The sequence below is a fragment of the Natronospira proteinivora genome (assembly GCF_024170465.1).
GTDB classification, from domain to species: Bacteria; Pseudomonadota; Gammaproteobacteria; order Natronospirales; family Natronospiraceae; genus Natronospira; species Natronospira proteinivora.
The window spans coordinates 911,976-969,646 of sequence record NZ_JALJYF010000001.1; the positions used below are offsets into that span (position 1 = coordinate 911,976).

At 58.3% G+C, this 57,671-nt stretch carries 45 protein-coding genes and 3 tRNA genes (2 of these 48 cut by a window edge); 14 read left to right on the forward strand and 34 right to left on the reverse strand.

The features are described from left to right. Positions 1–1,100: the 3' portion of a pyridoxal phosphate-dependent aminotransferase gene (locus J2T60_RS04315; RefSeq protein ID WP_253445895.1), read on the forward strand. The gene continues 79 nt to the left of window position 1, outside the view; 1,100 of the gene's 1,179 nt are visible here — the last part of the coding sequence; its start codon lies off the left edge, out of view; its stop codon occupies positions 1,098–1,100. Here the strand turns inward: J2T60_RS04315 and J2T60_RS04320 are convergent. Next, the gene (locus tag J2T60_RS04320) at positions 1,097–1,996 is read right to left on the reverse strand and encodes an EamA family transporter (RefSeq protein WP_253445898.1); all 900 of its coding nucleotides are present in this window, start codon (positions 1,994–1,996) and stop codon (positions 1,097–1,099) included. The genes J2T60_RS04315 and J2T60_RS04320 overlap by 4 nt on opposite strands. Before the next feature lie 100 nt (positions 1,997–2,096). Here J2T60_RS04320 and J2T60_RS04325 point away from each other — a divergent pair, with 100 nt between their 5' ends. Next, positions 2,097–2,654: a hypothetical protein gene (locus tag J2T60_RS04325; RefSeq protein WP_253445900.1), complete on the forward strand. Its 558-nt coding sequence runs from the start codon at positions 2,097–2,099 to the stop codon at positions 2,652–2,654. 99 nt (positions 2,655–2,753) lie between these two features. Here J2T60_RS04325 and J2T60_RS04330 read toward each other — a convergent pair whose 3' ends face one another. The 3 genes from J2T60_RS04330 to J2T60_RS04340 form a co-directional block, all read right to left on the reverse strand. Beyond that, entirely contained in the window at positions 2,754–3,437 is a 684-nt protein-coding gene (locus tag J2T60_RS04330; protein ID WP_253445902.1) for a phosphate signaling complex PhoU family protein, read from the reverse strand. A gap of 36 nt (positions 3,438–3,473) precedes the next feature. Beyond that, entirely contained in the window at positions 3,474–4,628 is a 1,155-nt protein-coding gene (locus J2T60_RS04335) for a Na/Pi symporter (protein WP_253445905.1), read from the reverse strand. 270 nt (positions 4,629–4,898) lie between these two features. Further along, a complete protein-coding gene (locus J2T60_RS04340; RefSeq protein ID WP_366518276.1) occupies positions 4,899–6,266 on the reverse strand; it encodes a leucyl aminopeptidase family protein in 1,368 nt (455 codons plus the stop codon). Between the two features lie 189 nt (positions 6,267–6,455). Here J2T60_RS04340 and J2T60_RS04345 point away from each other — a divergent pair, with 189 nt between their 5' ends. Genes J2T60_RS04345 through J2T60_RS04355 form a run of 3 tightly spaced genes read left to right on the forward strand, consistent with a single transcriptional unit; the run spans position 6,456 to position 12,221 of the window. Beyond that, positions 6,456–7,670 (forward strand): efflux RND transporter periplasmic adaptor subunit, encoded by a 1,215-nt coding sequence (locus J2T60_RS04345; protein ID WP_253445911.1) that lies wholly within the window; start codon positions 6,456–6,458, stop codon positions 7,668–7,670. Continuing rightward, positions 7,670–10,795, forward strand: a complete 3,126-nt coding sequence (locus tag J2T60_RS04350) for an efflux RND transporter permease subunit (RefSeq protein ID WP_253445914.1) — start codon at positions 7,670–7,672, stop codon at positions 10,793–10,795. The genes J2T60_RS04345 and J2T60_RS04350 overlap by 1 nt, the downstream gene beginning before the upstream one ends. A 1-nt stretch (position 10,796) precedes the next feature. Continuing rightward, positions 10,797–12,221: an efflux transporter outer membrane subunit gene (locus J2T60_RS04355; RefSeq protein ID WP_253445917.1), complete on the forward strand. Its 1,425-nt coding sequence runs from the start codon at positions 10,797–10,799 to the stop codon at positions 12,219–12,221. 72 nt (positions 12,222–12,293) lie between these two features. On the opposite strand, the gene J2T60_RS04360 is transcribed toward J2T60_RS04355, so the two are convergent. The 4 genes from J2T60_RS04360 to J2T60_RS04375 all read right to left on the reverse strand — a co-directional run bounded on the left by J2T60_RS04360 (position 12,294) and on the right by J2T60_RS04375 (position 19,180). Further along, positions 12,294–15,272: a S41 family peptidase gene (locus J2T60_RS04360; protein ID WP_510184472.1), complete on the reverse strand. Its 2,979-nt coding sequence runs from the start codon at positions 15,270–15,272 to the stop codon at positions 12,294–12,296. A 93-nt stretch (positions 15,273–15,365) separates the two neighbouring features. Then, on the reverse strand, positions 15,366–16,946 hold the full coding sequence (locus J2T60_RS04365) for a PH domain-containing protein (RefSeq protein WP_253445923.1): 1,581 nt from the start codon (positions 16,944–16,946) through the stop codon (positions 15,366–15,368). After that, positions 16,936–17,511 carry a PH domain-containing protein gene (locus J2T60_RS13390; RefSeq protein WP_253445926.1) on the reverse strand — a complete coding sequence of 192 codons (576 nt, stop codon included), beginning with the start codon at positions 17,509–17,511 and terminating at the stop codon, positions 16,936–16,938. Before J2T60_RS13390 ends, J2T60_RS04365 begins: the two co-directional genes overlap by 11 nt. Before the next feature lie 37 nt (positions 17,512–17,548). Beyond that, positions 17,549–19,180, reverse strand: a complete 1,632-nt coding sequence (locus J2T60_RS04375) for a BCCT family transporter (protein WP_253445929.1) — start codon at positions 19,178–19,180, stop codon at positions 17,549–17,551. 327 nt (positions 19,181–19,507) lie between these two features. On the opposite strand from J2T60_RS04375, the gene thpD reads away from it, so the two are divergent. Beyond that, positions 19,508–20,470, forward strand: coding sequence for an ectoine hydroxylase (gene thpD / locus J2T60_RS04380; protein WP_253445931.1), 963 nt, complete (start codon positions 19,508–19,510; stop codon positions 20,468–20,470). Between the two features lie 69 nt (positions 20,471–20,539). On the opposite strand, the gene J2T60_RS04385 is transcribed toward thpD, so the two are convergent. Then, complete coding sequence (locus J2T60_RS04385; RefSeq protein WP_253445934.1) at positions 20,540–21,616, reverse strand: PA0069 family radical SAM protein; 1,077 nt, start codon at positions 21,614–21,616, stop codon at positions 20,540–20,542. A gap of 177 nt (positions 21,617–21,793) precedes the next feature. On the opposite strand from J2T60_RS04385, the gene J2T60_RS04390 reads away from it, so the two are divergent. Then, complete coding sequence (locus J2T60_RS04390) at positions 21,794–22,585, forward strand: polysaccharide deacetylase family protein (protein ID WP_253445937.1); 792 nt, start codon at positions 21,794–21,796, stop codon at positions 22,583–22,585. A gap of 94 nt (positions 22,586–22,679) precedes the next feature. Next, positions 22,680–22,756: transfer RNA gene (locus J2T60_RS04395), tRNA-Pro, on the forward strand. A 154-nt stretch (positions 22,757–22,910) separates the two neighbouring features. On the opposite strand, the gene J2T60_RS04400 is transcribed toward J2T60_RS04395, so the two are convergent. The 9 genes from J2T60_RS04400 to J2T60_RS04440 form a co-directional block, all read right to left on the reverse strand. After that, positions 22,911–23,270: a MerR family transcriptional regulator gene (locus J2T60_RS04400; protein WP_253445940.1), complete on the reverse strand. Its 360-nt coding sequence runs from the start codon at positions 23,268–23,270 to the stop codon at positions 22,911–22,913. Beyond that, the gene (gene ihfA, locus J2T60_RS04405; protein WP_253445943.1) at positions 23,251–23,550 is read right to left on the reverse strand and encodes an integration host factor subunit alpha; all 300 of its coding nucleotides are present in this window, start codon (positions 23,548–23,550) and stop codon (positions 23,251–23,253) included. The genes J2T60_RS04400 and ihfA overlap by 20 nt, the downstream gene beginning before the upstream one ends. 5 nt (positions 23,551–23,555) lie before the next feature. Next, positions 23,556–25,922, reverse strand: coding sequence for a phenylalanine--tRNA ligase subunit beta (pheT, locus tag J2T60_RS04410; protein WP_253445946.1), 2,367 nt, complete (start codon positions 25,920–25,922; stop codon positions 23,556–23,558). A 53-nt stretch (positions 25,923–25,975) separates the two neighbouring features. Continuing rightward, the gene (gene pheS / locus J2T60_RS04415; protein WP_253445948.1) at positions 25,976–26,992 is read right to left on the reverse strand and encodes a phenylalanine--tRNA ligase subunit alpha; all 1,017 of its coding nucleotides are present in this window, start codon (positions 26,990–26,992) and stop codon (positions 25,976–25,978) included. Positions 26,993–27,117: 125 nt separating this feature from the next. Further along, entirely contained in the window at positions 27,118–27,474 is a 357-nt protein-coding gene (gene rplT, locus J2T60_RS04420) for a 50S ribosomal protein L20 (protein WP_253445951.1), read from the reverse strand. Positions 27,475–27,486: 12 nt separating this feature from the next. Beyond that, positions 27,487–27,687 carry a 50S ribosomal protein L35 gene (gene rpmI / locus J2T60_RS04425; RefSeq protein ID WP_253445954.1) on the reverse strand — a complete coding sequence of 67 codons (201 nt, stop codon included), beginning with the start codon at positions 27,685–27,687 and terminating at the stop codon, positions 27,487–27,489. Positions 27,688–27,830: 143 nt separating this feature from the next. Continuing rightward, entirely contained in the window at positions 27,831–28,349 is a 519-nt protein-coding gene (infC, locus tag J2T60_RS04430; protein ID WP_253447631.1) for a translation initiation factor IF-3, read from the reverse strand. Positions 28,350–28,352: 3 nt separating this feature from the next. After that, positions 28,353–30,275 (reverse strand): threonine--tRNA ligase, encoded by a 1,923-nt coding sequence (gene thrS / locus J2T60_RS04435; RefSeq protein ID WP_253445958.1) that lies wholly within the window; start codon positions 30,273–30,275, stop codon positions 28,353–28,355. 194 nt (positions 30,276–30,469) lie between these two features. Then, positions 30,470–30,546, reverse strand: a tRNA-Val gene (locus tag J2T60_RS04440). Positions 30,547–30,806: 260 nt separating this feature from the next. Here J2T60_RS04440 and J2T60_RS04445 point away from each other — a divergent pair. Continuing rightward, on the forward strand, positions 30,807–31,958 hold the full coding sequence (locus J2T60_RS04445) for a hypothetical protein (RefSeq protein ID WP_253445961.1): 1,152 nt from the start codon (positions 30,807–30,809) through the stop codon (positions 31,956–31,958). A gap of 65 nt (positions 31,959–32,023) precedes the next feature. On the opposite strand, the gene J2T60_RS04450 is transcribed toward J2T60_RS04445, so the two are convergent. Further along, positions 32,024–33,541, reverse strand: a complete 1,518-nt coding sequence (locus J2T60_RS04450) for an AAA family ATPase (RefSeq protein ID WP_253445964.1) — start codon at positions 33,539–33,541, stop codon at positions 32,024–32,026. A gap of 33 nt (positions 33,542–33,574) precedes the next feature. Next, a complete protein-coding gene (uvrB, locus tag J2T60_RS04455; protein WP_253445967.1) occupies positions 33,575–35,593 on the reverse strand; it encodes an excinuclease ABC subunit UvrB in 2,019 nt (672 codons plus the stop codon). 128 nt (positions 35,594–35,721) lie between these two features. On the opposite strand from uvrB, the gene J2T60_RS04460 reads away from it, so the two are divergent. From J2T60_RS04460 to chrA, 3 genes are all read left to right on the forward strand, one after another. Continuing rightward, positions 35,722–36,909: a pyridoxal phosphate-dependent aminotransferase gene (locus tag J2T60_RS04460; RefSeq protein ID WP_253445970.1), complete on the forward strand. Its 1,188-nt coding sequence runs from the start codon at positions 35,722–35,724 to the stop codon at positions 36,907–36,909. A gap of 87 nt (positions 36,910–36,996) precedes the next feature. Next, positions 36,997–37,072: transfer RNA gene (locus J2T60_RS04465), tRNA-Asn, on the forward strand. Between the two features lie 85 nt (positions 37,073–37,157). Beyond that, positions 37,158–38,330 (forward strand): chromate efflux transporter, encoded by a 1,173-nt coding sequence (gene chrA, locus J2T60_RS04470; RefSeq protein WP_253445972.1) that lies wholly within the window; start codon positions 37,158–37,160, stop codon positions 38,328–38,330. Positions 38,331–38,339: 9 nt separating this feature from the next. On the opposite strand, the gene J2T60_RS04475 is transcribed toward chrA, so the two are convergent. The 14 genes from J2T60_RS04475 to mtnA all read right to left on the reverse strand — a co-directional run bounded on the left by J2T60_RS04475 (position 38,340) and on the right by mtnA (position 56,511). Further along, complete coding sequence (locus J2T60_RS04475; protein ID WP_253445974.1) at positions 38,340–41,654, reverse strand: cytochrome c peroxidase; 3,315 nt, start codon at positions 41,652–41,654, stop codon at positions 38,340–38,342. A 154-nt stretch (positions 41,655–41,808) separates the two neighbouring features. Further along, positions 41,809–42,705, reverse strand: coding sequence for a UTP--glucose-1-phosphate uridylyltransferase GalU (gene galU / locus J2T60_RS04480; protein WP_253445977.1), 897 nt, complete (start codon positions 42,703–42,705; stop codon positions 41,809–41,811). Positions 42,706–42,823: 118 nt separating this feature from the next. Further along, the gene (locus tag J2T60_RS04485; protein ID WP_301288310.1) at positions 42,824–43,096 is read right to left on the reverse strand and encodes a ComEA family DNA-binding protein; all 273 of its coding nucleotides are present in this window, start codon (positions 43,094–43,096) and stop codon (positions 42,824–42,826) included. Between the two features lie 83 nt (positions 43,097–43,179). Then, positions 43,180–44,412, reverse strand: coding sequence for a lipopolysaccharide assembly protein LapB (gene lapB, locus J2T60_RS04490; RefSeq protein WP_253445980.1), 1,233 nt, complete (start codon positions 44,410–44,412; stop codon positions 43,180–43,182). Continuing rightward, entirely contained in the window at positions 44,402–44,695 is a 294-nt protein-coding gene (locus J2T60_RS04495; RefSeq protein ID WP_253445983.1) for a LapA family protein, read from the reverse strand. The genes lapB and J2T60_RS04495 overlap by 11 nt, the downstream gene beginning before the upstream one ends. A gap of 110 nt (positions 44,696–44,805) precedes the next feature. After that, positions 44,806–45,120 (reverse strand): integration host factor subunit beta, encoded by a 315-nt coding sequence (locus J2T60_RS04500; RefSeq protein ID WP_301288311.1) that lies wholly within the window; start codon positions 45,118–45,120, stop codon positions 44,806–44,808. 157 nt (positions 45,121–45,277) lie between these two features. Continuing rightward, positions 45,278–46,957 (reverse strand): 30S ribosomal protein S1, encoded by a 1,680-nt coding sequence (gene rpsA, locus J2T60_RS04505; protein ID WP_253445986.1) that lies wholly within the window; start codon positions 46,955–46,957, stop codon positions 45,278–45,280. A 139-nt stretch (positions 46,958–47,096) separates the two neighbouring features. Further along, a complete protein-coding gene (gene cmk / locus J2T60_RS04510; RefSeq protein ID WP_253447637.1) occupies positions 47,097–47,783 on the reverse strand; it encodes a (d)CMP kinase in 687 nt (228 codons plus the stop codon). 5 nt (positions 47,784–47,788) lie between these two features. Further along, positions 47,789–49,090: a 3-phosphoshikimate 1-carboxyvinyltransferase gene (gene aroA / locus J2T60_RS04515; protein ID WP_374728482.1), complete on the reverse strand. Its 1,302-nt coding sequence runs from the start codon at positions 49,088–49,090 to the stop codon at positions 47,789–47,791. Positions 49,091–49,104: 14 nt separating this feature from the next. Further along, entirely contained in the window at positions 49,105–50,232 is a 1,128-nt protein-coding gene (gene hisC / locus J2T60_RS04520; protein WP_253445993.1) for a histidinol-phosphate transaminase, read from the reverse strand. Positions 50,233–50,292: 60 nt separating this feature from the next. Continuing rightward, a complete protein-coding gene (locus J2T60_RS04525; RefSeq protein WP_253445997.1) occupies positions 50,293–51,474 on the reverse strand; it encodes a phosphoglycerate dehydrogenase in 1,182 nt (393 codons plus the stop codon). A gap of 9 nt (positions 51,475–51,483) precedes the next feature. Further along, complete coding sequence (gene serC / locus J2T60_RS04530; RefSeq protein ID WP_253446000.1) at positions 51,484–52,566, reverse strand: 3-phosphoserine/phosphohydroxythreonine transaminase; 1,083 nt, start codon at positions 52,564–52,566, stop codon at positions 51,484–51,486. Positions 52,567–52,697: 131 nt separating this feature from the next. After that, positions 52,698–55,271: a DNA gyrase subunit A gene (gene gyrA / locus J2T60_RS04535; RefSeq protein ID WP_253446003.1), complete on the reverse strand. Its 2,574-nt coding sequence runs from the start codon at positions 55,269–55,271 to the stop codon at positions 52,698–52,700. Between the two features lie 187 nt (positions 55,272–55,458). Next, complete coding sequence (mtnA, locus tag J2T60_RS04540) at positions 55,459–56,511, reverse strand: S-methyl-5-thioribose-1-phosphate isomerase (RefSeq protein WP_253446006.1); 1,053 nt, start codon at positions 56,509–56,511, stop codon at positions 55,459–55,461. Between the two features lie 97 nt (positions 56,512–56,608). On the opposite strand from mtnA, the gene J2T60_RS04545 reads away from it, so the two are divergent. After that, a complete protein-coding gene (locus J2T60_RS04545) occupies positions 56,609–57,262 on the forward strand; it encodes a DUF3047 domain-containing protein (RefSeq protein ID WP_253446009.1) in 654 nt (217 codons plus the stop codon). 70 nt (positions 57,263–57,332) lie between these two features. After that, on the forward strand, positions 57,333–57,671 hold the start of the coding sequence (locus tag J2T60_RS04550) for a mechanosensitive ion channel family protein (protein ID WP_253446012.1). The gene runs 492 nt beyond the window's last position; the window shows 339 of its 831 coding nt (coding positions 1–339); it begins with the start codon at positions 57,333–57,335; the stop codon falls past the right edge of the window.

Genomic DNA, 57,671 nt, shown 5'->3' on the forward strand with positions numbered 1-57,671 from the left:
AGGTCAATGGCGTCAATATGGGACAAGGCATTTGTGATACCCCGCCGCCTGGCGAGGTGATCCAGGGGGTGACGTTGGCTCTGGAGAAAGGGGCCAACCGCTATACCCGTTACGATGGCGTCAAGCGGCTGCGTCACGCCCTGTCAGAGCGGCTCGCTCGGGACAATACGCTGAATGTGGATCCGGAAACGGAAGTGGTGGTTACTGTGGGCAGCACCGGGGCCTTTGCTGCCACTGTTACTGCTCTTTGCAACCCCGGAGACCGCATCCTGCTTTTCGAGCCCTATTACGGCTACCACCTGAACACAGCACGGGTGGCGGGCCTGGAAGTGGATATGGTGCCCCTGAACCCGGCGGATTTCACATTGGATGAGCAGGCGCTGGAAGCCAAGGCCAAAGGTGCCCGTGCAATTGTGGTGAATACTCCGGGCAATCCCTCTGGTCGGGTGTTCACCCGGGATGAGTTAACGGCCATTGCCCAAATCTGCCAACGGCATGACCTGCTCTGCATTACCGACGAAATCTATGAGTACTTTCTGTATGACGATCATGCCCATATCAGCATGGCCACCCTGCCCGGCATGAAGGACCGCACCGTGACCATCTCCGGTTACTCCAAGACATTCAGCATTACCGGTTGGCGGATTGGCTTTGTGGCTGCGCCGCGGGAATTGGCCGAGCCCATCGGGCTGGTCAACGATATGTATTACGTGTGTGCCCCTTCCCCGCTCCAGTATGCAGTCGCCGACACTATCCAGGCCTTGGACCCCGACTTCTACCAGTCCCTGGCACGGGAATATCAGGCCAAGCGGGATCGCTTCTGCCAGTTGCTGGACCAGGTTGGTCTCACACCCCGGGTACCTGAAGGGGCCTATTATGTGCTGGCCGATATCAGCAGGCTTGGCTGCGAAACTTCCCACCAAGCGGCCATGACTCTCCTGGAGGAAGCGGGGGTGGCCACCGTGCCCGGGAGTGCATTTTTCAGTGGTCCCGATGGGGAGCACTGGACACGCTTCTGTTTCGGGCGTACCGATAAAACCCTGGAGGCGGCCGAGCGGCAGTTGCTTGAATGGGCGGAAAGAAGCAATAACGCTCGCTAGCTTCTGCCGCCAGGTTCAATTTCCCGGCCACGCCATTGGACCACGGCGAAACGGGAGAATCGGGCATTCAGCCACAATGACAGCGCAATGACCGCACTGCCCAGTGCCAGGCGCCCCAGGTCCGCTTCACGATTCCAGATCAGGATATTGACCACCAGACCGGCGGGGATCAGCACATTATTCATTACCGCCAAGGTACCTCCATCCACCAGACAAGCCCCCCGGTTCCAGAAAAACAGGCCGACCCCCGACGCGGCCAGGCCCAGCCAGAGAATCACGCCCCACTGCAGGGGGGTCTCAGGCAAGGCGGCGGCATCTCCGAAGACCCAGAAAGCTGGGCCGGAGACCAGGATGCCACCCAGGAAAAAGAGCCCGAAAAACCGCCAGGTGGGTCGCTGGGGTTGGTAATGCTGGATCAAATGCTTATAGGCCACCTGACCGGCCGCAAAACTGAAATTGGCCAGCTGGATCAGCAGAAAACCGCTCAGGTATTGCTCTGTGATCCCATCAAAGCGGATCAAAACCGCCCCGACTACTGCCAGGAGAGCCGACAGCAAGGCGATGGGGGCAAATCGCCGCCCCAGGGCATCATCCAGCAACGCCACATAAATCGGCGTCGCAACGGTGAAAAGCAGAATCTCCGGAACGGTCAAATAGGCAAAGGCGCGATACAGACATAGATAGGTCACCCCGAACTGGAGGGCCCCGGTGAGAATTACTCCCAGCCCAAGACCAAGCGGTAGCCCACGAATCCGGGTCAGCGGAAGAAATAGCAAAGCGGCCAGAACAACCCGGCTGAGCACGGCAAAATCGCTGTCGACTGCGCCCGCCAGGTAGACATCGATCAGGCTGAAGGAAAACGCCCAGAGTATTGTCACAAACAACAAATAAGCCATTCGGGAAAACCTACCCTCTTGATTGCTTTGAGCTCTGAGGTACCATCAGGCTGTGCCGCGAAAAGACGGTAACACTCAGGGAGTAAAAAAGGAGAAACGCATGAATTTTGCAAACCTTAAGAGAATTGCTGCCGGGTTGCTTGTTGTGGGAGTGCTTGCCGCCTGTGGCGGGCCCAGTCCCATTGAACATGTCGAGGGTAACCGGGCTTATACCCAGGTTAACCTCTGGTTCGATGGTAACCGAAGCATCGCCACCAACTACCAGGTCTCGACCCGGGTTCCCATTAACACGGAGGTGGAGATCCGTGACACCAGTGCGGATGTCATCGTAATTCACGTTCCGTCCATGAACCAGGACATTCATCTGGAGAATGTGCCGGGTTACACGGAATTGGATATAAGCGGCCTTTATGACCGTTATTTTGGGGATAGTCCGGCCGATCTCAGCGGCTTTGATGCCAGCACCCGGGAAGCCATCGAAAATGGTGAAGTTCGGGAAGGCATGAGCCGTGACGCGGTTCTCAAGGCCCGTGGCTATCCGCCGGCTCATGAGACGCCGACTCTAGATGAGGATCGTTGGACATACTGGCGTAATCGCTTCGCTCGCCAGATTGTCCACTTCTCCGGTGACGAAGTCTCGGAGCTGGAAGGCTTATGATCTAACAACCCGATCACGCCGGGTTTAAGAAAGGCCGGGTACGAGGTTATTTCCCGTCCCGGCCTTTCCTTTAGTCAAACCGAACTTTCCGGCCAAAGTTCAATGGTTGTTCTTTTTTTCGTCCCGGAAGAAATCCAGGTCATCCACCTGCCCCTGCAATGCGGTGGCAACATTGGAGAGATGGGCTACCACGCGCTTGTAGTGACGAGCCAGTAAGGAATAGGCCACTGCTTCGTGGACCTGTATCTGTCCCTCATCCTTGAAGAGGTCCATGATGATCTGATCACAGCGTCCCCGAATGGACTTGGCTTGCTTGATCGCCCTTTGCGCCGGCTCCTCATTGGAGTCCCGGCATGCCTCGGATACCAGCTCGAAAATGTCCCGAGTCTCGTTGGCAACCTCATCCAGCGGTTCCTGGAAACGAGCGTCGTGAAAACCTTCGGTGTAGAACTGCCCTACTTCAAAGACATTCTTGCAGTAGTCCCCAATCCGCTCAGCATCTTTTGCCACGCTCATCAGGGCCAGGCACACCGCCACATCATAGCCCGGGTTGACCGTCAAATAGCGAAGCACCTTCCGCCGGATGGAACGCTCCAGCTCATTGATGGCCCGGTCCCGCTCATAAATGCTTTCACTTACCGCCTGGGCCGGAACCTTACTGTGCAATACCTCATTGGCCCGGAGGAACATCCATTCCCCGTGGTCCAGCATCTCACCCAATTCCGAAAAGGCATTGTCGATGGTGGTCTCGGACTGCAGGGCACTCAGAATCTCACGAAACATCGCACTCTCCGTATTTGGCCTTGCCGGCCAAATGACTTAACGGTGGACAAAAAACAGCTCGGTGACGGCAATGCCCACCAGCGGTACAAGCAAGAATACCAAGAACAGGAAGAAGAAGGCATACCGTGGGGATTTGGATGCCAGCTTCCCGTACCAATTGGCGATTCTCATGGGTACGATCCGCAAGGGATACCACAAGGCGGTCCCGAACAGATTGAACAGCACGTGAACCAGTGCCACGGTCACCGCGGCATTTACCGGATTTGCCGTGGCGGCCAAAACACTAGTAACGGTAGTCCCCAGATTGCTTCCCATCATGAAGGGCAGCAGCCGTTTCATGGGGACAACGCCCGCACCGGCCAGGGGCACCATGAGGCTGGTGGTAATGGTACTGGACTGAACCATCACCGTGGAGAAGGCACCGATGCCGTAGGCCCGAATATCGGTACGAAAGAAATAGGTCCGGAAAAGCCCATCCATGTGCCGCAGCAAGGCCCCGCGAAGGTTCTTAACCATGAAAACCAGGGCAACAAACATCAGCAACAGCCCCAGGCCGGCCACAAGCAGGCCCTGGGTCAGGGTGCTGGGCATCAAGAAGCCACCCAGCCATTCGGCCAGATCAACCATTGGCCGGGTGATCACTTTCACGGGACTGTTGGGGTTGGCCACGGGCTCCATGCCGATCCAGTCAGCCATGGTATTGGCAATCCGAGTTATAAAACCCCGGCCGCTGTCATGGAATAGTCCGCTGATCCATTCCAACGGGAAAAGCACGGCCACCGTCAAAAGGTTGAACAAATCGTGAATCAGGGCGGCCGTGAAAGAGCGGCGGAAATTGCGCCGGATGCGCAAATTGGCCAGCGCTACCACTACCGCTGTCACCGAGGTGCCGATATTCGCCCCCATGATGGCGAATACCGCCGTACCCAGGGTCATCTCTCCGGTGGCCACCAGGGTGACGATTAAGGCCGTGGTAAAGGAAGAGCTTTGGACAATGGCGGTAACCAGCACCGCCCCCATCAGTGCGATGAAGGGGTTCTCGCCATAGGCGAAGGCACGGACGAGCCAGTCGCTCTCGCCGCCGAAGGTGCCCAGGCCGGCCCCCATGATGTTCAGCGCCGAAAGGAAGAAGTAGAGACAGAAAGCCGCGTAGAGTCCGCGAAGCCAGGCAGGCACTTCTTGGCGGTCCATGCTCCGACTCAGAGCAGGCGGTTGGGATTGGGCCATAGATCAACACCAGAGCGGCTTTTGACCGCGTTTTTCCTTAGGGGAACTGAACTGGAATCGATTCGGCCCGATCCCCCGCGGGGCAAGCCCCACGACCGTAGCCGAGTACGGCGGGAACCGTACCCAAGCCCGCGGGGAATCGCAAGCCTTTTATGACAGCAGAGTAACAATGGTCACGACCCTGTCATCCCACTGTCATCTCCCTGTCATATTTGCACCGATTGTCCCGATCTGTCAGCCGGGATGATTGTACTGTTGCTTGAGCCAAGTCCAAACGGCCCGCAAGCCCTGGGCCTCCCCACCGGCCGGCCGTCCGGGGCGATCCCCGAGGTTCCAGGCGTAGATGTCCAGGTGATACCAGTCCACCTTTTCGTCCACGAAATCATCCAGGAACAGGGCAGCAGTAAGGCTACCACCCTGGGGGGTGGTGCCGGTATTGGATAGATCAGCCAGCGCCGGCTGGATCTGGCGCTTGTAGGGTTTGTACAGAGGCATGTGCCAGAGCGGGTCTTCCTGTTCAAAGGCAATATCTTGCAGCGACCGGGCCTGGGCTTGATCCCGGGCATACACCGGCGGCAGGTCTTCCCCCAGGGCGATGCGTGCGGCCCCGGTCAGGGTGGCAAAATCAATCACCCGCTCGGCCCCTTCCTCGCAGGCCAATGTCAGGGCATCGGAGAGAATGACCCGCCCTTCCGCATCAGTATTGCCGATCTCCACGGTGGTCCCCTTGCGGGTAGAGATGATATCGGACGGACGGTAGGCATTGCCTGCGATGGCGTTCTCAACCGCCGGAATATAGACCCGAAGGTTCACCGGAAGGCCCAGCGCCATGATAATCCGGGCCAGACCAATCACATGGGCGGCCCCGCCCATGTCTTTCTTCATCAGCACCATGCCGGCACCGGGTTTGATGTTGAGACCGCCGGAGTCAAAAATCACGCCCTTTCCGACCAACGCCAATGGAGGGTGCTCAGGATTCCCCCACTCAAGCCGCGCCAGCCTGGGCCCACGGGAAGCGGCTTGGCCCACCACATGAACCGCCGGGAATTCCCGCTCCAGCTCCTCGCCTTCATACTCCCGGAAATCGGCCGAAAATTCCTCGGCGAGCTCCCCCAGTGTATTGGCAAGCTCGGCCGGGCCCAGGTCGATGGCCGGCGTATTGACCAGATCCCGGACCTGAGTGGCGGCCTGAAGCAGGACCTCCACTTCCTGCTTCAGCCCCCCATCAAGTACTAGCCGCGCTCTGGGATACTGCTGCTGCTTGTACCGATCAAAGCGGTGGCAAGCCAAGCCCCAGCCTAGCGAGGCCCGCATCCGGCGATCGCGGTTCCAGTTGGCGTCCAGATAGTAATCGCCTTCCGGCAGCGAGTTCGGTAGGTCTGCCAGGGCCCATATTCCGGAAACCTCATCCACCCCAAGTAGTACAGCTGCCGGGCGTCCTTTGGTGCTTGGCACCAGCACATGGCTACCGGATTCACCCTCGAAGCCGGACAATCGCACCCATTGGGCATCGGCTTCACTGGCCTGATCCAGCCAGGTGTTCAATCCGGATTTGTCCAAGGGAATAATTGGGCACTTCTGGTTACTGGACTGGACGAACATAGTATCGGACTCCGTGATTGGATGACTCGCGATAGGATACCGCAAGGCGGGCCGGTCTTGGATATCAGACGGCTGCCGCAGTCTGCCAACTCGCTGTCTGGGGGGGATTAGAGCGACATTGTCTGGTAAACTCGAAAAATATATGCCCGATTTCCCAAGCCGTGTATGCCAATCAGGACTTCTTCCAACATGCCCCGCCAATTCAGGATATTATTGAATCCACACTACCTCCTGCTGCTGATAGCAGCCATCAGCCTTGTATTCCTATCGGCCTGCGCCTCTGAATCTGACGAAGAGAGCGTAGAAAATGAAGAACGTGTGTTTGAACTGCCTGTTCGCGAAATAGAATACCGCACCCCTGTCATCAATCGAACTTATCCTGGTCGAACAGAGGGAATGCGATGGGTTGAAGTGCGGGCTCAAGTCTCGGGCGTGCTTCAGCAACGAACCTATAGCGAGGGCGACCTGGTAGAGCGGGATGATGTTCTCTTTCACATTGATCCCAATCGTTACTCGGTCGAGGTCCAGCAGGCATCTGCTGAACTTGAGCGGGCGCGGGCTGCCGAGCGCCAAGCAGAGCGGGAGTGGCAGCTGGTCTCAGGGCTTTATGAGGAAGATGCCATCACGGAACGGGAACGAAATGAGACCCTATCTCAGCTGGAAACTGCCCAGGCCAATGTTGCCCTGACTGAGGCCGCCCTTGAAGCGCGGCAAATTGATCTGAACTACAGCCAGGTGCGAACCCCTATTGAAGGCATTGCGGGAATGGAAGAACGTTCTGAAGGTAATCTCATTCAGGCCGGTGATCTCCTGACCACAGTAGTCCAGATGGATCCTATTCAGGTCCCCTTTTCCATACCCGAAGACCATATCCGTGCATTTGGCAGCCAGATCCGTAATGCTACCGTTGATGTATTCATGACCCTCCCTGACGGACACCAATATGGTATGCCGGGCCGGGTAGATTTTGTCGGTAGTCGAGTAGACGAACAGACGGGTACGGTGAACATGCGTGCCGTCTTCCCCAATCCGGATGGCGAAATCATTCCCGGCCAGTTCGTCCGCCTCACCTTGTCCCAGTTACTCTTGGAACGGGTTATTCGTGTGCCACAACGGGCAGTTGTCCGGGGGCGCCACGGGCCCATGATCTATGTTCTTGATGACGAAGATCGAGCCCTTCAAAGAAGTGTCCGGCTGGGAGCAGAACTGGAAGATCAGGTGGTTATTGTGGATGGTCTAGTGGAAGGAGACCGGGTTGTGGTCGATGGACTGGGGTCTTTGTCCGAGGGGCAGAAGGTGGATCCCGAACCCGAGGAAACTGAAGAAAGCACTGAACCTGAACAAGAAGGCGACGATCGCGAGCAAAAGTCCACTGACGAAAATAACTCGGAAGGTGAAGACTGATGTTGAGGTTTTTCGTAGACCGGCCAGTCTTTGCCTCAGTTATCTCCATCATCATTGTCATTGCCGGGTTAGCAGCTCTGCGTGAACTACCTGTCCAACAGTATCCCGATATCCTGCCACCCCAGGTCACTGTCTCCGCCAGCTACCCGGGGGCGAATGCAGAAACCATTGCCGATACAGTGGCGGCACCTATCGAAGCGGCAGTCGACGGTGTGGACGGCATGGTCTACATGCAGTCTCAGTCTACCGATGACGGCTCAATGGATCTGGTGATTACTTTCGAAGTGGGTACGGACCCAGACTTGGCGGCAATCAATGTCAGCAATGAGGTGGATAGCGCCATGGGCCGGCTTCCAGATGCAGTCCGGGATCAAGGTCTGGGCATCGAAAAGCGCTCTCCCTCCATGCTGCAAATGATCACATTCAGCTCCCCGGATGGCAGCCTGGACCCGGAATTCATCAGTGATTATGTCTGGCGCAACGTTTACACAGAGATTCGCCGCTCCCCTGGTGTTGGCGACCAAACCTTTTTTGGCGCCCGAATCTATTCCATGCGTATCTGGCTGGAACCGGATGCCATGGCTGAATATGACATCCTGCCCTCGGATATCGCGGCCGCAGTGGAAGAACAGAATGCTCAATATGCTGCTGGGGCCTTTGGCAGTGAACCTGCCGATCCATCCATTGACTTCACCTATTCGGTGATTACGCCGGATCGTTTGTCGGAACCAGCAGAGTTCGAACGAATCATCTTGCGGAGTCAACCCGATGGTTCCGCCTTACGACTCGGCGATGTTGGCCGCGTTGAATTGGGTGCACAGAACTATCATTTCCGGGCCGAGCAGAATGGGCAGGAGACCGTGCCCGTGGGGATTTACCTCCAGCCAGGCGCCAATGCGGTGGAAACCGCCACCGGTATTGCCCAGCGTTTGGATGATATTTCACACCAATTCCCCGAGGGACTCGAATACGATATCCCCTTCGATACAACGGTCTTCATCGAAGCATCACTGAACCGGGTGTTCACCACATTATTGATCGCTGTCATTCTGGTGGTCTTGGTGGTTTACCTCTTCCTTCAGAAATTGCGGGCCACATTTATTCCCATCATAGCTGTTCCTATTTCCCTGATTGGCACTTTGGTGGGCATGTATCTTCTGGGATTCTCCCTCAACATGCTCACGTTATTCGGACTGGTGCTCGCAATTGGGATCGTGGTGGACAATGCGATTATCGTGCTGGAAAACACTGCCCGAATCATGCGGGAGAAAGCCTGTTCGCCGAGGGATGCAGTTCTGGATACCCTGGATGAAGTGGCCGGACCTATTCTCGCCATGACCCTGGTTACCATCGCTGTTTTCCTTCCAGTGGCCTTCATTGGCGGATTCAGTGGCCAGATGTATCAGCAGTTTGCCATCACCATTTCTGTTTCCATGGCCATTTCGGGGGTAGTAGCCTTAACTCTCAGTCCAGCCCTTTGTGCACGCCTGCTCGACGCTCAGCCGAAAGAACCGGCTCGACCTTTTCAGTGGTTTAATACCAGTTTTGAGCGGTTGACCCATGCCTATGTAGGTGGTGTGAACTACTTTCTGAATCACTGGCTTCAGGGCTTGGCCATCTTTCTACTCATGATTGTCGCCATCATCGTCCTCTTCCGAATCGCACCGGGCGGACTGGTTCCCGAGGAAGATCAAGGCTATCTCTACGCATCAGCAGAATTGCCTCCGGCTTCTTCCCTAAGCCGTACCCAGGAAAGCATGGCCAAGCTGTCATCCATTATCCAAGCTTATCCCGAAGTCGAGAATGCAGTGGCTTTCTCAGGCCGTAGTCTGGATGCCGGTGGATCGCAAAGCTACTCAGGTACAGCCTATGTCACGCTAAGTCATTGGGACGAGAGATCTGGCCGAGGTCAAAGTAGCGATGCTGTTATGCGGCGCCTCCAAGAGGATGGGCTTGATGTCACCGAGGCATCCATTTCCGCTTTCAACCCGCCGCCCATCAGTGGAATTTCGACAACCGGCGGCTTTACTGCCTATTTGCAAAGTCGGCAAGGTGATGATGTAAGTACTTTACTTGCGGTAACGGAAGACGTAATTGAAGCCGCCAATGAGAGGCCAGAACTCAGTAATGTCCGCACTACCCTATCCACGGAAGTCCCCCGTTATGAAGCGGATGTTGACAGAGAGTTAGCTTGGGCCTTAGACGTTCCTCTCAGTGATATCTTCGATGTGATGCGCAGCACCTTCGGTCAGGTCTACATCAATGATTTCAATATGGGCGGCCGGGCCATGCGGGTTCATATGCAGGCCGAAGCGGAATATCGTCAACGTCCAGAAGATCTGGATCGAATTTATGTGCGTTCCCGTAGCGGCAACTTGGTTCCGATTTCAACGCTGGTTAGCATTGAGGCATCACAAGGGGCAGATTTGGTAGAGCGTTTTAATGTCTTTCCCGCTGCTCGCATCATGGGCGACCCTGCCGAGGGCTATAGTTCAGCCCAGGCCATTGCAGCCCTGGAAGCGGTTGCCGATGATGAGTTATCCGACGCCTATCTCTTGAGTTGGACCGGTGCGGCCTATCAGGAACGAGAAATGTCCGGCGCTGCCACCCTGGCTTTCGTCCTGGGCGTGGTGATGGTCTTGCTCATTCTGGCTGCCCAGTATGAGCGCTGGACCCTGCCCTTCGCCGTGATGACAGTTGTCCCTTTTGCCGTGTTTGGTGCCCTTGTAGCCATCTGGCTCACTGGATTGGAAAATAACATCTACTTCCAAATTGGTCTATTGGTCCTAGTGTCGTTGGCTGCCAAGAATGCCATTCTGATTGTGGAATTCGCACTGCAACAGCAGAAGACGGGCATGGGCTACCGGGAAGCAGCTCTGGAAGCAGCTCGATTGAGGTTCCGTCCAATTATCATGACCGCAATATCGCTGATACTCGGCAGCCTACCTCTGGCATTGGCCACAGGAGCGGGGGCTAACAGCCAGCATTCCATCGGCGTGGGCATCATCGGCGGCATGCTGAGCGCGACTTTCCTGGCCGTACTTTTCGTTCCCATGTTTTATTACCTAATCATGAGTGGCGTGGACAAACTGAGCGGCAAGACCACAACCTCGGAGGCAGTCTGAAATGGGCCGGGCTCACCGTCACATATTTGTCCTTGCCTTGCTGGTCTTGCTTGGTGCTTGCAGTCTGAGCCCGGAATATCAGCGTCCCGATCTGCTGCTACCGGAGGAATGGCCAACCGACGAATCCGAACTGGACCGGGAGCAAGGGCCCGACGTATTAACTGACTGGTGGACTCGATTCGACGATCCCCAGCTAAATGAACTTGTAGAACACGCCTTGGAAGAAAATCCAGACCTGGAAATGGCCGCCGCACGGGTAGCGGAAGCTCGTGCCGTCCTGGGAATGGGCCGGGCTGAACGTTTGCCTCGTCTGGACCTGGAAGCTGAGTTGGAGCGGGAAAACCCGGGTGAATCGGGCGATTGGGAAACCGATTTGGAAATTGCCGCCGCCCTGAGTTACGAAGTGGACTTGTGGGGGCGCCTTGCACAGGCCAGCGAATCAGCCCGGGCACAGTTGCTCTCGACAGCCTATACCCGTGATGCCATCCGCTTGACCATTATCAGTGATGTGATCAGCCATTACTTTCAGTTGCGGGCCGCTCAGGACCAGATTCGTATCACCAGAGACACCATCCAGACTCGTGAAGAAGCGTTGGAGCTGGAACAGATTCGCCGCCGCGCCGGTGCGGCTACTCAGCTGGCATTGCGGCAAGCCGAAGCAGAACTGGAAACCAGCCGTGCTGAATTGCCGGGTCGATTGGCCGAGGCACGGCAGTTAAGCCGTGCATTGGCGATTCTGGTGGGTCGGGATGATGAAGTCATGTCCGGCCTAGAAGCCATGGACGATAACCAGGGGCTGCCGGACTTGAATGGCGACCTAGCACAGCTCCCAGCCTATATCCCGGCCCGCCTGCTGGAATATCGTCCTGATATTCAAGCGGCCGAATATGCTCTGATTGCCACAAACGCCGACATTGGTGTGGCTCGGGCCAATTGGTTTCCTCGCATTAATCTAGTGGCCGCACTCGGCACCGCTGCCAGCTCCGGCAGCAGCTTGTTCACAAGTGCAGCCCAATTGGAATCTCTGACGGGAGAAATTACCGCTCCCATACTGGACTTTGGACGGCGTGCCGCCGATGTGGAAACGGCCGAGGCGCGTAAGGAGTTGGCCGAAATTCAATATCGTTCCACCATTCTGGAGGCTTTTCAGGAGGTGGCGGATGCCTGGACACTGATGACCACCGCGGAAGAGCAACGTCGGGTCAGGGAGCGGGAAGTGGATGCCCGTCTGGAAGTGACGGACCTGGCGGTAACCCGATATGTTGGTGGCTATACGGAGTACCTGGAAGTCCTGGATGCTCGGCGGGCATTATTTGACGCTCAGATTGCCCTTACCGAGGCCGAACGGGACCGTCTCGTGGCTGAAGCCAACCTCTATCGCGCATTGGGGGGGAGTTGGGCCGAAGAAATCCCCACACCGGACTGAATTATTGGCGAAGCAGTCCTTCGGGGCCGCCGGCGAAAAGCTGTCACATTCCGCCGGCGGGTACTCGGTTCATCAACGCCCGGGCTGGGTAGGCAATGGCGGTTGCTCCCGCGGAATATCATCCTCGTACGTTTCCAGTTGCTCAAGGATGGTATCAATCGCCTCTTCCAGCTGGCTGTCCCGGCCCTGGTTGGTGGCGATGGGATCGAGTTCCACGTGGATATCCGGCGCCACACCTTCATTTTCGATAGACCAGTTGTTATCGGTATCGATGAAGCGGAAATGGGGCACGGTCATGAAACCGCCATCCATAAGCGACGGATTGCGGGAAATTCCGATCAGCCCGCCCCAGGTGCGGGTCCCTAGCAGTTTGCCGATATCCAGCTCGCGAAACGCATAGGGCATGAAATCCCCGCCCGAACCGGCATCCTGGTCGATCATCATCAATTTTGGTCCATGCAGGGCCCCAAAGGGGGTGCTGGACATCTTCCCTTCCCGGTAGGCCCAGTTGGCAAGGTGACGGCGGCTCAGTACTTCGGTGATGTAGTTGGCTGCCTGCCCGCCCCCATTGGCCCGCTCATCGATAATCAGGGCCTCCTTGTCCAGCTGAGCATAGAACATGCGATTGAAGAAAGCATAGCCATCATCGGCGGTATTCGGCAGGTAGATATATCCCACCCGACCATCGGTGGCCTCCTCAACCGCTTTACGATTGGATTCCACCCAGGCCCAGAGTCGCAGACGATTCTCGGATGAAACCGGCTCAACGGTGATCTCACGGGCATTGCGTCCGTTAGCATTGGGCCCCACCCGAAGCGTGACCTGTTCATCCACGGTGTTCTTCAATCGCTGGAAGATATTCTCGTCGGCATTCAGCTCCCGACCGTTAATGGCGATGATGTACTCCCCCTCCTCCGCTTTGTGACCCGGTACCGCCAGGGGGCCCCGCAGGAAGGGATTCCAATTCTCGCCGGTATAAATGCGATCAATCCGGTAGCGACCATTGGAAACGGACAGATTGGCGCCCAACAGTCCGGTCTCGGGACTGGATACCCGGTGGATATCACCGCCGCCCAAGCGATTATGTCCGGCGTGAAGCTCGGCAATCATCTCGATCATCAGATCATTGAGATCCTCACGTCGGCCAACATGCTCCAGAAGCGGCCGGTATTGCTCATAAACCGCATCCCAGTCCACACCATGCAGATTCTCGGCATAGAAGAAATCCCGCTGCATGCGCCAGGCCTCGTCGAAGATTTGGGTCCATTCCTTCATGGGATCGACTTCCAGGCGCAAATCACTCAGATTGACCGTCTCTGGCTCAATCTCCCGATTGATCTCGGCTACTGCCAGGCTGCCATTGACCATCTGGAGCAAGAGATGGCTGCCGGCCGCACTGATATCGAAACCGGTAAGGCCACTGATCATGGAGGTTTCCTGGCGTTCTTCGAAATCAAAGCGCTTGAGGCGGTTTTCGGTCAAGGCTGTGGCGCCAGGCGGTTCCCGGGTAACGCCGGGTTGAATCCGGTGCATATAGAAAAGACTGCCATCCTTGGCCACCTGGAGGTCGCCATAGTTGCCTTCGGCAACACCCAGGGCAACGGTCCGCTCCAGCAGGCCCTGGAAATCAATCCGGGTTTCCACCTCCTCTTCCTCTTCCTCGCCTTTATTGACCGTCTCGTCTCCAGTGCCGGGCAGCAATGGTGAGGCATGATCGTCCTGCAACACGATGGCATAGAGGCCAGCCCGGTAAGGCCTTTCCTGACTGCTCATATCCAGACCGAACTGCAGGGGGCCGGAATTGGTGGAGGCAGCAAAATACAGGTGTTTGCCATCTCGGCTGAATACGGGCGAGGCCACGTCTGCCATGCCATCACTCAGTGGATAGGCTTCATTGCGCTCGAAGCTATAGACCTTCAAATCGCGATAATAATTGGCTTGTCGCTTAGTGTAGGCCAGCCAAGTCCCGTCCGGAGAAAGCGCCAGATCAATGCCGCCCTCCCGGGTTCCGGTATCCACCTGAGTGGTCTGGCCACGATCAAGGTCGATGTAATGCAGTCCCTGGCGGTTATCGGTGTAGATGATTCGGCTGTTCTCTGCATCCCAGGCCCGCAGGGTATAGAACTCTGGACCAAGCTCGAAGCGTTCCTGCTCGCCCCGCCCCGTCTGATCGCTAATCACCAGGGTCTGCCCTTCCAGGGATTCCTCAAGCCAAGCCACCTGGGCCCCATCCGGGGACCAGGTGGCGGTGTATTCCCGAATACCACCGGTATTGCTGAGATTACGAGTCGATCCCTCATCCACCGGCACGGTAAACACCTCACCGCGGGCGGTCACAATCAGCCGCTTGGCCTGGGGTGAAATACGGGCATGCTGGATATTATTGCTGGCATCCTTCCATTCGACCCGGCGTTGGGGCAGATCCGGCTTGATGTGGACGGAGAGCATGCTAACTTCCCCGTTTTCCAGGTCCAGTTCATGCAGCCGACCACCGGCTTCATAGACAATATGGCTGCCATGGCCACTGGCCCAGCGGATATCCCAGTCGTCTTGCTCGGTGAGCTGCTCAATGGTTTCCGAATCGCTGTCAAAACGGAAGAGATTGAAGCGCTTGTCAGCACGATCGGACACGAAATACACATCCCCGTCCAACCAAAAGGGCTCGATGTCGTTGACGCGCTCCCCTTCGATGTTGGTGACGGAATCAGACGCGGAATTCAGAATACGAATGGAGGGGGTTGTGCCGCCGCGATAGCCGCGCCAGCCAGCTGATCCCCCGTAGAGACCGTTATAGGCAGGACCAAAGTCGATATAGGCAAGCCGGTCCCCACTCTCGTCCCATTGGCCCCGGAAAAATCGGGCTTCCATTTTCTTTTCCGGTGCTCCGCCGGCCACTGAAATATGAAATAGCTGGCCAGAGCGGCCATGATCGGTTTCCCGGTTTGAGACAAAGGCGACCGATTCACCATCCGCACTCCAGCCGACCGGCGTGTCATTGCCAGGATGCCAGGTCAATTTACTGCATCTGCCCGGAAGATGCCAGATAGTCACGCCGGTGGGGCGCCCGCTTTAGGCGACCCTTTAACTGGCCCAACGTTTAGTAATCTCGCCGGGATATTTCGCACAAATTGGGAACGGACTCTACTAGAGCAGCAGCTCTGGGGCGGATTCCAGCTCGTATAGAAGATGGTTGGACAAAGCCACCGCGTGATCATGGGGGATGAAGGGAATTACACGGGGTTGATCAGCCAGCCAGCACTCCAGATTGGCCAGTCCCGTCCGGCGTTGGAAGGGGCTTTGCGAGACCCGCACCTGCTGTATTCGGCGAATTTCAAAGACTTCCCGGCACCAGCCGAACAGGCCGCTGCGAATATGCAGGCAATCCCGTTCCAGGGCCCAGCCCCAACGCTGCCATCGGCGTTTCAGCAGATACCGGAGCCCTATCGGTACTAGCACCGAGGCCAAAGAGACGACGACGGCGACCCAGATGGCTTGTGTGGCGCCCAATGCAACCAACCCACCCATGATAAGCAGGAAAAGCAATGACAAGCGGGACCACCAGAAATGTCGGAAACGCTCATCCACGGACAACAGTACCGTATCGGGAAGACGTAACACCTCACTGAAGGCCGGAACCAGCCCTTCCACCACCTCTGGAACTTGGCTGGGACGCAAGGCGGGGACCAGAAATTTGCCATCCCCTTGGTTTTGTTCGAATTCACCCGCCGCACTGGCCTGATGACCATGCATATGACAGAGACCCGCCCACCGGGCGAACAAGCTTTGCGCCACGGTAACCGCCTGTAGCTTGGCATGCCGCAGGGTCCGCTCTCGGGTCTCGAACAGGCCGTACCGGCTGCGCAGGCTGCCCTGTGCCGCCAGGAGTCGATAGCCATAGAAGCGCAACCAGCCGATTACCCCGGAAATCACTAGCAGCACCAGGGCAATGCAAAGAATGCCTACTATCACGGCCAAGGGCAGCATACCGGGGCTGTCTGGATCCACCCATTCCGTCCCCAGGCTCATCAGCCAATGTGCGGCGGCTTCGATGTAGGGGGCAATCTGTCGATGCAAATAGCCATACAAGGCCCCCGCAGCGGCAAACACAAACCAGAATTGGCCGCTGACAATGCCATGGAGAAACAGAAGGTGGGGACCCGGGGCATGCAATGCCTGCTCGGTGAAGGGGACACTTTCCTCTTCCTCGCCCCCCGTTTCGCTGCCGGCTGACGTCGCTTGGGCGGACCTCGTCCCCACCCGGGCACCGGCAATTTCAGCCCGCACGGATTCTGCTACTTCCCTGGGAACCGCGTGAATGCTGATCTCCTCACTCTCGCCGCCCGGAGTTTCCAGCACCAGGGTAAGTAGCCGGAACGGGCGGAGGTAGAAGGCCTGGCGCAGGTCCACATTGCGCACCCGTTCCCAGGCAACACGCAACTCCTGACGATGAAAGACCCCCCGGCGAACACGAATGGCATCAGGGGCCAATTGAAAACGGAATCGCCGGTGCCAGGCAATGGCATAGAGCAGCAGACACAGGGCAACCGCCAGCAACGCTAGGAGAAAATCCTGTCGGGTGAAATTCCCGAAAATAGCGGCCCCTGCCGTTATCCCAAACAAGGCAGGCAGGAACTGGGTGATGAACTTGCGCAACATTTCCAGGCCCACCGGCAGAAGTGCCAGCTTGGGCAAGGCAAGCCACTCTCCGGTCAACTTATCGTTCATCCTGCTCGGGCTCCGCATTGCCGGAAACCGAGGTCTCGATCACCTCTCCCACATCGCCATCTTCCAGGCGGGTCAGGATATAGCGTCTCAGGCTTTCCGCCGTATCGGGTGTCAGCCCTTGCACCATAACATCCGCACTGGCCCCGCCGGCACTGAAGCACTTGAGATGCATCAAACCGAACCAACGCTCCACCGGGCCATTTCCGGTGCTCACATGCTGGATTCGACTAAAAGGCATCACCGTAACCTTTCGCCAGACCACACCGTCCCGGTTGATCAGGTCGTGTTCACGGACAGTCCAACCAAAGAGCCGGTATTCCATCCAAGCATGCAGACAAAGCGCCGCGCCCAGCCCAACAAGCCCCAGCAGTAACAGTACCACCCCCACCCAGAAGGAAAAGACCAGCCAGCCACCCACCCCCGCGGCCAGACCCACCACCACAGCAAACAGGAGATTGACGGTCAGTGAATAGGGCAGATAGGCCGGGGCCAGCCTGTTGAGTGTCACCTCGGACCAGTCAGGCAACCCGGCTATATCCACAACGGTATTACTGAAATCCTTCACCTTGTGCCACTCCCTTGTCCATTAGGCCAATGCCCCATCAGTTCTGTTTGTAGCGTTGATCTGGTGAAACCGGGGTGGGCTCATTACCGGCATCATCCAGATCTGCCCAGGGCTCACGGGGCGCCTCAATCCGTGCACCCATCCTTGCCGCAAAGCGTTCCTGATGAAGCGAGCGGGTCAGACCCACCGACATCCCCAATATAACTACCGAGAATGGCAAGGCCGCCATAATCACTGCCGATTGCAGGGTTTCCAGGCCGCCGGCCACCAGCAGTACGGCCGTCAGCACTGCCAGAATGCCCCCCCAGAGAATACGATGGAAGGTCGGCGGCTCCGGATCCCCGCCGGAAAGTATGGTATTGATCACCAGGGTTCCGGCATTGGCGGAGGTCACCAGATAGGTGCCGATCAGCACAATCAGGCCAAAAGAGACAATCACGCCCACAATGCCCAGCCCCATACCTTCAATCGTGACGAACAGGGCCCGGGCCACATCCTCATTCACCGCCTCGCTCACGCCGCCATCACCAAATAGCTCCTGATAGAGGGCGGTGCCGCCGAACAGGCCAATCCAGATCATGGTAATGATGGTGGGTACCAGTAGCACTCCCATGACGAACTCACGGAAGGTTCGACCCCGGGAGACCCGGGCGATGAACATGCCCACGAAGGGCGACCAGGCTAGCCACCATCCCCAGAAGAAGACCGTCCATTCCGACTGCCACCCATCATCGTGGGTGGCATTGGTGTAGAAGGTCATGGTAAAGAGATTCCCAATATAGGCTCCTGCCGATTCCAGGGTCATGGCCACCAGATACTGTGTGGGGCCCATGAGCAGCAAAAAGACCACCACGGCAATACTCAACCAGAAGTTGAGTTCCGAAAGCAGTCGCACTCCCTTCTTCACCCCCGAGACCACCGAAAGCGTGGCCACCGCCATGATGCCGAAGGTGACGGTCAGCTGAAGCCATAGTGTCACATCCAGACCGAAGACCTGAGCAATACCCGCGTTCATCTGCTGCACCCCGAGCCCCAGGGTGGTGGCAATACCGAAGACCGTAGCGAAGGCTGCCAAGATGTCTACCGTATCCCCCACCGGGCCATCCGTATACTTGCCCAGCAGCGGCTGTACGCCGGAGCGAATAGTCAGGGGCATATCCTTACGGTAGGCGAAATAGGCCAATACCAGGGCAACAAAGGAGAAGATGGCCCAGCCATTCATGCCCCAGTGAAAAAAGGTCAGCCGCATGGCCACCTGTGCGGCCTCCGGGCTCATGCCTTCCGCAACGAAGGGGTTGCCCTGGAACTGCATAATGGGCTGAGCCACGGCCCAGAAAAGAATCCCGACGCCGGTGCCCGCTGCAAACAACATGGCGATCCAGGAGAAAAAGGCAAACTCCGGCTGCTCGTTGTCCCGACCCAGACGGACATTCTTGTAGCGCCCCACTCCCAGCCAGATCATATAAAACAGCAAAAAGGCGACTACCAGAACGTAATACCATTCCAGAAAGGGGGTGAGAAAATCTCGCATTGTCCCCAGTACGGAGGAAAGCCGGTCAGTGTGGAAAGCACCGGCAATCACCGCCAGCACCATGATTAAAATGGAGACCGTGGTCACCCGGGGGTTCATCCCCTTAAACACCCCTGATCGTGACTGGTTGTAATACATTGCTGCTCCCTGACCGGCAATGAGAAAAAATGGTCGCTCAGCATAACAAAGGGCCGACACGCACGCATTGTCTCGACACCAAGGCGGCGGAAAGCCGGTGACTGCCCCCTTGATATACCACCTACCCATCCCCATGGTCATGGCAGAAGGCCGAGGCCACCCCCATGGTCTCTACCGTAACCACACTACGGTGCAGGGCAACTTCACCTAGCCTAATCATCCTAGGCAATGCCAAAGGTACAGCGCCCTGCCGGGCCGATGGGGCTTTATTGGGCCTCGACCATTCGAGTGACCTAATGAATCGCAAGGTACGGAGGTGATTGCATCATGGCACAGACGGCAGAAGCTATCCGAGACCCTTACCCCACCCGACTTCAACAGCCGCATGAGCCGATACCACGCATGGACCCGGTTGTTCATGCGCGCAGCGATCGTCGCTGGGATGGCCCCCTGGATGAGGTGGCCCTGTCCCGGTACGAGCGAGATGGATTCCTCTGGTTCGAAGGTTTCTTCTCTCAGGAGCGCATGGCGCCGTTCTTTTCAGAACTGCGCGAGATGGCGCGGGACAACGCATTGACCGAGTCCGAACAGGTTATTCAGGACCCCAGTAGCGGGCGAATCCGTTCGGTATTTGGCATGCATGAGATCTCCGAGAATTTCGATCGACTGACCCGCGACCCACGCATTCTGGGTATGGTTCGTCAACTCCTGGGGAGTGAAGTCTATATTCACCAGTCCCGAATTAACGACAAGTTCGGCTTTCAGGGAAGCGGTTTTGACTGGCACTCCGATTTTGAAACCTGGCATGCCGAGGACGGAATGCCTCGCATGCGCGCCGTGAGTGCCTCCATCATGCTGACCGATAATAATGAATTCAATGGGCCGCTGATGCTGATTCCGGGCTCTCATCACTGGTTCGTGCCCTGTGTGGGCGAGACCCCCGAGATGAACTGGAAGGAGTCACTCAAGGCTCAGAAGTTGGGGGTGCCAGATAAGGATCAACTGGCGCAATTGGCCAGCAAAGGTAGCATTCAGGCTCCCAAGGGACCAGCGGGTTCCCTGCTGCTCTTTGAATGCAATGTCTTGCACGCGTCCAATGAGAATATGTCACCCTGGCCACGCTCAAATCTCTTCTTCGTTTACAACAGCGTGGACAACAAGCTGGACGAACCCTATGCGGCCCCCGTTCGCAGGCCGGAATTCCTCGGGGCACGCAAGAACACCAAACCCCTTGCCATGCATGACGAGTTCCCCGAGCTGGCCGGCCAAGGGGTCTCCCCCCTGAGCTAATGGATGAGTCGGAAACCGCTGGGTTGCCACTGGCACCCAGCGCTTATTGCAATCAATCAACGCGGTCGTTCAAATCAGATTCAGTTGGTCGCCATGCCGCCGGGGGCAGACAAAAGCCGCGGTATTCAGTCGATGAAAACGCCGATGCAGGAGTCCATGACGACGACGGGCCAGGGTCAGACGCTGGCTGATGAGTTGGGCGTAGGGTCCCTCCCCCGTCATTCGCCGGCCAAAGCGACTGTCGTTGTCTTTGCCCCCGCGGCAGGCCTGAAGGGTATTCATGACGCGCTGGGCACGATCGGGGTAATGGGTCCCGAGCCAGTCCCGGAACAGTGCGCTAAGCTCATGGGGTAAACGGAGTAGCACCGACGCAACGGAACGGGCGCCTGCTGCCGCGGCGCGGGCCACGATCGTTTCAATCTCGGCATCGTTGATATGGGGGATGACCGGTGCCAACAGTACCCCGGTAGGGATGCCGGCCTCATGCAAAGCCGTCACCGTGGCCAGTCGTCGTTCCCCACTTGGGGTGCGTGGCTCAAGCCGGCGCTTTAGGTCTGTATCCAGGGTGGTAACACTGACCATCACATTGACCAGATTATCCCGGGCCAACTCCCTGAGAATATCCCGGTCCCGCAGGATTAAGCTGCTTTTGGTCAGTATGGATACCGGGTGTCGAAATTCGGCCAATCGCTCCAATAGCTCCCGGGTGATCCGGTATTGCTTTTCAATGGGCTGGTAGCAATCGGTATTCGCCCCCAGCACCAGCGGTGCACAGCGATAGCCCGGGGCCCGCAATTCCGCCTCCAGGCAATCGGCCGCGCCTATTTTGGCGAACAGACGGGTTTCGAAATCCAGACCGGGGGAAAGATCCAAATAGGCATGGCTGGGCCGGGCAAAACAATATATGCAGCCGTGTTCGCAGCCGCGGTACGGATTGATGCTGCGATCGAAAGGCACATCCGGTGAGCGATTGTAGCTGATCACCCTGCGGGCCGGGTCCGGTAATACGCAGGTTTGTGGCGCGGGCTCATCCCCACGCCACCAGCCATCGTCCACGGGTTCATGCCGCTGAATTCGATAGCGAGGTACCGGATTGATCCCGGTCCCCCTGCCCTTGGTCGAGTGGCGGGATTGGGAAGCAGCCATGAACACCTCCAGAAGAAAGGCTGTATATTTATACAGTATTGCTTCTGGGGGCTCTACACAAGCCCAAAATGCCGTCGTAACTCTATGAACTGGGGGTCGATCAATCTAAAAGTCGGTCTTTCCTGCGCTTCATAGAGCAGCTAGGCTGATCAATAAGATCAGCGAGGGAATTCAGGGATGCCGCAACTATCACCACTTTTTCCAACCCGGATCACCGGGCTATTCTTGCTCACCCTCTCCCTGAGCAGCTTCCCTGCCTCGCTGGATTGGCAGTCAGCGCTATCCGACTTCGAAAAACGTTATCCGCAATTGGGGGAACTGGATACTCCGGAGCTACCAAGTGCCCGTGGCGAATCTCATTATCATGGCAATCGGAACAGAGAGCAGCGGCGGGTAGCCCTGACATTTGATGCCTGCAGTCGTTGGACCGGCAACCGTAAAGATGCCCGGGTCCTATCGATCCTCAAGGAAAACGAAATACAAGCAACCCTGTTCCTTGGTGGCCGCTGGATGATTGAAAACCCTGAACTGACACGTCGCTGGGCTGAAAACCCTGATCTGGAAATCGGCACCCATGGTTACCGCCATCCCAGGCTTACTGAACTCTCTGCCGAGGATCAGATGCTGGAAATCAGCTACGCGCAGGCAGCTGCCCTGGCCATAACGGGGCACTGGCCTCGCTATTTTCGGCCACCATTTGCCGAATATAATCAGGATACCCTGTCCATCGCGGCCAAACTGGGGCTTGAGCTCATTCAGTTTGATGTGGCCAGTGGTGATGCAGACCCGGATCAGAGCCCGGAGGCCGTTGCAGAGCATGTTCTCGACAATATCCGGCCGGGGAGTATCGTCGTCCTGCACCTGCATCAGGAAGCACTACCCACCGCCGAAGCCCTTCCACTGATTTTGGAGGGCCTGGCAGAACGGGACCTGGATCCTGTCACCATCCCCACCCTGCTCGGGTCCTGAATCCCGAACGGGCTGAATACATTCAGGGGCTTTCCCGGAACCCTTTTTTCCAGTATCATGCCGCCTTCGCAATGAGCGCAAAAGCCATGCGATTCGGGGTGTAGCGCAGCCTGGTAGCGCACCTGCATGGGGTGCAGGTGGTCGGAGGTTCAAATCCTCTCACCCCGACCAACTCCAAAGCCCGTCGATTCATTTCGGCGGGCTTTTTTCGTTTCGATGATGAATTGATTACCAGTCGGCTTGTAATGGGGTGTGTCGGAATCGGCTGCATGAGCCCGACCGGCTAAGACCGGCTAGATTCAAAAGCGGGGCACCGCTATCCCGATCAGGGATGACGGAGGGTGTGGAGGACTTCCTCCAGTTCGGTGCGGATCTGCTTGATGATCTGCTGGCTCTGGCTGACGTCCTGTTTGGCGTTTTCGCCCGAGAGCTGCTGGCGGGCACCACCGATGGTGAAGCCCTGATCATAAAGCAGGCTGCGAATCTGTCGGATCACCAGGACATCGTGACGCTGGTAATAACGACGGTTACCCCGACGCTTGACCGGCTTGAGCTGGGAGAACTCCTGTTCCCAGTAGCGCAGGACATGCGGCTTGACCCCACAGAGCTCGCTGACCTCACCAATAGTGAAATAGCGCTTTCCGGGGATGACCGGCAGGTCGTCGTTATTCCCTGGTTCCAGCATAGGCCTCTACTCTGGTTTTCAGCTTCTGCCCCGGACGGAAAGTCACCACGCGCCGGGCCGAAATGGGAATCTCTTCCCCGGTTTTCGGATTCCGGCCTGGACGCTGGTTTTTGTCGCGGAGGTCAAAATTGCCGAACCCGGAAAGCTTTACCTGCGTGCCCTCGGCCAAGGCCCCCTTGATCTCTTCAAAGAAAAGGTCAACCAGTTCCTTGGCTTCACGCTTGTTCAGTCCCAATTCATCGAACAGCGATTCCGCTAATTCCGCCTTCGTGAGTGCCATTGTTCTTAATCTCTCACTGTGGCCCCTAAACGACGCTCGAGCTCTTCCCGCACCCGGGACACGACTCGGTCCGTGTCTTCGTCAGTAAGAGTGCGCGAAGAATCCTGCAAAATCAAGCCTAAAGCGATACTTTTTCGTCCCGAATCTACGCCCTTGCCTTGATAGACATCGAAGATTCTGGCTCCCACCAGGCTCTCCCCAGCCGCTTCACGTGCGGTTGCCACCAGGGTTTCCGCCGCCAGATCCTCGTCCACCACAAAGGCCAGATCCCGCCTAAGCGAGGGGTATCGGGATACCCGCTGATAGGCTGGTAACTCGGCCTTGGCCACTTGGGCCAGTTCTAATTCGAACAGGTAGGCATCGGCCGGCAAATCCAGGGTATCGGCGACCTGGGGATGAATCCGGCCCAGCCAGCCCACGGCCTTGTCTTCCGCCCAGACCTGGGCGCATTGGCCGGGATGCAGCGCCGGATGGCGCTCAGGGAGAAACTGGAGGTGCCGGGGGCCGCCCACTTGCATCAGGGCTTCCACGTCCGCCTTGACGTCAAAGAAATCCACCGGACGCGTACGGCCATCCCATTGCTCAGGCTCGGCATGACCCCAGGCAAGACCGGAAACCCATTTTTTTTGTTCTATTTCAGAGTCTTGCGGGATAAACCTCAAGCCAGTCTCGAAGAGACGTACACGCGCTTGCTGGCGATTGGCATTATGCCGCAGCGTGGCCGTCAGCCCGGACCAGAGCGTGGTCCGCATGGTTTCCAGGTCCTGGGAAATGGGGTTGGCCAGCTTTTGGCCTTCCACGCCGCCGGAGAGCAGCTTGTCGGCTTCGGCGGGCTGGAAGCTGTAGGTGATCACTTCCTGATAGCCCCGTTCCACCATAAGGGCCTTGACCCGGGATTCCGGGACGCGGTCCTCAGGGGCCTGGCCCGGTCGCACGTCCGAGGGCAACGACACCACCGGAATCCGGTCGTAGCCATGAATCCGGGCCACCTCCTCGATCAGGTCTTCCTCGATATTGAGATCAAAGCGATGACTGGGAGCCGTGGCCTGCCAGTCCTCAGCGTCCTCGCTCACCGCCATGCCCAGGCGTTCCAGCATGCCGGTGACGGTGTTCTTGTCCAGCTCAAAACCCAGCACCCCGTGCAGCCGATCCCGGCGCAGGCGGATGGGGCTCGGTGCGGGGCGTGTGCTGCGGGCATCGGTGACCGGGCCGGCCTGACCACCGGCAACTTCCATGATCAGCGAAGCCGCCCGCTGCAGGGCCCGGGCCTGCAGCTCCGGATCTACGCCCCGTTCATAGCGGTGGGAGGCGTCGGTATGCAGGCCAAATCGGCGGGCCCGGCCGGCAATTACCTCAGGAGCAAAACAGGCGCTTTCCAGAAATACATCTGCGGTGTCTGTTTCAACGGCCGTGCCCTTGCCGCCCATGACCCCCGCCATGGCCACCGGGCCCTGCTCATCGGCGATCACCAGGATGTCCTCGTCCAGTTTCACCTCGCGGTCATCCAGCAGGGTGATTTGCTCACCTTTCTTCGCCCGGCGAACTCGAATCGCACCATTGATGGCTTCCAGGCGGAAACCATGCATGGGCTGACCCAGCTCCAGCATGACGTAATTGGTGACGTCCACCACCGGGCTGATGGGCCGGACGCCAGCCCGCCGCAGGCGTTCGCTCATCCAGACGGGGGTCTCAGCCGCCGTATCGATGCCTGTGATCACCTGTCCGAGATAACTGGGACAATCACTGGGATCTGCCACGCTGACCGCTACTTGTTGCTTGCTCGTGACATCCACGGTGCCAATCTGGGGCCGACAAACCGGATGCCCCGTCAGCGCGCCCACTTCGCGGGCCACGCCCGCCATACTCAAGCAATCACCCCGGTTGGGGGTCAGGTCAATCTCGATAATCTGGTCATCCAGGGAGAGATAATCCCGCAGGTCCTGCCCGACGGGTGCGTCGGAAGCCAGCTGCATCAGGCCGGCGGCATCCTCCGACAGGCCCAGCTCCTTGGCCGAACACAGCATGCCCCGGGATTCTTCCCCGCGAAGCTTGGCTTTTTTGATCTTGAACTCGCCGGGCAGCACCGCGCCCACTTTGGCAAAGGGGGCCCGCATGCCCTTGAAGACATTGGGTGCACCGCAGACCACCGCTTCCTGGCTGCTGCCATCACTGACCTGGCAGAGGCTGAGCTTGTCGGCATTGGGATGGGGCTGGATGTCCACCACCTCCCCCACCACGATCCCGGTAAAAGGCTCTGCCGCCGCTTCAATGGCATCCACTTCCAGGCCGGCCATGGTCAGGCGATCGGCCAGGGCCTGGGTGTCCAGGCCGTGATCAATCCAGTCTTTCAGCCAGTTTGTGCTGACTCGCATGTCGTGCTCCCAAAATACTCAGCGGTGTTATCGCGGCTAAAGCCGCTCTTAGCTCAAGCGAACTGACGCAGGAAACGGAGATCGTTCTCGAAGAACAGGCGCAGGTCATCCACGCCGTAGCGCAACATGGCCAGGCGTTCCACGCCCATGCCGAAGGCATAGCCCCGCCATTCCTCGCCATCGATATTCACATGCCGGAACACTTCCGGATGCACCATGCCGCAACCGAGCACTTCCAGCCAGCCGCTGCCGGAGCAAACCCGGCAGCCTTCCCCGCCACAGATCACGCATTCCATATCCACTTCCGCGGAGGGCTCGGTGAAGGGGAAATAGGATGGGCGGAAACGCACCGCCAGGTCCTTTTCAAAAAAGGCCCGCAGGAAGTCGGTGAGAATGCCCTTGAGATGGCTCATGCTCACATTGCGGTCCACCAGGAGGCCTTCCACCTGGTGGAACATGGGGGTGTGGGTCACATCCGAATCGCAGCGATAGACCCGGCCCGGGGCAATGATGCGCAAGGGCGGCTGGGTTTCCTTCATAGCCCGGACCTGAACCGGTGAGGTATGGGTCCGGAGCACCTCGCCCGGGCGCACGAAGAAGGTGTCGTGCATGGCCCGCGCCGGATGGTGTTCAGGAATATTGAGGGCCTCGAAGTTGTGAAACTCGTCTTCGATTTCGGGCCCGTCTTCCACATTGAAACCGGCCTGGCGAAAGATGCTTTCAATCCGCTCAAGCGTGCGCGTCACCGGATGCAGGCCACCCCGCTGCTGACCACGGCCCGGCAGGGTCACATCCACCGCTTCCTTTTCCAGGCGGGCCTCGATGGCCACTTTCTCCAACTCGGCCTTGCGGGCTTCCAGGCGTGACTGGATGGCCTGTTTGGCCCGGTTGATGGCCTGACCGGCCGCTGGCCGCTCTTCCGCCGGCAACTTGCCCAGGCTCTTGAGCAAAGCGGTCAGTTCACCCTTTTTACCCAGATAGCGGACTCGGATATCGTCCAGGGCCCGCAGATCATCCGCGGCGTCCACGGCCTGTTCCGCTTCCCGGCTCAATCTTTCCAGATCTTCCACGGTCGGCACTCCAAAAAATACAGCCCCCAAACCAAACGGAGGGGAAAGGTATGGTGGCCTTTCCCCTCCGTCACAATCAGCAGGGAGTCAGAACAACGACTCCCTTGACCCCTTGCGGGGGTGGATCAGCCCAGTTGCGCCTTCGCTTGTTCGGCGACTGCGGCAAATCCAGGCTTGTCGTTCACCGCCATATCGGCCAGCACCTTGCGGTCCAGCTCGATACCGGCCAGCTTGAGGCCGTTGATCAGGCGGCTGTAAGACAGCCCATGTTCACGTGCGGCGGCATTAATGCGGGTAATCCAGAGCGCACGAAACTCGCGCTTGCGCACCCGGCGATCCCGATAGGCATACTGGCCGGCCTTGATGACCGCCTGCCGGGCCGTTTTAAAAGTCTTTCGGCGCGCGTTGTAATAGCCCTTGGCATCCTTGAGGACCTTATTATGACGTGCGCGTGCGGTTACACCCCGTTTCACTCGTGGCATCGTCGGTCCTCCTTAGTGCTTGTAGGGCATCATGCGGGCGATGAGCTTCTCATCACTCGCGTGGATGTAGGAAGCAGTGCGCAGATGACGCTTGCGCTTGGTGCTCTTCTTGGTGAGGATGTGGCGGCGGTGGGATTGATTCCGCTTGATTTTGCCACTACCTGTCTTGCGGAAGCGCTTGGCAGCGCCCCGATGACTTTTCATCTTAGGCATGTCGGACTCCATTGGTTTATTTCCTGGTCCCCGGCCTTTCCGAATGCCGGGCGTTAGCCACCAGGGACGAAGGAGTCAGGTCGATTGACCGTCCTCCCCGCTTTTGCTTGCCCTGACCTTCCCTGGTCAGGTTTTCATTGCCCTCAGACCTTTTTGCGTGGCCCGAGGATCATGATCATTTGGCGCCCTTCGAGTTTGGGGAACTGCTCCACGGCGGCCAGCTCCTTCAAATCTTCCTCGACGCGCTTGAGCAGATCGCGACCAATGTCCTGATGGAGCATTTCGCGACCGCGGAAGCGCAGGGTTACCTTCACTTTGTTGCCGTCTTCCAGGAAGCGTGTCGCATTCCGCAACTTGATCTGATAATCGTTGTTATCAGTGTTGGGGCGAAACTTCACTTCCTTGAGCTGAATCTGCTTCTGCTTCTTCTGCCCGGCCTGTTTCTTTTTCTGTTCAAAGACAAACTTGCCGTAATCCATGATCCGGCACACGGGCGGATCCGCGTGGGGCGAGACCTCAACCAGGTCCATGCCAGCCTCGGCGGCAGACTCCAGTCCCTGCTCAACTGGCACAATCCCCAGCTGTTCCCCTTCCTGATCAATCAAACGAATTTTTGGCGCCCGAATGTCTTTGTTGCGGCGGGTCCGATTCTTAGCAGCGATATTTCAATCCTCCAAACGACGACCAAGCCGTGCGACATCATCCGCGAGCGTCTTGGCGAATTCATCCCGGCTCATGCTGCCGAGATCCTCGCCCGCCCGGGTTCGCACGGCGACGTGGTCAGTATCCATCTCTCGATCCCCGACAACAATGAGCCAGGGCACTCTCTGGATGGTGTGTTCGCGAATTTTAAAGCCGATCTTCTCGTTTCTCAAGTCCGTATCCACTCGAAAGCCCTGATTGGCAAGGGATTCGGCCACTTTTTTCGAATATTCGGCCTGCCGATCGGTGATATTGAGTACCACCGCCTGGGTGGGAGCCAGCCAGGTGGGCAGGTTTCCGGCGTATTCCTCGATCAGAATGCCGATAAATCGTTCCAGCGAGCCCAGAATCGCCCGATGCAGCATCACCGGGGTCTTTTTCTCCCCGTTTTCCGCGACATACTGGGCGCCGAGGCGCTCAGGCATGGAGAAATCCAGCTGCATGGTGCCCAGCTGCCAGACCCGCCCCAAGCAGTCCCGCAGGGAAAATTCGATCTTGGGACCATAAAAGGCGCCCTCCCCCGGCTGCAGGCGCCAGTCCAGGTCGGTTTCACTCAGCGAGGCTTCCAAAGCGGCCTCGGCCTCGTCCCAGACGGCATCGGAGCCGACCCGCTTGGCCGGCCGGGTGGACAGCGCCACCATCACGTCGGTGAAGCCGAAATCGGCGTACACCTCGTAGAGCAGTTCAATAAAGGCCGAGACCTCCGATTGAACCTGCTCTTCGGTGCAGAAGATATGGGCATCGTCCTGCACGAAGTTCCGCACCCGCATCAGGCCGTGCAGGGTGCCGGAGGGCTCGTTGCGGTGGCAGGAGCCGAACTCGGCCATCCGCAAGGGCAAATCCCGGTAGCTGCGCAGGCCATGGTTGTAGATCTGCACATGGGCCGGGCAATTCATGGGCTTGATGGCGAATTCCCGATCCTCGGAACCGGTGACGAACATGTCATCCCGGAACTTTTCCCAGTGACCGGATTTTTCCCAGAGACTGCGGTCGATGATCTCCGGGGTATGCACCTCGGTATAGCCGGCCCGGCGCAGCTTGGCCCGCAGGTAATCCTGGATTTCGGTATAGATCCGCCAGCCCTTGTCGTGCCAGAAGATCATGCCCGGGGCTTCTTCCTGGGTGTGGAAGAGGTCAAACAGCTTGCCGAAGCGCCGATGATCCCGCTTCTTGGCCTCTTCCAGTCGCTTCATGTACTGCTTGAGGCCCTTCTTGTCGCCCCAGGCGGTGCCATAGATGCGCTGCAGCATTTCATTGTTGGCATCCGCCCGCCAATAGGCGCCAGCCAGCTTGGTCAGCTTGAAGGCCTTGCAGAAGCGGGTATTGGGCACATGGGGCCCACGGCACATGTCGATGTATTCCTGGTGGTAATAGAGGGCCATTTCCTGGACCTCAGGCATGTCTTCCACCAGGGCTACCTTGTAATCCTCGCCCCGCTCCTTGAAGATCCTGAGCACCTCATCCCGGGGCGTGACCTTCTTGACCACCTCGTATTCCTGATCGATCAGCTCTTTCATCCGGGCCTCGATCTTTTCCAGATCGTCCGGGGTAAAGCCCGGATCGTAGCGGATGTCGTAGTAGAAACCGTCTTCGATTACCGGGCCGATGGCCATCTGGGCCTCGGGGTAAAGCTGCTTCACCGCATGCCCTACCATGTGGGCACAAGAGTGGCGGATAATCTCCAGACCTTCTTCATCCCGGGGGGTGATGATCTGCAGCTCGGCATCATCGCTGATGACGTCACAGGCATCCCTGAGCTCGCCATTCACTTTCCCGGCCAGGGTGGCCTTGGCCAGACCGGGGCCAATACCGGCGGCCACCTCGGCAATGGAGACGGGCTGATCGAATTCACGGCGGGAGCCATCGGGAAGGGTAATCACGGGCATGATTGTCTGTCCTCTTTCAGTGGTGGCCTGTACGAGGGGCCACTTGGTTCTCGAGTGGGTCATTGACGACCCCGAAAATAAAGAAAGCATCGCGGCAGGGCCTGCGATGCTTTCTCGGGAAAGCGGGTAGTCGCGAATGGATTTGCTTATGCCACCGCACTACGAATCGACGCCTAAGCATCGGTTCAAAAAACTGGTAGTCGCGAGTGGACTCGAACCACCGACCCCCACCATGTCAAGGTGGTGCTCTAACCAGCTGAGCTACGCGACTATCGGGCAACCGCGCAACATTTTACAGTCTTCCGCGCTGCTGTCAAAGGCTTTCCCGGGCGCGGAGCCCCCCACCCCGTTTACGGCCGGCGCCTCAGGGCATCCAGCGCTCCTGAACAATGTCATCAGCCACGTCATTACTGCAATGGCAGATTTTGGGCCCATCCCAAGGCCAATTACTTCGCAACATGTCGCCAAGCATCAATTAAGCGCTAATATACCCCCTTGTAGTCACGACAGTACGCAAAAAAGGGGGGAAACATGTTTGCATTACTTGCTAAACGAATCAGTGTCTTAGGGGTACTAGCCGCGATTATAGCTTTGGTTGGCTGTGAGTTGCCGTCGAACGACGGACAAGCCGGGTCTGAATATCCCTTCCGGATACAGGCACTCGGCGAGCTGACCCTCGAACAAGCGGAATCGGGAATCCTTGGTCGCTCGGACACCATCAACGCCCGAGACGGTTCTTACTACAAGGTCTATGCCATCGAAGCCGAGAAAGACGACCTTCTGCGCTTCAAGGCCCGCTCGGATGCCTTCACCCCCGTGCTCAGCCTTTTCACCCTTGATGGAACGCCACTGGGTAGTACGGCCATGGATGGGTACATGGAGAACCAAGCAGCCAGCCTGATCCAGAAGGTCACAAGTAGCGGCCGCTACTTGGTGGTCCTATCAGGTAACCATGCCGGTGATATGGGTAGCTTCAATCTGCAGATGGAGACCCTCAGTACCGATGGTGTCCTTGATTTTCCCGGGTCAGTCACCGGCGCGCTGTATTCAGGGGAGGCGCATCACCCCACCCGGGGCACACCCATGCGAGTCTACCCCATCAGCCTGGAGGAAGATGCGGCCTTGGATATCCGCCTGGATTCAGACGATTTCGATGCTTACTTGACCTTGATCGAACAACCGAACAGTCGCGTCGTGGTAGAGGACGATGATAGTGGCGAAGGACTCAATGCCCGAATCATGACCCGTCTACCGGCAGGTGATTACGAGATTTTGGCAACCTCGCTGGGAAATACCGGCATGTTCACCTTGAGCGCCGATATTGCCGATGTCCCTGAGGTACCTGAATTCGTATTCGGTGAATCCTACCAGGGTCACCTGGGTTTCAACCGCCAACCCGTCCCTGACACGCACCGGACCGGCCAGCCCCTGCGATTTGTGGTTGAGGAACGCGGTGAGCTGACAGCCACGATGACCTCGATGGAACTGGATACCTACCTGGTTCTAACGGATGACAGCAACACGGTGATCAGCTTCAACGATGATGCGGTCGACATGGGAACCAACTCCAAGATCGTGGAAACCTTGGATCCGGGGGAATACGTCCTCTGGGCGACTTCCTATGGCGGCAATGAATCCGGTCGTTTCCAAATAGATACTGATCTAAAACCGCAGCCGGAGTAACATCAAGAAAAGCCGTTTTATCGAGGCCATCCGATCTTGGGATCGGATGGCCTTTATTTTTAAAGTCAGTCTGCCGGCACTGTTCGTTCCGCGGCCCAGGCCCTCAGCGATTCGATGCTTTCACGCCGGACCACGGACAAGGGCCGGGTGTCGGCAATGGCCTTGCGAATCCCCTCACTGTCCGGTGCCCCGCCGTTGGCATAGGCGGCATAACAGGCGGACACCACGGCCTGTTCCAGCTCCGCGCCGGAATAGCCTTCGCTGACATCCGCCAGCCTATCCAGGTCATAATCGTCTGGATCCAGCTCACGGCGTTGCAGGTGTATGGCAATCACGGACTGGCGTACTGACCGGCTGGGCAGATCCACAAAAAAGATTTCATCGAAACGACCCTGGCGGACCATCTCTGGCGGCAGTTTCTCAATGTCATTGGCGGTGGCGACCAAAAATACCGGCTTGCCCCGCTCTGCCATCCAGGTGAGAAAGCTGCCCAACATCCGCTGGGACGTTCCGCCATCCGTATCCGAAACGGACATGCCCTTCTCGATCTCATCCAGCCACAACACGCAAGGCGCCATCAGCTCGGCGCTGGCGAGGGATTCGCGTAGATTGCGCTCACTCTCGCCATGGTATTTGTTATACAGCGCTCCGCAATCCAGGCGCAGCAAGGGCACGCCAAAGACCCCGGCCACGGCCCTGGCCGCCAGGGATTTGCCACAACCCTGCACCCCCAGCAGCAGAATCCCCCGGGGCATATCCAGGCCGGGGGGCGGCTCGCCCTTGGCGAAGATAGGGGCCCGCTGATTCAACCAGTCCTTGAGACGCGACAGGCCCGCTACCTGGGCAAAGCTTTCCGTCTCCATCTCGAAGCTTAGGACTCCGCCCGGGTCCAGCATGCGGAACTTGGCCTCCATGACATCGGGCAGATCTTTCTCCGTCAGAGCCCCGTCGTTCCAAATGGCGTTGCGGGCCAGACGACGAGCATCCTTCATGGGCAGGCCACGAAGATTGTTGATCAACAGGTTCAGGGCCCGGCGGCTGGCCTTCACCCGCTGACCATGATTGTGCTCGGCCCAGGCCTGGCCCTCCTCCCGGACCATGTACTCCAGTTCCTCTTCCGTGGGCACGGACAGATCAAAGGGCACGGCCAGGGGCTGCAACTCCCGGGGAAGATCCAGCTCCGGGCTGATCATGACCACATTGGGTGCACCGGGGGATGCGGCCCGAGCCACTTCCCGCAACAAGCGAACATGGATGGGGTTGTCCAGGTAAGGGTGGAAATCCATCAGCAGAAACACGCCCGGCTCCTGGCGATCGCGGATGTAGCGCAGCACGGCCTCCGGGGAATTCACGTCATCGTCGACGGGCGCATCCATGTCCAGCCGTTCCAGGCCGCCAGCCGCCGTCCACCGAAACAGCGGCCGGAACACCTCACGCAGGGTATGACGAAATAACTGTTCGGCCCGCAGCTCGTCCCGGGTCTCCATGGTGATCAGGCCATTGCCAGCCCGGAGCTGCACCGCCAGCTCATGCTTGTCGGCCTTCAGGCTCCCCACCGGTGGTTTCACAGCGCTCTGACTCATCCTGCCCCCTTTAATCCGATAAAACGTTAACGGCTATCCTGCCTGCTCCGACGGCATGTTCAAGACATCGGTCTTGATCCGGGCAATTTCGTCCCGGAGGGTGGCCGCTTCTTCAAACTCCATATTGCGAGCATGTTCATACATCTGCTTTTCAAGCTTCTTGATTTTCTGCATGGCCTGTTCCGGATTCATGGCCTGATAACGCCGGGCGGTATCCGCCACCCGCTTGGCCCGCTGCATGGCTGGTGCCTTGTCGGCATGGGCCCCTTCCATGACATCGGCGATCTTTTTCTGAATGCCCTTGGGTGAGATGCCATGGGCTTCGTTATGGGCCAGCTGCTTTTCCCGGCGCCGCTGGGTTTCGGCCATGGCCCTTTCCATGGAGCCGGTCATCCGGTCGGCATAGAGAATGGCGGTGCCGTTCACATTACGCGCCGCCCGGCCCATGGTCTGGATCAGGGAACCCTCTGAGCGCAAAAAGCCTTCCTTGTCGGCATCCAGTATGGCCACCAGGGAGACTTCCGGGATATCCAGCCCCTCCCGCAGGAGGTTGATCCCCACCAGCACATCAAATTCCCCCAGCCGCAGATCCCGGATCAGCTCGGTCCGCTCTACCGTGTCGATATCCGAATGCAGATAGCGTACCCGGGTGCCGTGTTCGGCCAGGTATTCGGTCAAATCCTCGGCCATGCGCTTGGTGAGCGTGGTAACCAGTACCCGCTCGCCTTTTTGTATGCGTTTCCCCGCCTCGGAGAGCAGATCGTCCACCTGAGAGCTGGCCGGGCGCACATCCACCTCCGGGTCCACCAGGCCGGTGGGCCGGACCACCTGTTCCACCGTCTGGCCGGCGTATTTCTTCTCATAGGGGCCGGGTGTGGCGGAAATATACAGGCTCTGGGGCATCAGGTGCTCGAATTCCTCGAACTTCAGGGGCCGGTTATCCAGCGCAGAAGGCAGGCGGAATCCGTATTCCACCAGAGTTTCCTTGCGGGAGCGGTCGCCCTTGTACATGCCGCCCAGCTGGGGAATGGTCACATGACTTTCGTCCAGCACCAGCAGGGCATCCTTGGGCAGATACTCGAACAGCGTCGGCGGCGGCTCCCCCGGCCCGCGGCCGGACAGATGCCGGGAGTAGTTCTCGATCCCGCTGCAGTAGCCCAGCTCATTGATCATCTCCAGATCGAATCGGGTGCGTTGCTCCAGGCGCTGAGCCTCCACCAATTTATCGGCCTTGCGCAGCTGCTCGAGGCGCTCGCCCAGCTCCACCTTGATCTTCTCCATGGCGGCCAGCAGCTTGTCCCGGGGCGTCACATAGTGGGTGGTGGGATAGACCGTGAATCGGGGCAGTTTGCGCAGGATCTCGCCGGTGAGGGGGTCAAACAGGCTCAGGCCCTCGATTTCATCGTCGAACATCTCTACCCGCAGGGCCTCGCGCTCGGATTCCGCCGGGAAGATGTCGATGACCTCCCCGCGTACCCGGTAGGTCCCCGGCTGCAGATCAATCTCATTGCGGTTGTACTGCAGCTCGGCCAGGCGGCGCAGCAGGGAGCGTTGATCAATGCGATCACCCCGGTCCAGGTGAATCACCATCTTGAGATAGGCGTCGGGGTCCCCCAGACCGTAGATGGCCGAAACCGTGGCCACAATCACGGCATCCCGCCGCTCCATCAGGGCCTTGGTAGCCGACAGGCGCATCTGCTCGATGTGCTTGTTGATGGAGGCATCCTTCTCGATGAAGGTGTCCGAGGAAGGCACATAGGCCTCGGGCTGGTAGTAATCATAGTAGGAGACGAAGTACTCCACGGCGTTATTGGGAAAGAAGTCCCGCAATTCGCCATAGAGTTGGGCCGCCAGAGTCTTGTTCGGCGCCATCACCAGAGTCGGCCGCTGTTGGGTCTGGATCACATTGGCCACGGTGAAGGTCTTGCCCGAACCGGTCACCCCCAGCAGGGTCTGGCTTGCCAGGCCGTTGGCAATGCCTTCATTGAGCTGTCGTATGGCCGCGGGCTGGTCGCCGGCGGGCTGGTAATCACTGATCAGTTCAAATGCCATGGAACAATAATCCAATGCCCCCGGTCGGGCCTCGCTTTCGCCCGGGTGGGGGCCTCCGTTAGAATATGGGAACTTCATCCGCGGATCGCCCGCGGTTCATTCCGACAGAATAACAAGGCAAAGGGTTCATGAGCGATTTCCTTTCAGAGCGCGTCCAACGACTGCAGCCCTCCCCCACCCTGGCGGTGACTCAAAAAGCGGCGGAATTGCGTGCCGCGGGCCAGGACATCATCGGCCTCGGGGCCGGGGAGCCCGATTTCGACACCCCTGACAACATCAAGGAAGCCGCCATCCAGGCCATTCGCGATGGCGCGACCAAGTATACCGCCGTGGACGGCACCCCTGAGCTCAAGCAGGCGGTGATCGACAAATTCAAGCGCGACAACCAGCTGGACTACGAGCTTAACCAGATTCTGGTCTCCACCGGCGCCAAACAGAGCCTGTTCAATCTCTGCCAGGCCGTGGTCAATCCGGGTGATGAGGTGATCATCCCCGCACCCTATTGGGTCTCCTACCCGGCCATGGTGGAAATCGCCGGCGGCAAGCCGGTCTTTATCACCGCCGATTGGGACCAAGATTACAAGATCACCCCCAAGCAGCTGGAAGCGGCCATCACGGACAAGACCCGCCTGGTGATGCTCAACAGCCCCTCCAACCCCACGGGCTTGGCCTATACCCGGGCCGAATTCCAGGCCCTGGCCGAGGTGCTGGAAGCGCATCCCAAGCTGCTGATCGCCACCGATGACATGTACGAGCATATTCTCTGGGCCGATGAGCCCTTCAGCACCCTGCTGAACGTAGCCCCGGGTCTCTACGACCGTACCGTGGTCTTCAACGGCGTCTCCAAGGCCTACGCCATGACCGGCTGGCGGATCGGCTACGCCGGCGGACCGGCTGAAGTCATCGGGGCCATGAAAAAAGTCCAGGGCCAGTCCACCTCCAATCCGGCTGCGGTAAGCCAGGCCGCTGCCCGGGAAGCGCTGGACGGCGATCAAAGCAAGGTCACGGAAATGGTCAAGGCCTTCAAAGAACGCCATGACCGGGTCCATCAACTGCTCTCCGATATGCCTGGGGTACGGGTGAAACCCTCCATGGGTACCTTCTACAGTTTCCCCGATTTCCGGGAGGCTATTGAAAAGCTCGACGGCGTGGATGACGACAAGGCCCTGGCCGAGTACCTGCTCAAGGAAGCTGGCGTGGCCCTGGTCCCGGGTTCGGCATTCGGACTGCCCGGTCACATGCGGCTGTCCTTCGCTACTGATATGGCGACCCTGGAAGATGCCTGCGGTCGTATTCACCGGGCCCTGAAATCATAGGGAAAGCCGAAATACGGCCGACGGGTTGACGAAAACGGGCATGCCGAATAAGATACGCATCCCGTTCGCGAGGACGGCCCAGTTTATTCCCCGGTAGCTCAGTTGGTAGAGCGGGTGACTGTTAATCACTAGGTCGGCGGTTCGAGCCCGTCCCGGGGAGCCAGAATTAGCGGTATTCGAAAAGGCCTTGCGTCGTTGCGACGTGAGGCCTTTTTCGTTGGCAGCAGCACAAAGGGGTGGGTTGCGTCATGGCAAGAATGGCGGAGATCTTCGCGGCGTTTTTCAAACTGGGTCTGACCACCTTCGGCGGGCCCGTGGCCCATATTGGCTTCTTTCAGCGGGTCTTCGTTCAGGAACGCCAGTGGCTAGATTCGGCCACCTATGCCGAGCTGGTCGCTCTCTGCCAGTTCTTACCGGGCCCGGCCAGCAGTCAGGTGGGTTTCGCCATTGGCCTGCACCGAGGCGGCCTGCCCGGCGCGATGATGGCCTGGCTGGCCTTTACCCTGCCCTCCGCCGCAATCATGATCGGCCTCGGCGTCGGCATCATGGCCCTGGACCCGGCCGACTATGAGGGTCTGATCCGGGCCTTGAAGGCCGCCGCCGTGGGTGTGGTGGCCTGGGCCATCTGGGGCATGGGCCGACAACTCACCCCGGATTGGCAACGTATCCTGATGGCGGCCCTGGCCGTGGCCACCGCCATCATGATGACCCAGCTGCTGAACCTGGCCGTACTCGGGCAAGTCGCCGCCCTGATACTGGGCGCCTTGCTGGCACCTCTGCTGTTGGGCAAAACCGTGAAAACCGCCGGGGCACCCTTGTCCATTCCCTTCCACCGGCGGGGTGGCTTGTTGGCGGGCGGCCTGTTTCTCCTTTTCCTAAGCACCCTACCCCTGCTGGCTTGGCTGTTCCCGGCCACTTGGACCGCCGCCATGGATGTCATGTATCGGGCGGGGGCCCTGGTCTTTGGCGGTGGACATGTGGTCCTGCCCCTGCTGCATGCTGGCACCGCTGACATGATGGATGAGGATCTCTTTCTCGCCGGCTATGGCGCGGCCCAGGCCCTGCCCGGCCCCCTGTTTACCTTCGGCGGCTTCGTCGGCGCCAGCGTCGGCCATATCGGCATCGGCCTATTGGCCCTGTTCGCCATCTTCCTGCCGGGGATGCTGATCCTGCTGGCGGTGCTGCCCTTCTGGGCAAAGGTCCGGGAAAACGCCCAGATCCGGCGAATCCTGGCCGGCGTGAATGCGGCCGTGGTGGGTATTCTCGCGGCGGCCTTCTACGATCCGGTTATCACCGCAGGGATCGGTGACTGGCGGGATGGCCTGATCGCCCTAGCTGTATTGGCCGGACTGGCATCAGGCCGCTTGCCGGTTTGGTTGCTGATTCTAATAGCTGCGGCCTGTGGAGCTCTATTCCTATAACCCCGTATCTCAATCCATACTGGAATGTGGACAGCCTGACTCTCTCTGGTCAATGACCAGAAATTGATTCACAGGCACATCACTACAAATCTGCTCCTCACCATCTGGCCACATTACCCGAATCTCCGCCATTTCCGCTTCACCCATACCAAAATGCATATTTGGAAGGTTTTGTCCGTTAAAGCTGCTATGGGCCATGCTTTCCCGCATTTGACGCTGAAACCCATGACCATTGCCCACATCAGCACTGACTTCCACCTTGGCACCCAAGGCATGGGTATTCGGCGGCTGGCCAACCAGACGAACATTCAGGAAGCGGGCCCCAGCTCCATGACCAACCTGATTTTCAAAGAATTGAATGCCACTGGAATTATCCACCAGCACGATATCCACATCGCCATCTCGGTCATAATCCAAACAAGCAACGCCTGTGCCTTGCGAGGCGACATCCAGATTCCACTCAATCGCTTTCTCTTCAAAGGTTCCATCACCGTTATTCATGAACAGCACAGGCGGATTATCCATGAAGCGACCACCGGTAATGTATTCATACCATTCCGACGCATACACACTGGCTGGTAAACGACCAAAACCGTTCACATGGAAAATATCCAGGAAACCGTTGTTATTGAAATCCGCCGCACAAGCCCCCCATCCCCAACCACCTTTTCTGACGCCGGACTCCTCCGTCACATCCTCAAACTCTAGACCTCCATTCTGACTCACATTCCGATATAGACGATTTCCACTTGTCCCCCAATTCCCGATTGGATCTTCAACCCGATCAAAGATCGATGTCACAAACCAATCCAACTTCCCATTATTCTGGAAATCACCAACAACAGCCCCCATTCCATTCTCATCAGTAATCACGTCGCCATCTGTAACATTTACGAATGTTGTTTCAGATTCTGGACTATTCATCAGAACTGAGCTCGTTCCGAAGTCCGATGCAATCAGCAAGTCTGGTATAGCATTCCCGGTTAAGTCCGAGAAAATGGGTGCGAAATTAAAATTCTGATCCAAATAGGCTGAGGAAGTCCCCCCAGCCTCATCAGAGGGAAGCAACTGGTCACCGCCCTCATTGACCCAGAGAGCCGGCGCCAGACCATCAGCACCACCAGACCAGTGGGCCATAAAAAATCCCGGGTAGCCTGTTTGCTCGAAATCTGAAAATGCCAAGCCCCATGTACTTCTCGACATGGGGAGACGAGCGATTTCCTGATAATTTTCATGCTCGTTCATACCGAGCACCGGGACACCTTCATCAGGACTTATGTTGCTCACCAACAGCTCTTGATAGAAATCCCCATTCAAGTCCATCAAGGAAACGTTAGTAAAGAAGGAAAAATCTCGACGATCCATACCTGAAAGCTTCTCGGACCGAGAAAATCCATTCTGACCACCCAAGTTCTCATAGAAAAGCAGCCCTGAATCCTCACCACCGGTAAAAATCAGGTCAGGCCAACAGTCTGTATTGATATAAGCAGCAGAAATACCACCGGAAAACATCCTCATTTCAATGCCGGACTGACCATCGGCTACCCAGCCTTCAGCGCTAAATCCATGTTGGTCATCCAAGTTCAAATCTTCACGGTGCACAAATCGTTCTTCATTGTGATTGAGCGCTGAAGACATACCATCACTACAGCTAACAACATCCGGAAAAGTATCCCTTGCAGGTCTTGATGGATGGTCCAAGGCAATAAAATCCGGGTAGGACGGATCGGTGCTGTCATCAGCCCATAGATTGCCGCCATGGGTTTCGCCTTTTACCAGCAATTGACCATCCGGATCCTCATCGAGGTCTGGGGTCCAGGGCGAAAGGCAGGCGGCATCTTCGACACAAGGGTCCGTCAAGGTCTCCAGGAAAGACACCAAATCATCCACCTGCTCATTTGTCGGTGGTGATTCCGGGAGCTTCTCAAGCGCCTCTTGGAACGTCTCATGCTCAATTACTTCTTCAGTTAGACGCCTTGCATTGGGGTAGAGAGTAAGCACCCTTCCCCCGTGAAACTGAGGAAGCTCCAGCAGAAACCGGTCGAGCTGATTGTGCCAGTATTCCGGATCGCTATGCCAAAGAACCAGGTCCTCCAAAGTAGCGAAGCTACCTGAGTGACCATAGGGCGCCCTGACCTCAATATTCAACAAGGAGGGGACACGAAAGCGAAAGTGGTCAGATGGGTCTTGGGTGACCCCCCACCGCCCCCTATCTACACCACCCTGGCGCTGGCCACGACCAATCTGCGGGAAACCGACATTAAAAAAGGATTCATTGGTGAATCGATCACCTGAATGGCAAGCATAGCAAGCCATCCCTCCTTGATCTGAGCCAGCCAGGAATAGCCACGCCCCTCTTAATTCTTCTTCAGAAAGGACAACATCGTCTTCCTCTTCAAACCTCAGAAACTCACTCCAGGGATTATCCACAAATAACAACGATGCCTGGTAAGCCGCCAATGCCCTTTGAATGTTACCCAGATTTATTGGATCATCTGTTTCGGGGAAAGCTGCCTCAAAACGTGAGTGCCAAGAAAGTTCTGAACTCGGATCTGAATCCCGAAGACGCTCAACCAACATGGTCCGGTAATCTTCCGGGACCATTTCCGGATGGGAAAAGGCCCTCATCTCTCGGTTATTAACCAATGGAAACAGGGCCTGAACCTCCAACAGGTTTTCTCCATCCCCCATATGTACCAGATTCCCACTTTCAGGGGTTTGGAATTGCTGCCCTTCACCACCAGGCTTTTCTTCTTCATCAATCACGAAAAGTCGCCCATCGTGAAACAAGGAACGATTGTAGAGGGATACGTTAAAGATGGTTTGGCTATTGCGGGGAACATTGGGCCCTGAATCTTCACGTGGATCCAAGTCTCTTTCAGGCAACAAGCTTCTACCCTTACCAAGATGATGGGGAACCTTAGCTCCTGTGCCTATGGATAGGGATAGTCCATCACCCATTGCCAATTCAGGATGATGGCAGGAGGCACAGGCAACGTCCTTCATTCCACTCAAGCTGGTACTGAAGAAAAGGAGTTGCCCCAGCTTTACCAGGGAATCATTATCAGGTGTTACCGCACCGCTCCCGGGAGCGGCATCCCCGGTCAAACCACGCTCATTTGACAGTTGCCGAACAAGATCCGCCAGTTCTTGAAGTGAGTCATCGTTATCATCATCGACAGATTCGCGATCACTATCACGCACTGGCTCAACTGCGCTATCAATATCATCTTGGCTGCAGCCAATAAGAAAGCCGGACAAGAAAAAACAAATCAGTGCAAGCGGCCGTACGGCGGACCCGCCAAGAAATATCCAATAATGCATCCCCTCCCCCTCAACCAAGCTAACTCTCGTAGCCTAGATTTCTATTCCTTACATTGACTAAATGTATCGATTTTCTGTCGAATCGCAAGGACTCAATTGACCGGAGGGGGCGCCTTAGCCTGACTTTCCTTATTTAACCTGAAAGAAAATGGGCTTAATCTCCCACAAATCCGAGAGACTTTGATAAGTTGCGCAGATATTCCCGGAAATCGGTACCAAGCTCCTTGTGGGCCAGGGCCAGCTCAACATTGGCTTCCAGATAGCCCAGCTTGTCGCCACAATCGTAGCGTTTGCCTTCGAAATCAAAGGCGTATACCGCCTCTTCCCGCAACAGACGGTCAAGGGCATCGGTTAACTGAATCTCACCACCGGCGCCCCGGCCGGTGGTGGCCAGCAAATCAAAAATACGCGGTGTCAGCACATAACGGCCAATCACGCCCATATTGGATGGGGCCTTATCGGGGCTGGGTTTTTCAACCATGCCACGCAGACGACGTAACTGTTCGTCCACCACTTCCCCTTCCACAATACCGTAACGGGAGACATGCTCGTCGGAAACATGCTGGGTGCCCAAAATACTGCCTCCCAGCTTTTCATATTGCGCCCGCATCTGACTGAGACAGCCCAGGCCATTGGAATGGACCAAGTCATCGGCCAGCACCACATAAAACGGCTCATCGCCCACCAGGTTGCGGGCGCAATGCACGGCGTGACCCAGCCCCAAGGCCTCGGCTTGGCGTATATAGACACAATCCACCCCAGGCGGCACGATATTCTGAATGGCCTTTAGGCGGTCATCCTTCTCTCGCAGAGCCAACTCGTTTTCCAGCTCATAAGCGCGATCGAAATGGTCCGGGATTGCCCGCTTGTTGCGTCCGGTCACAAAGATCAACACTTCCGCACCCGCTTCCACGGCCTCCTCCGCCGCATACTGGATCAACGGCTTATCCACCACCGGAAGCATTTCCTTCGGATTCGCCTTGGTCGCCGGCAGGAAACGGGTCCCCAAGCCAGCAACGGGGAATACGGCCTTGCGGATTTTCTGACTCACAAAACACCTCAGCTGTATGTATCCTTGGATTGAGCGGAACATTGCCACGTTTTTGCCCAAATGAAAACGGGGTGATGTCTTTCGACACCACCCCGCCGCATACAAGGTATGGACCGGATCAATCGTCGACCTGGATCCATTCCCGATTCCGATCTACCGTGGTACTACCAATCCCCGATACCAGACTGAGATCATCGGCACTCATGAATCGGCCGTTCTCCTCGCGGAATTCCACGATGGCCTCGGCACGGGCCTCCCCCACGCCATCCAGGTTCTCCGCCAATGTCTCGGCCGAGGCGGTATTGATGTTCACGGCTTGGCCGGCAATCACGGCATGGGCAGCGACGAAGATTAGCGCGGCGAAAAGGGCCTTGATTCCTTGGAGTTTCATATTTCCCCCTTATTTCATTCCGTTTGAAAAAGGATCGTCCATCTGGTGGACGGTTTTTATTTTCGGGGGCGGAAGGGGCAGGATCAACGGCTCAGGTCGACACCGCTTGTAGGATGTTGCTGCACCGTGGGTAGGGCAATTTCGTAATGGGGCCGGATGGTATTCCAGCTCTTGCAGCTGGGACACTGCCAGACCAGATGCCGGGCCGTGAAGCCACACTCGTGGCAGCGGTATTTGGGGGCCGCCTCCAGAAAACGCTGCAGGGCATGACGCAGGCTCTGCATGCCCTGGTCTGACGCCTCCGGCGGATGTCCTGAGAGCAGCTCCACGAGTTCAGTGAATCCCTTCAGGCCCGGTGCACTGCGTAGATACTGGGCGATGCAGTTCTCTGCTACCGGATCATTGATTTCGGGATCCACAATGGCCGCCAGGGCGATCTGGGCCGTGGAATCCTCGGAACTTCGACGAAGCTCCTCCAGAACCTGGGAGAAGCCCTGGGGATGATCGGTTTCCTGGAACAGGCGATACAGCGGGGGCAGAATCTCCAGCGCCAATGACACATCGCTTTCCAGGGCGCGCCGAAGGCCTCGAATGGCACTACGGGCATTGCCTTCCTTGCGCATCAGACGGGACCGCAGCATCCCGGCGCGCACGTTGCGTCGATCGAACATCTCGGCACGCTTGAGGAAGCGGCGGGCCTGGCGGACATCGTGCTGATTCAGAGCCGCTTCGGCCAATTCACAGTAATACTGGGCGGCCCGCTCATACTGGGCCTCGCCGGAGGCCAGTTCCAGCTTGCGAGCCATGAGAATGGCCTGCTCCCAATCCTTTTGTTGCTCATAGATACTGATCAGACGCTTGAGGGCTGGCCGCATGTACGCCCGCACGTCCGTCAACTCCAGGAACAAGCTTTCCGCTCGATCCAGAAGGCCGGCACGCATATAGTCCTCCGCCAAGGCAAAAAGCGCCTGATGGCGTTGACCACGATTAAGATTGGGACGGGCAATCAGGTTTTGGTGGATTCGGATGGCCCGATCCACCTCACCTCGGCGTCGAAACAGGCTGCCCAGGGCGAAATGGGTTTCAACGGTATCGCTATCCACTTGCACCATGTGGATAAAGACCTCAATGGCCTTGTCGGGCTGTTCCTCCAGAAGGTAATTCAAGCCCCGGTAGTAATCGGCCCGCATGCCGCGACCGACACCCATCACGTCCCGTGCGGCACGATGGTGTCCGCGACGACGCCCCACCAGCCAGCCGAGCAAGGCAGCCAGCGGCAGTGCGAGCAATCCAATTAGAAGAAATTCAGCGTCCATCCTTGATCGGGAGATTCCGCAGGTTGGTAACTTCCGTTTCCGCCAGCTTCACTGAGCGCTTGAGGCGGGCATTCTCCTTTCGGAGACGAAAATAGGCTCCCAGGCTGGCTAGAAGCCCCAGAATGGCACCAATACAGATGGCGCCCCAGATAGCAACCGGCAAGGGAACCTCCACCGCACCCAGAAGGTAATTCAGTTCCACGGAGGTGGTATTAACCCAAGTCAGAATAATCGCCGCCAATAGGAAAAGCACCAGTACGGCGAATCGAATGTATCGCATCATGAATCAACTCTCATGGCGGGCATGCCTGAGAGGAAGCTTAACACAGCAGACTCGGATAACAGGGATTTGAGCGGCGCCCCAAAACATCGAGCATCCAATATGCGAATACCTTAGGCCTTGTCCAATTCCTTCTGGTAGCCGTCATTGACCCGTTCCCGCAGGTCCTTGCCTGGCTTGAAATGGGGGACATGTTTGCCTGAAAGGGCCACGGACTCACCGGTTTTTGGATTACGACCGATGCGTGGCGGTCGATAATGGAGGGAAAAGCTGCCAAATCCGCGGATTTCGATTCGACGGCCATTGGAGAGGGAATTGCTCATCTGCTCCAGGATGGTCTTTACAGCCAATTCCACATCCTTGCTCGGCAGATTCTGCAAGCGTTCGGATAACACCTCGATGAGTTCAGACTTGGTGATCTTCTTCATAGCGGCGATCCTGTCCCCTCTGTTTGAACGGCCCGCACCAAGCTGGTGGGGCATAATATCCCGGCTTATGTCGTCTTCCGGGGTGGTGAAAAACCGGCCCGGGCAATCCCGGGCCGGCACACCTTGAGAACAAGCTCAGCTAGCTGATGATTCAGCCTTATTTGTTTTCGAGCTGTTCTTTCAGCAGATCACCCAGGCTGGTGGTACCACCACTGCCCTGCGGGGTCTCGTCGGAGTACTGCTTGACCGCCTTGCGCTCTTCCTGCTCGTCCTTGGCCTTGACGGACAGGCTGATGATACGGGTCTTGCGATCGATGCCGACAATACGAGCTTCAATCGCATCACCCTCGTTGAGAACGCTGCGGGCGTCTTCGACTTTCTCCCGGGACAATTCGGAAGCACGCAGATAACCTTCCTGCTCTTCCGGCAGATCCACGATGGCACCCTTGGCGTCCACTTCGCGAATCGTTCCCTTAATCATGCTGCCCTTGGGATAATCGGCCAGGAAAGCACCCAGCGGGTCCTTGTCCATTTGCTTGATACCCAGGGAGATCCGTTCGCGCTCGGGGTCCACGGAAAGCACCACGGCTTCCACTTCGTCACCCTTTTTGAAGTCACGAATAACCTCTTCCCCGGACTGATCCCAGGAAATATCGGACAGGTGAACCAGACCGTCGATGCCGCCTTCAAGACCCACGAAGATACCGAAGTCCGTGATGGACTTGATCTTGCCGGTGATCTTGTCGCCCTTGTTATGGGTGGCGGCGAATTCGTCCCAGGGGTTGGGCTTGCACTGCTTCATACCCAGGGAGATCCGACGACGCTCTTCGTCGATATCCAGGACCATGACCTCGACCTCATCACCCACCTGGCAGATCTTGCCGGGGTTGATGTTCTTGTTGGTCCAGTCCATTTCGGACACGTGCACCAGGCCTTCCACGCCTTCCTCGATTTCCACGAAGGAACCGTAATCGGCCAGGTTGGTCACCTTGCCGTAAATACGGGCACCCACCGGATAACGGGTGGCGATCTGAACCCAGGGATCTTCGCCGAGCTGCTTGAGGCCCAGGGATACGCGCATGCGCTCCCGGTCGAACTTGAGCACCTTCACTTCGATCTCGTCGCCCACATTCACCACCTCGGAGGGGTGGCTGACGCGGCGCCAGGCCATGTCGGTGATGTGCAGCAGGCCATCGATGCCGCCCAGGTCCACGAAGGCGCCATAGTCGGTCAGGTTCTTGACGATACCCTTGGTGACCAGGCCTTCCTGAAGCTCTTCCAGCAGCTTCTCGCGCTCTTCCTTGTACTCTTCTTCCACCACGGCGCGGCGGGAAACCACCACGTTGTTGCGGCGACGGTCGAGCTTGATGACCTTGAATTCCAGTTCCTTGCCTTCCAGGTAGGTGGGATCGCGCACGGGGCGCACATCAACCAGGGAACCCGGCAAGAAGGCGCGGATGTTTTCCAGATCCACGGTAAAGCCGCCCTTGACCTTGCCACTGAGGTGGCCATGGACAATCTCGCCGGCGTCGTACGCCGCTTCGAGCTTGGTCCAGGTACGGGCACGCTTGGCTTTTTCGCGAGAGAGGCGGGTTTCACCAAAACCGTCTTCCACGGCGTCCAGGGCAACTTCAACTTCATCACCCTCGACCACTTCCAGTTCACCGTCTTCATTCCGGAATTGGTGGGCCGGAATCACGCCTTCGGATTTCAGACCGGCGTTGACGATAACGAAGTCATCACGGATTTCCACCACCGTGGCGTGGATGATGGAACCGGGCTGCATCTGCTCTGCAGCAATACTCTGTTCAAACAGCTCAGCAAAACTTTCGGACATGTGCTTATCTTCCCGTGCCGATATCGGCAGCTATTGCGCCGTCACAGGCAATCCCGCCCGTGCCGGGGTTTGGTTAATCGAATCTGACGTCCTGTCTGATTCGTCCAGTTGAATGCAAAAAACAGCGCCCACCGCAAAACTACGGCCTGGCACCGATCCTCTCTTCAACCAATTTCATGACCCGATCAAAAACTTCTCCGATGCTGATCTCGGTCGTATCGATCAGGACGGCATCGTCTGCGGGTTTCAATGGGGAAGCGTTTCTTTCCGCATCCCGCTGGTCCCGCTCGGCGATGGCCGATTCAAGCTCGCTGAGATTAGCATCAATCCCTTTCTCTTTCAACTGCTTATGGCGTCGGCGGGCTCGCTCGGCCGGACTGGCCGTAAGAAAGATTTTTACGGGCGCCTGCGGGAAGATCGTGGTCCCCATGTCCCGCCCGTCAGCCACCAGGCCTGGAGCCTGGGCAAAACGCCGTTGCAGGGCCAGCAAGCCCCGCCGTGCACCAGCTAGTGAAGCCACCCGGGAGGCCCGACCACCACACTCCTCGGTGCGGATCTGGTCGCTCACGTCGCGGCCATCGAGAATCACCCGCTGCAACCCCTCGCGGCCCTTAAACTGCACATCCAGTTCCGCGGCCATGGCCTCCAGGCGGGCTTCATCATCCACTGCCACGTCGGCTTCTTCACTGGCCAGGGCCAGCACGCGATACAGGGCCCCGCTGTCCAGCAAGTGCCAGCCCAGCCTTTCCGCCAGCAAACTGGCCGTGGTGCCTTTCCCAACCCCGCTGGGCCCGTCCAGGGTCACCACGGGGGCGGATTCCGTCATTCTCGTCATCCCGACTGCTCCAGATTCATGCCCAGCGCCCGACAATGGGCCGGAAACTCAGGAAACGATGTCGCCACATTGGCCACATCCTCAATCACTACGCCCTCCCCGGCTTCGGCGGAGGCCGCCAGCATGGCCAGGCTCATGGCGATGCGATGGTCACCCCAGGAGCGCACCACCGCCGGCTGGATTCGGCCCCCGACCACACTCAGCCCGTCCTCACGGGTGGTCACCGCCAGGCCCAGGCGCTCCAGCCCCTCGGCCATGGCGGCAAGACGATCGCTTTCCTTCACGCGTAATTCCGTCGCGCCGTGAATCTCGGTGCGGCCCTCGGCCTGGGCGGCGGCAATCAAGAGTGCGGGGATTTCATCCACTGCCAACACCACATCCTCGGCACCCACCCGGATGGCCTTCAAGACCGCGCCTTCGACGTTTATGTCCGCCACCGGCTCGCCGCCGATCTCGCGACGATTCTCGATCTGCAATCGAGCCCCCATGCGTTCCAGCAGTCGCAGAATGCCGTATCGGGTTGGATTAACCCCCACGGCCTCAACCCGGAGCTGCGCTCCAGGGCGGGCTGCGGCGGCGGCCAGGGCAAAGGCGGCCGATGACAAGTCTCCGGGCACCGCTACATCGCCGCCTCGTGGGCGCCCCGGTTGCACGACCAAGCGGCCTGAAACCACATCCACTTGAGCGCCCAATCCGTTCAGCATGCGCTCACTGTGGTCTCGGCTGGGCCCGGGCTCGGTGAGCCGGGTTTCTCCCTCGGCAAACAAACCGGCCAGCATCAAAGCCGACTTCACCTGGGCACTGGCTACCGGCAGAACATAGTCAATGCCATGCAAACCGGGGTGAGCCCCAATATTCAGGGGCGGTTTCCCTTCATCGGCGGAGATGGCAGCCCCCATCATCCTCAAGGGATTCACCACCCGCCCCATGGGACGCCGACAGAGAGACGCATCCCCGCTCAGGGTGGCGCTGATGCCAGCCCCGGCCAGCACCCCGGTCAGCAGGCGCATCCCGGTTCCCGAATTGCCCATGTCCAGGGGTTCGTCCGGCGAGACCAAGCCCTGATCCGGCCAGCCGGCGAGCTGATAGTCACCCGGGCCGAGCTGATCAATGCTTGCCCCCAATCGACGAAGTGCCGCCAGCGTGCGCAGGCAATCCTCGGATTCCAGCAGCCCGGTGACCCGCCCGCCCTGTTGGGAGAGGGCCAGAAACAAAAGGGCCCGGTGGGAAATCGACTTGTCGCCGGGCACCTGACACTGGCCCGACAGGGGCGGCGACGGTCGGATTCGCCAATCCAGGGTACCCAAGGCGCTTATTTCCCGCCCATCACGGCATCAAAGGCCTGGAAGAAGCGCTGATTTTCTCCCGGCAACCCTACCGATACCCGAACGTGGTTGGGCAGACCGTAACCATCCAAGGGACGCACGATCACGCCCTGCTCCAGCAGCTTCTGGAATACTTCCCGGCCGGGCTCGCGGGTATCCACGGTGACAAAGTTGCACACCGAGGGAATGGTGGCGTAACCCCGTTCCTTGAGACCGGCCTCCATCTTGGCCCGCTCTTCGCGGTTCATTTCGATGGATTTGCGGATATGATCCTTATCCCCCAGGGCCGCAGTGGCGGCCACCTGGCCCAGGGTGTTGGGATGAAAAGCCAGCCGAACCCGGTTGAGCAGATCCGTGATCTGCTCACTGGCCAGGGCATAGCCCACACGAATCCCCGCCAGGCCGTAGGCCTTGGAGAAGGTCCGCATCACCAAGAGATTAGGGTACTGGGAAAGCAGGGTCTGACCATCAGGGTATTCGGCCTCTTCCACGTATTCGAAATAGGCCTCATCCAGCACCACCAGCACATCCTCCGGCACCTTTTTCAGAAAGGCTTCCATGTCCGCCCGCTTGATCCAGGTCCCGGTGGGGTTGTTGGGGTTGGCGATAAACACCACCCGGGTACTGTCGTCGATCTGCTTGGCCATGGCTTCAAGATCATGGCCATAGGGCATCTCGGGGTGGTCCTCGGGCAGCGCTTCGGCCACCCGCAACTCGGCCCCCGCCGCCTGGCTGACAATGGCATAGATGGCGAAACCGTAGCGGGAGAATACAGCCGAACGACCCTCACCCAGAAAGACCCGGGCGATCAGCTCCAGGATGTGATCCGAGCCGGTGCCCAGAGTAATCTGCTCCGCCTTGACGCCGTGCTTCTCGCACAGGGCCCGCTTGAGATCGAAACCATTGCCGTCCGGATAAAGCGCCAGATCCCGCAGGGCCGACTCCATGGCCGCTTGGGCCTTGGGGCTGGGCCCCATGGGATTCTCATTGGAGGCCAGCTTGATGATGTCATCCAGGCCCAGCTCCCGCTGAAGCTCGCTGATGGGCTTGCCCGCTTCATAGGGCTTGAGACTCCGCACGCCGGGAACGGCGCGCTCCACAAAATTGGCAGCCATGCTTACTCCCGATTCAACTGTGAGCTAAAAATAAAGAAGTGACCAATCCGGCCCGGCCAACTAGGCCCCCACATCCGGTATCCGACGCACCCGCAGTACCCCATCGATGGCCTGGATGGCCGCTTGCACGCGGTCGGGCACCGGCCCATCCACGTCGATCAGGGTGTAGGCCAAATCCCCCTTGGATCGATTGAGCAGGTCCACGATATTCAACCCGGCCTCGGCCAGGGTGGTCCCCACCTGCCCCACCATATTGGGCACATTGGCATTGGCCACGGCGAGCCGGGGCCCGTCGGTGCGCGGCATGATCACTTCCGGAAAATTCACGGAATGGCGAATGTTACCGTTTTCGAGAAAATCTCGCAGGTTATTGACCACCATGACCGCCGAATTCGCCTCCGCCTCGACGGTTGAAGCCCCCAAATGGGGCAAGGACAGCACCCGTTCCACGCCTTGCAGTTCGGGATGGGGGAAGTCGGTGACATAAACCGATAAACGGCCTTTGCCCAGAACCTCCAGGAGCGCTGCCCGGTCCACCAGACCATCCCGGGCAAAGTTCAGCAGCAGGGCATCGTCCTTCATCACCCGCAGTCGATCGGCATTGATCAGGCCGCGGGTGGCCTCGATCAGGGGAACATGAAGGCTGACCACATCGGATTCGGCCAACAGGGCTTCCAGATTCGGGGCCTGACGCACGTCAGAGGACAGGCGCCAGGCATGCTCGACAGTCAGCCCCGGATCGAAACCAATCACTTCCATGCCCAGACCCCGGGCAGCATTGGCCACCTGGCCGCCTATGGCCCCGAGGCCTACCACACCCAGCCGACGGCCGGGTAGTTCATGACCGACGAAGCGTTTCTTGCCTCCTTCCACGGCTCGCTCAAAATCCGGGCTTGAAGGGTCCAGTTCGTCCACAAAGACCAATGCCTGCTTGAGATGACGAAAACCCAGCAGCATGCCCGCCAGCACCAATTCCTTCACCGCATTGGCATTGGCGCCGGGTGCATTGAATACCGGCACGCCTCGTTCCGAAAGTGAGGTCACGGGGATATTGTTGACCCCGGCCCCCGCCCGGGCAACGCCCTGGACGGTCTCGGGTAAGGGTACTTCATGCAGATTGGCTGAACGCAGCAAAATGCCGTCCGGCGAGGCAATATCCGGCGCGACCTGGTAGAGGGACTGGGGGAAAGCCTGCAGGCCCGACGGGGCAATCTGATTGTAGGTACGAATTTGAAATGCCATGCATGGTCCTCAGCCGTAGCGGCGCTCGAAATCGTTCATGAAACCCACCAGGGCTTTAACCCCTTCCAGGGGCATGGCGTTATAGATACTGGCACGCAGCCCACCGATCGCACGATGCCCGCCAAGATTCAGCAGCCCAGCCTCGGCTGCTTCCTGCTTGAAGCGCCCTTCCAGCTGGGGATCGGCCAGAAAGAAAGGCACATTCATCAATGAGCGGCATTCCGCCGCCACCGGATTGCGATAGAAGTCCGAATCATCGATCGCCTGATAAAGCAGCCCGGCCTTGACCCGATTACGCTCGGCCATCACCGCCAGTCCACCCTGCTCTTTCAGCCACTGGAAGACCAAACCGGCCACGTACCAGGCAAAGGTAGGCGGGGTATTGAGCATGGAGCCGGCCTGGGCCTGGGCCCGCAAATCCATCAATGAGGGCGTGTCTTCCCGGGCACCGGTGAGCAAGTCGTCCCGAACGATGACCAGGCAGAGACCGGCCGGACCGATGTTCTTCTGGGCCCCCGCATAGATCAGCCCGTAATCCCGCACATCCAGAGGCTCAGAGAGAATGGCCGAAGAATAATCGGCCACCAGGGGCCGACCCCCAGTCTCCGGCAGTTCGGGGAATCGCAGGCCGTGAATCGTTTCATTCGGGGTAATGTGAACATAGTCGGCCGCCGGGTCCATACGGTATTCTCCGGCCTCGGGGACACGACTAAAACCGCGGGGCTCGCAGTCCCCGGCCACATTGACCCTGCAATAGCGACGGGCTTCGGCAATGGCCTTGCCGGACCAGTGGCCACTGTGGATATAGTCGGCCCGACCACTTCCATTGGCCAGATTGAGTGGCAGTGTGGCAAACAAGGCCGTGGCCCCGCCCTGGAGGAACAGCACCCGGTAGTCATCCGGAACGTCCAGCAAATCACGCAGATCCGCTTCGGTGGCTTGGGCGATGGCCTGAAACGCCGTCCCCCGGTGGCTCATTTCCATGGCGGACATGCCACTGCCATTGGTATCCGGCAGTTCCTCGGCAATCCGCTCCATCACCGCGGTGGGTAGCATGGCGGGACCGGCACTGAAATTCCAGGCACGTGTCATGACTTGATTTCCCCCTAGGTTGCTACTGCCTTGAATGAAGGACTGATCATGCAATAAAAAACGGTCCTTGCACCAGCAAGGACCGCTTATATGAAGTATTAATCTATCCGGGTGGAAGGTAGCGGGTACTTTTACTCCTCTTCGCCCGTGGCTTCCTCAGCGTCATCCTCATCCCCATTCAGGGCTTCGATGCGCTCAACACCGACCAGTTTTTCATCCTTGCCCAGACGAATCAGCCGCACACCCTGAGTGTTACGGCCCACCACGGAAATGTCATCGACGCGGGTTCGAACCAATGTTCCGCCGTTACTGATCAACATGATTTCATGCTCATCGGAAACCAGCTGGGCACCCACCACGGCACCATTGCGCTTGGAAGTCTGAATCGACTTGACCCCCTGGCCGCCTCGGCCCTGGACCGAATATTCCGATACCGGCGTACGCTTGCCATAACCGTATTCCGTGGCGGTGAGCACCTGACAGTCTTCGCTGGCGATCTGCAGGCTGACTACGGCCTCGTCCTTGGGCAGCTTGATGCCCCGAACACCGGATGCCGTACGACCCATGGTGCGAACATCAGATTCCTTGAAACGGATGGCCTTGCCATTGGTCCCGAAGAGCATGATATCGGCGGCCCCATCGGTAATCGCCGCCCCCACCAGGGCATCGTCATCCTTGAGACCCACGGCGATAATGCCGCTGGCCCGCGGACGGGAGAACTGCTCAAGCGAGGTCTTTTTCACCACACCGCTGCTGGTGGCCATGAATACATAATGATCCGGGTCATATTCCCGCACCGGCAACACGGTGGTAATCCGCTCTCCCTGCTCCAGGGGCAGGAGATTGACAATGGGCTTGCCACGGGCACCGCGACCCGCCTGGGGAATCTGATAGACCTTCAGCCAGTACACCTTGCCGTGACTGGAGAAGCACAGCATGGTGTCGTGGGTGTTAGCGATGAAGAGCTTGTCGATGAAGTCTTCATCCTTCACCTGGGTGGCGGCCTTGCCACGACCACCCCGGCGCTGGGCACGGTAGGCATCCAGTGGCTGGGATTTCACATAGCCCGCATGGGACAGGGTCACCACCACATCTTCCTCGCTGATCAGGTCCTCCATGGACAGATCACTGTGGTTGACCTGAATCTCGGTGAGGCGCTTGTCACCATACTGCTCGCGAATGGCTTCCAGTTCTTCCTGAATCACTTCCACCAGCCGGTCTTCGCTATTCAGGATTTCACGCAGATCCTCGATGCGCTCCAGCAGTTCCTTGTACTCGTTGAGGATCTTGTCCTGCTCGAGACCGGTCAGGCGATGCAGCTTCAGGTCCAGGATGGCCTGAGCCTGGGTTTCGGTGAGCTGGTATTCCCCATCAACCAGACCAAACTGGTCGCCCAGACCTTCAGGACGAGAGGCGGTGGCACCCGCCCGTTCCAGCATGTCCATCACGATACCCGGCGACCAGCTGCGCTCCACCAGGGCGGCCCGGGCCTCGGAGGGTCCGGCGGATTTCTTGATCAACTCGATCACCGGATCGATATTGGCCAAGGCCACAGCCAGGCCTTCCAGCACATGGGCCCGCTCACGGGCCTTGCGCAGGTCGAAGATGGTGCGGCGAATGACCACTTCCCGGCGATGGCGGATGAAGGCTTCCAGCACCTGCTTGAGGTTCATCAGGCGGGGCTGGCTGTCCACCAGGGCCACCATATTGATGCCGAACACCTGCTGCATCTGAGTCATCTGATACAGATTATTCAGCACCACATCAGCCACTTCACCACGGCGAAGCTCAATTACCATGCGCATGCCATCCTTGTCGGATTCATCGCGCAGATTCGTGATGCCTTCGATCTTCTTGTCCTTGACCAGCTCGGCAATTTTTTCCAGCAGACGAGCCTTATTCACCTGATAGGGCAGCTCATGGACCACGATGGTCTGCTTGCCGTTTTTCTCATCGGTCTCAATCGCCGTTCGGGCACGGATATAGATCCGGCCACGGCCAGTCCGGTAGGCCTCGTGAATACCCCGGGCACCGTTGATGATGCCGGCAGTGGGGAAATCCGGGCCGGGAATGTATTCCATCAAGCCGTCAATGCTGATGTCCGGATCCTGCAACAGGGCAATACAGCCGCTGATCACCTCGGTGAGATTGTGGGGTGGAATATTGGTCGCCATGCCCACGGCGATCCCGGAGGAACCATTGACCAGCAGACTGGGGAGCTTGGTGGGCAGCACCATGGGCTCCCACTCGGATTCATCATAGTTGGGGATGAAATCAACGGTTTCCTTATCGATGTCCGCCAGCATCTCATGGGCGATCTTGGACATGCGCACTTCGGTGTAACGCATGGCCGCCGGAGCGTCACCATCAATGGAACCGAAGTTGCCCTGGCCGTCCACCAGGGTGTAGCGCATGGAGAAGGGCTGCGCCATGCGCACAATGGCATCGTAAACGGCGGAATCACCATGGGGGTGATACTTACCGATCACATCCCCCACCACACGGGCCGATTTCTTGTAGGACTTATTGAAGTCGTTACCCAGCACCTTCTGGGCAAACATGACCCGTCGATGAACGGGCTTGAGGCCGTCCCGCACATCCGGCAGGGCCCGTCCCACGATTACGCTCATGGCGTAATCCAGGTAGGACTGGCGCATTTCGTCTTCCAGATTCACATTCGAGATTTCGCGTGCGATATCGGCCATTGGGCTGGCTCGCTCCCCGGTTGTTCAACACGGTGACAGACGGGCACCGATCATCCCGACCGATGCCCGATGGCGCCCGACCGAACTGCTCCGGGCCGCCTCAGGCAAAACATCAATCTTACCACAGCTGCCATCGTCGTGGGCCCTTCACCGCTCGCCCAGAAACGTCAGGCCGGTCCGATCCGGACTATGAATGACCACTCCCCGAATCGCTACGCTCCAATAGCGCCATACCCTGCCCGTTCATGGGACTGGCTATCCCCTCTTCCGTCACAATCGCCGTTACCAGTTCGGCCGGGGTGATGTCGAATGCGGGGTTATGGGTCGTGATGCCGGCCATGGGCTTATCCAGGCCGGCGGCCCACCAGATCTCATCCGCCGACCGGTTCTCGATAGGAATATCACTCCCCTTAAGCAGCGCCGAATCCACCGTGCTGCCCGGCGCAGCCACGATAAAGGGAATCTCATGGGCACGGGCGCAGACCGCCAGCATGTAGCTGCCGATCTTGTTGGCCACATCGCCACGCCGGGTGATGCGATCCGCACCGATCACCACCGCATCGATCTCTCCCGCCCCCATCAGGCTTGCGGCGGCACTGTCCACCAACAGCGTCGCCGCAATCCCTTCCTGGGAGAGCTCCCAGGCCGTCAGTCGGCTGCCCTGCAGCCAGGGCCGGGTTTCCGTGGCATAGACCCCCGCCAGCAGCCCCTGGGACCAGGCGCTGCGAATAATCCCCAGGGCCGTGCCATGCCCGCCGGTGGCCAGCGCCCCCGTATTGCAATGGGTCAGCACGCGGCTGCCCTTGGGCAAAAGGCGCGCCCCCAGCTCGCCGATGCGCTGATTGGCAGCCAAATCCTCACGCTCGATGCGGGCCGCCTCTACTTCACAGGCCTCGGCCAGCGCCTGGGAATCCGATGCGGTATCGGCCAGCCCGCGCATGCGACCCAGTGCCCAGGCCAGATTGACGGCCGTGGGCCGTGCCCGGCCCAGATTCTGCAGGGCCGACTGGAAGCAGGCTCGCCAGTCTGTTTCCCCAGCAGCGGCTCGGGCTGCCAGCACAGCCCCCCAGGCCCCGGCAATGCCAATGGCAGGCGCCCCCCGCACCGCCATGCAGTGGATGGCCTCGCTGACCGATTCAGGGGAATCACAATCCAGCCATTCCGAGCGGGCCGGCAACTGCCTTTGGTCAAGGACGCGAAGCACGCCCTGCGCGGACTGCCAATCCAAGGGTTTCAACATGGGACACTCTAGCTGCAACAATGGGGGCATCATGGTAACGCAGCCTGCGGGGGGACGTCCCCCTGCTCCAGGCTTTCAAACAGGAAGTTGTCCCGTCATGCCGAAAACCCCGTATCTGCCCTGGTTCTTCGCCTTGCTCGGCCTCTGCCCCATCGCTCAGGCCGAGACCACCACTGAGGGTCTGACGTTCAGTCCCGAAGACATCATTCAGTGGCAAGTAGAGCGTTTCGATGGTGAAACCGAATACCGCTTGGTAGAAGTGGACGGTCGCCAGGCGATCCATGCCCGCTGTGACAATGCTGCCTCGGCGCTGTATCTGGAGCAGACCATCGATCTGAACGAGACGCCGGTTCTGGAATGGGAGTGGCGCGTGGCCAGCACCTTCGGTGAGGACATCGATGAAACGGTAAAGGAAGGCGATGACTACCCCGCCCGAGTCTATGCCGTGATGGATGGCGGCTGGCGGCGCTGGCGAACCCGGGCGGTCAATTATGTCTGGGCCAGTCAGCAGGCGGCAGGTGAACACTGGCCCAATGCCTACACGGATTCGGTGGTCATGCTGGCGCTGCGGTCGGGCGATGACCAGGCCGGCAATTGGCAACAGGAACGGCGGAACCTCAAGGAGGATTTCAAGCGTTTCCATGACCTGGAGATATCGACCATCGACGGCCTGGCCATCATGAGCGATTGTGACGACCAAGAAACCACCATCGAAGCCTGGTATGGAAGCCTTCGCCTGCTTCCCGAGTAAAGCCGGTGCCGCAAGCCTTTGTTATAGTGGCGGTCCGAGGAAAAATAATACCTAAAACCGGAGTGACCCTATGGAAGACGTGACCGAGGTTCTGACCCGCCCCGATCTCATCGAAATGCTCATCACCTGGGGCGCACGCCTGGCCATCGCCATCGTCATCTTCATTGTTGGCCGATGGCTGGCCAAGCTGGTGGGCCGTCAGCTGGAGAATGCTCTGAACCGGGCCCACTTGGACCCCACCCTCTCCCAGTTCGGCGGTACCATCGCCACGGCTCTGATTACCATCATTGCCGTCATCGCTGCTCTAACCCATCTTGGCGTGCAGGTTACTTCCCTGGTTGCCATTCTCGGTGCCGCAACTCTGGCCATTGGCCTGGCCATGCGTGATTCCCTATCCAACTTTGCGGCC

Excerpts from the sequence above, each read along its gene's own strand:
- J2T60_RS04330 (WP_253445902.1), bottom strand. The coding sequence starts at position 3,437 with ATGTTTCGTGAGATTCTGAGTGCCCTGCAGTCCGAGACCACCATCGAC.
- mtnA (WP_253446006.1), bottom strand. The coding sequence starts at position 56,511 with ATGTTGAAACCCTTGGATTGGCAGTCCGCGCAGGGCGTGCTTCGCGTC.
- rpsA (WP_253445986.1), bottom strand. The coding sequence starts at position 46,957 with ATGTCCGAAAGTTTTGCTGAGCTGTTTGAACAGAGTATTGCTGCAGAG.
- J2T60_RS04485 (WP_301288310.1), bottom strand. The coding sequence starts at position 43,096 with ATGAAACTCCAAGGAATCAAGGCCCTTTTCGCCGCGCTAATCTTCGTC.
- J2T60_RS04525 (WP_253445997.1), bottom strand. The coding sequence starts at position 51,474 with ATGGCATTTCAAATTCGTACCTACAATCAGATTGCCCCGTCGGGCCTG.
- J2T60_RS04390 (WP_253445937.1), top strand. The coding sequence starts at position 21,794 with ATGCCGCAACTATCACCACTTTTTCCAACCCGGATCACCGGGCTATTC.
- J2T60_RS04450 (WP_253445964.1), bottom strand. The coding sequence starts at position 33,541 with ATGAGTCAGAGCGCTGTGAAACCACCGGTGGGGAGCCTGAAGGCCGAC.
- J2T60_RS04475 (WP_253445974.1), bottom strand. The coding sequence starts at position 41,654 with ATGCATTATTGGATATTTCTTGGCGGGTCCGCCGTACGGCCGCTTGCA.
- J2T60_RS04375 (WP_253445929.1), bottom strand. The coding sequence starts at position 19,180 with ATGTATTACAACCAGTCACGATCAGGGGTGTTTAAGGGGATGAACCCC.
- rplT (WP_253445951.1), bottom strand. The coding sequence starts at position 27,474 with ATGCCACGAGTGAAACGGGGTGTAACCGCACGCGCACGTCATAATAAG.
- J2T60_RS04355 (WP_253445917.1), top strand. The coding sequence starts at position 10,797 with ATGGGCCGGGCTCACCGTCACATATTTGTCCTTGCCTTGCTGGTCTTG.
- J2T60_RS04350 (WP_253445914.1), top strand. The coding sequence starts at position 7,670 with ATGTTGAGGTTTTTCGTAGACCGGCCAGTCTTTGCCTCAGTTATCTCC.
- J2T60_RS04365 (WP_253445923.1), bottom strand. The coding sequence starts at position 16,946 with ATGAACGATAAGTTGACCGGAGAGTGGCTTGCCTTGCCCAAGCTGGCA.
- cmk (WP_253447637.1), bottom strand. The coding sequence starts at position 47,783 with ATGACGGAATCCGCCCCCGTGGTGACCCTGGACGGGCCCAGCGGGGTT.
- serC (WP_253446000.1), bottom strand. The coding sequence starts at position 52,566 with ATGACACGTGCCTGGAATTTCAGTGCCGGTCCCGCCATGCTACCCACC.
- J2T60_RS04340 (WP_366518276.1), bottom strand. The coding sequence starts at position 6,266 with ATGTTCGTCCAGTCCAGTAACCAGAAGTGCCCAATTATTCCCTTGGAC.
- hisC (WP_253445993.1), bottom strand. The coding sequence starts at position 50,232 with ATGGCTGCCAATTTTGTGGAGCGCGCCGTTCCCGGCGTGCGGAGTCTC.
- J2T60_RS04495 (WP_253445983.1), bottom strand. The coding sequence starts at position 44,695 with ATGATGCGATACATTCGATTCGCCGTACTGGTGCTTTTCCTATTGGCG.
- J2T60_RS04500 (WP_301288311.1), bottom strand. The coding sequence starts at position 45,120 with ATGAAGAAGATCACCAAGTCTGAACTCATCGAGGTGTTATCCGAACGC.
- lapB (WP_253445980.1), bottom strand. The coding sequence starts at position 44,412 with ATGGACGCTGAATTTCTTCTAATTGGATTGCTCGCACTGCCGCTGGCT.
- J2T60_RS04325 (WP_253445900.1), top strand. The coding sequence starts at position 2,097 with ATGAATTTTGCAAACCTTAAGAGAATTGCTGCCGGGTTGCTTGTTGTG.
- J2T60_RS04445 (WP_253445961.1), top strand. The coding sequence starts at position 30,807 with ATGTTTGCATTACTTGCTAAACGAATCAGTGTCTTAGGGGTACTAGCC.
- J2T60_RS04335 (WP_253445905.1), bottom strand. The coding sequence starts at position 4,628 with ATGGACCGCCAAGAAGTGCCTGCCTGGCTTCGCGGACTCTACGCGGCT.
- ihfA (WP_253445943.1), bottom strand. The coding sequence starts at position 23,550 with ATGGCACTCACGAAGGCGGAATTAGCGGAATCGCTGTTCGATGAATTG.
- J2T60_RS04400 (WP_253445940.1), bottom strand. The coding sequence starts at position 23,270 with ATGCTGGAACCAGGGAATAACGACGACCTGCCGGTCATCCCCGGAAAG.
- J2T60_RS04545 (WP_253446009.1), top strand. The coding sequence starts at position 56,609 with ATGCCGAAAACCCCGTATCTGCCCTGGTTCTTCGCCTTGCTCGGCCTC.
- rpmI (WP_253445954.1), bottom strand. The coding sequence starts at position 27,687 with ATGCCTAAGATGAAAAGTCATCGGGGCGCTGCCAAGCGCTTCCGCAAG.
- J2T60_RS04345 (WP_253445911.1), top strand. The coding sequence starts at position 6,456 with ATGCCCCGCCAATTCAGGATATTATTGAATCCACACTACCTCCTGCTG.
- chrA (WP_253445972.1), top strand. The coding sequence starts at position 37,158 with ATGGCAAGAATGGCGGAGATCTTCGCGGCGTTTTTCAAACTGGGTCTG.
- thpD (WP_253445931.1), top strand. The coding sequence starts at position 19,508 with ATGGCACAGACGGCAGAAGCTATCCGAGACCCTTACCCCACCCGACTT.
- J2T60_RS04460 (WP_253445970.1), top strand. The coding sequence starts at position 35,722 with ATGAGCGATTTCCTTTCAGAGCGCGTCCAACGACTGCAGCCCTCCCCC.
- gyrA (WP_253446003.1), bottom strand. The coding sequence starts at position 55,271 with ATGGCCGATATCGCACGCGAAATCTCGAATGTGAATCTGGAAGACGAA.
- J2T60_RS04385 (WP_253445934.1), bottom strand. The coding sequence starts at position 21,616 with ATGGCTGCTTCCCAATCCCGCCACTCGACCAAGGGCAGGGGGACCGGG.
- pheT (WP_253445946.1), bottom strand. The coding sequence starts at position 25,922 with ATGCGAGTCAGCACAAACTGGCTGAAAGACTGGATTGATCACGGCCTG.
- J2T60_RS04320 (WP_253445898.1), bottom strand. The coding sequence starts at position 1,996 with ATGGCTTATTTGTTGTTTGTGACAATACTCTGGGCGTTTTCCTTCAGC.
- uvrB (WP_253445967.1), bottom strand. The coding sequence starts at position 35,593 with ATGGCATTTGAACTGATCAGTGATTACCAGCCCGCCGGCGACCAGCCC.
- thrS (WP_253445958.1), bottom strand. The coding sequence starts at position 30,275 with ATGCCCGTGATTACCCTTCCCGATGGCTCCCGCCGTGAATTCGATCAG.